The organism is Pseudomonas sp. D8002, from assembly GCF_013385695.1.
Taxonomy (GTDB): domain Bacteria; phylum Pseudomonadota; class Gammaproteobacteria; order Pseudomonadales; family Pseudomonadaceae; genus Aquipseudomonas.
Genome location: NZ_JACAPM010000006.1, coordinates 215,102 through 272,772, shown reverse-complemented (window position 1 = coordinate 272,772; position 57,671 = coordinate 215,102). Strand labels below are relative to the sequence as shown.

Below are 57,671 nucleotides of genomic sequence, written 5' to 3'. Positions count from 1 at the left end.
GCCCTGGCATCCGCTTCAACCCGGAATATGCCGAAATGGGTCTGCGTAGCCAGGTTTCCGGCTCCATCGACCTGCCCCTCGAAGAACTGATCGATCGCAAGATCTATCGCTTCGTCGGCCACGCAGCCGCTTACGCCTACCTGGCCATGAAGGACGCGATCACCGATTCCGGCCTGAGCGAAGACCAGGTATCCAACGTGCGCACCGGCCTGATCGCCGGTTCCGGTGGCGCGTCGACCTTGAACCAGATGGAAGCGCTGGACATCCTGCGCGAGAAAGGCGTCAAGCGCGTTGGCCCGTACCGCGTCACGCGGACCATGGGCAGCACCGTTTCCGCCTGCCTGGCCACGCCGTTCAAGATCAAGGGCGTGAACTACTCGATCTCCTCCGCTTGCGCCACCAGTGCTCACTGCATCGGTACCGCTGTAGAACAGATCCAGTTGGGCAAGCAGGACATCGTGTTTGCCGGCGGCGGTGAAGAAGAACATTGGAGCCAGTCGTTCCTGTTCGACGCCATGGGCGCCCTGTCGACCCAGTACAACGAAACCCCGGACAAAGCCTCCCGCGCCTATGACAAGAACCGTGATGGTTTCGTCATTGCCGGCGGTGGCGGCATGGTGGTGGTCGAGGAGCTGGAACACGCCCTGGCCCGTGGTGCGAAGATCTACGCGGAAATCGTCGGCTACGGCGCGACTTCCGACGGCTACGACATGGTTGCGCCAAGCGGCGAAGGCGCCATCCGCTGCATGCAGATGGCCATGTCCACCGTTGATACCCCGATCGACTACCTGAACACCCACGGTACTTCGACTCCGGTCGGCGACTCCAAGGAAATGGAAGGCGTGCGTGCGGTATTCGGCGACAAGGCTCCGGCGATCAGCTCTACCAAGAGCCTGTCGGGTCACTCCCTGGGCGCCGCTGGCGTTCACGAAGCGATCTACTGCCTGCTGATGATGGAAGGCAACTTCATGGCAGGTTCTGCCAACATCGAGGAACTGGACCCGGACGTGGCTGACATGCCTATCCTGACCAAGACTCGTGAAGATGCGACCATCAATACAGTGATGAGCAACAGCTTCGGCTTTGGTGGCACTAACGCCACCCTGGTGCTGAAACGCTGGCAGGGTAAGTAAGCTCTCGCAGCTTGATCGCCTGAAAACGCCCCGACTGGTTCGGGGCGTTTTTTTACCCGTTTACCGCGCTTACAGTGGCTCACTTTTGAAAGCCGGAATGCGTGCCCAGTCAAAAGTAAGCAAAACGCTCTTGCCCGATCACTCGGCACCTCGCTCAGGCTTGAGTGTTTAGAAGCAAAATCAAAAGCTAAAACGGGCACGGTCCAATGTGGGAGCGGGCTTGCTCGCGAAGGTCGTTAACGATGACGCTGGCATACTGATTCAACGCGGCGTTCTCAGGTTTTCGCCGGCAAGCCGGCTCCGACAGAAAAGCGGTTCTGCTTTTGCTTCTAACACTCAGGTCGGCTTCCAGGCCGCCGTGCTCTTGCTTTTGATCTTAGGCGCCCCGCCGACAGGCGGGGCAGAGCGCTTTGGTTACTTTGCCGCTTTTTTGCAAAGTGACTCGCTGTAAGAGCGAAACCATAAGCCGCCGTGACCGCAGCAACGGATATGCCCCCCCCAACAACCTAAACCGAAAACCGAGCCACCATCGTGTTGAGATCCACCGCCAACCGCGACAACTCCTGGCTCGCCGCACTGGTCTGGTTCGCCCCCGCCGACGTCTGCTGTGCCAAATCGCGAATATTCATCAAATTGCGATCCACCTCCCGCGCCACCGCCGCCTGTTCTTCCGAGGCACTGGCAATCACCAGGTTGCGCTCATTGATCAGGGTAAACGCCGAAGCAATCTCCTCCAGCGCCGTCCCCGCCGACTTGGCGATATCCAACGTTGACCGCGCCCGAGTATTGCTCTGCTGCATGGAGCTGACAGCCTGATCAGTCCCCTGCTGAATCCCACTGATCATCTGCTCGATTTCCTGGGTCGACTGCTGCGTACGATGCGCCAAGGCACGCACCTCATCCGCCACCACCGCAAACCCACGCCCGGCATCCCCAGCTCGCGCCGCTTCGATGGCGGCATTCAGCGCCAGCAAATTGGTCTGCTCGGCAATCGAACGAATCACATCCAGCACCTTGCTGATGCCATATACCTTCTGCGCCAGGTCCTCCACCTGAGTCGCATTGGCCGTCACATCATCCGCCAGGGACTCAATCGACAACACCGTCTGATGCACCTGCTCGCGCCCGTGCTGAGCGATACGATCCGACTCCCGCGATGCCTGGGACGTAGCCACCGCATTGCTCGCCACCTCCTCCACCGCCGCCGTCATCTGGTTCACCGCAGTAGCCGCCTGCTCAATTTCCTGACTCTGCTGATGCAACCCACGGGTGGCATCTTCGGTCACGCAACTAAGCTCTTCGGAAGCCGACGCCAACTGGCTGGACGAATCGGAAATACGCCGAATGGTTTCCCGCAGGCTCTCCTGCATGCTTTTCAGCGCCTGCTGCAAACGCGCCGGCTCATCCTGGCCGCTGACAGTAATCACCCCGGTCAGATCGCCACTGGCCACACCCTGGGCGACTTTCAAAGACTGGGATAACGGCAGCACAATACTGCGGGTCAGCAACAATGCCAGGCCGATGGTGATCAGCGCCGTCACGGCAATCATGCCAACCACCCAACTGCGCGATTGCGTGAACACACTTTGCGCCAGGCTCGCCGCCTGATTGGCACTGACCTTGTTCAACGTCACCAGCTCACGCAGGGTACCGGCCAGTTCGTCGGCCAACTGGTTCATCTCGCCGTTGACCACCTTGATCGCGTCTTCCAACTGATTCGCCTGGGAAAACGCCATCACCTGTTCCTGGCGCTGCAGGTAACGCTCTTCCTCGGTTTTAAAGCGATCGAACAGCACCCGCTCTTCAGGCAGCACGATCAAGCCTTCATAGAGGGACTGAGCCTTGTGCAGGCCGCTTTTCAGCTCGGTGATTTTCTGCTCATTCTGCGTGATTGCCTGCGGGTCGCGGTTAAGCAGCAGCCGCAACGTCAGGGCCCGCACCCGCAGCAGGTCCTGATTCATCTCGCCGACCGCCATCACGCTGGGCAGCCAGTTGTTTTCCACCTGGTCAGACTGCTGGCGCATATTGCCCATCTGCAACAAGGCGAACCCGCCCAGGGCAAACACCATCAGCGCCAGCAAACCAAACCCCAGGCCGGCGCGAGGGGCGATATTCAGACTTCTGATATTCATGCTCGGAATCCTTCCAAAAGCGCTGCATCCACCTGCAGCGGGCTCTTGAAAGGTATCGGCGAGTTGAGACTTTTGCCTAAGACGAAAACGCGATATCAAAACGCCTAACGATCGCCCCGCCCCGGCTGTAGCGATTCAGCTAAACCCATCACCTGGGCTTGGGCAGAATCGCCAGGAAATTGTCCCGCGCGACCTTTCTGGCTACATCCTCAGGCAACGCATCGAGGAACGGGTCAAAGCTGCGCATTTCCTTACCGAGCTTGTTGAAGCGTCCTACTACGTCTGAGCCAAGCATGAAGCGGTCCGGGAAGCGCTCCACCAGCTTTACCCACTCAGGGCGTGCCTTTCCCGCCTCATCCAGCAAGTAAGGCGTGAGCACGCTCCAGGACAGGTCGACGTAAAGGTTGGGGTAAGCCTCCAGCATGCGCGCCAGGGTCGGCAGCAAAAAATCCATCTGCGTCTGGTGCCGATGGATCTCCATGCTGCTGCCCGCGTGGGCCCAGATAAACCGGGTGTGCGGGTGATTACGCAGCGGCTCTTCCATTTCCGCCAGGTACAACGGATTTTTCTCACGCTTGGAGGTGATGTTGGAATGCACCATCACCGGCAGATCATTCTCCGCGGCCAGGTGATAGATGCGGGTCATCGCCTCGTTGTTGGCCCTTGGGGTGTCGCCGGAGGTCAGCGCGGTCAGGTCGTCGTGACGGGTGAAGACTTCGCCGATGCCTTGCCAGAGCCCAGGATTGAGATCGAGCATGCGCTGGATATGGGATGCGGCATTTTTATCGTTGGGATTGAAACCACTGAGGAACGGATGAAAGCGCTGACGTTGCTCCGGGCTCAGTTTATTGACCGCATCGGCGACGAACACGTCGGTGGCGCTATACCAATAGGCGTCGGCGTCGTCCCCGGCGTAATAGCGCGGCCGCTTGGGTTCGTCCTCATGCCATTTCTTGGCCACCGGAATGCCGGAAATCATCACGTGCTCGATGCGATTATCGGCCATGGCCTTGAGTAATTTATCCATGCCCGCCGACTCCTGGAAGAAATCGACGTAATGCAGGTGTGCATCGCTGTAGGCATAGTCGCGAGCCTGCACCGCAAGGCTTGCGGCGGTCAGCAACAGGGCAATACTCAGGCGGGTCCGGAGCACGGGGGTATCTCAAACAAGGGCTAATGCCGGTAGACCTCGGACCGCGCCTGCGGGTTCAGCGGTAAACAACGGGGAACACCAACGTGCCAGCATGCTCTATAACTGCATGAGCTTCTTCCTGCCACCCTGTGAGGTTTGCCATGCCTGTTACCGTGAACACGCTGAACGCCGAAAACTTCCGCCACAGCGTCAATATCAATAACCACGAGCTGTTTACCGACCTGCCCAAGAGCCTGGGCGGTGACGATTCGGCGCCCTCCCCCCACGATTACTTCGACGCCGCACTGGCGTCCTGCAAGGCCCTGACCGTCAAGCTCTATGCGCAGAAAAAAGACATACCGCTGACCGGCGTGACCGTGGAAGTCACCCATGACAGCACCGAAGAGCAAAAGGGCAAATACAAGCTCAACGTCAAACTGACCCTCAAGGGCGTACTCACTGACGAGCAGCGCGACGAGCTGCACCGCGTGGCGGATCGCTGCCCGGTGCACAAGCTGATGACCACGGCCGAAGTCACCATTGAGACCCGGCTCTCCGAAGGCGCCTTCAGCCAGTAGCGGCAACCTCCCGTCGAGCGGGTTATGCTCAGTACCATCAGACCCGCTCAGACTGGGAAGCACCATGACCACCGTGACCGTGATTCGCCCGCGCGCCGAAGATGTGGAAGGCCAACCGATCCTGCGCCCACTGCCCTCCAGGCAATGCCGCAGCGTCGGGCCTTTCGTGTTTTTCGACCATATGCTGCAAACCCGTTATGCCCCGGGTACCGGCATGAACATTCGCCAACACCCGCACATCGGCCTCTCTACCCTGACCTACCTGTTTGAAGGCGAACTCCTGCACAAGGACAGCCTCGGCTCCGATCAGGTGGTCAAGGCCGGGGACGTCAGCTGGATGACAGCCGGCAGTGCCATTGCCCACGTTGAACGCAGCCCCGAGGCGTTGAAGGCCAGTGGTTTCAGCCTGCACGGGTTGCAAGTGTGGCTGGCCTCCCCCAAGGAACATGAACAAGGGCCTGGGCATTACAGCCATCATCCGGCCGCCAGCTTGCCGGTGAGCGATAACCTCGGCGTGCAGATTCGCCTGATTGCCGGCAATGGCTTTTGCCTCGAATCGCCGGTGCCGGTGTTGTCGCCCACCTTGTATGCCGAGGTGCGGATGCAGACGGCTACCACCCTGCTGATCCCGGATGAGCATGAAGAACGGGCGGTGTATGTGCTGGAGGGTGAGGCGCAGTTGGATGGCGAAGTGCTGGAGGTGCATAGCCTGGTGGTGTTGCCGGCAGGCGCAAGCATGGGGCTGTTTGCCGAGACTGATTGCCACCTGGTGATGTTCGGCGGCGCGGCACTGGATGGGCCACGGCGGATTAACTGGAATTTTGTCGCGAGTGATCCGGCGTTGATCGAGCAGGCTCGGCAGCGTTGGGCGGCTGGGGATTGGCCGACAGTGCCGGGGGAAAGTGAGCGGATCGAGTTGCCTGGAGGCAAGGCTTAAGCGCTTTATTGCCTGTGAAACAGCCTTCGCGAGCAAGCCCGCTCCCACATTTCGACCGCGTTCCTTCAGGATGTACACGGTTAAAATGTGGGAGCGGGCTTGCTCGCGAAGGGGCCAGCTCAGGCAACCGAACTATCAGCCCTTGAACACTTCATCCAGCAAGTTATGCATCGACTGAAAGGCCCGCGCAGCGGTCTTCGCGTCATACATCATCTTGCCCGGCACATTCGCGTGCGGGTCGGTAAACGAGTGCACCGCACCGCCGTAGCTCAGCAATTGCCAATCCACACCGGCGGCGTTCATTTCGTCTTCAAACGCCGGCAGTTGCTCCTTCGGCACCAACGGGTCGGAAGCACCGTGCAACACCAGCACGGAACCCTTGATGTTTTTTGCATCGGCCGGGTTCGGCGTGTCGAGGCTGCCGTGGAACGAAACGGCAGCTTTCAACGGTGCACCTGTACGTGCCAGCTCCAGGGAGCAGCAACCACCGAAGCAGAAACCAAAGGTCGCCAGCTTCGAGGTATCCACCGCCGCTTCAGTCTGGGTTTTCAGGTGATCAAGCGCGACCTGCATGCGCTTGTTCAACAGCGGCCGGTCATTCTTCAACGGCATCATCGCCGCACCCGCTTCATCGCCGTTCGAAGGGCGGACGGTTTGCCCGTACAGGTCGGCAAGCAGCACCACGTAGCCCTTGCTGGCCACACTCTTGGCGATCTCTTCAGCGCCGGCACTGACACCCATCCAGTTCGGCGCCATCAACAACCCTGGCAGCGGGCCCTTATGACTGGCATCAAATGCCAGGCGGCTTTCATAAGACTGGCCATCAATCTGATAGACCACGGAACGCACGGTGATTTGGCTCATCATTTACTCCAGGTGAAAGGCTCCAGAACGAAAAAACCCGCCGAAGCGGGTTTTTCTACAACGGTGTTAAACCGACAGTTCAACCAACAGCTTGTTCAGTCGGCGCACATAAGCGGCCGGGTCTTTCAGGCTGTCGCCGGCAGCCAGGGCTGCCTGGTCGAAGAGGATGTGCGACAGGTCGCCAAACCGCTCTTCGCTCTGCTCGCCGTCGAGTTTCTCGATCAGCGGGTGAGCCGGGTTGAATTCGAAGATCGGCTTGGAATCCGGAACCTTCTGACCGCTGGCTTCCAGGATCTGACGCATCTGCATGCCCAGGTCCTGCTCGCCGATGGCCAGGATCGCCGGGGAATCGGTCAGACGGTGGGAAACCCGCACTTCGCTGACGGCATCGCCCAAGGCGGCCTTGATTCGCTCAACCAGACCCTCTTTGGACTTGGCCACTTCTTCAGCGGCTTTCTTGTCTTCTTCGGAATCCAGGTTGCCCAGGTCCAGGTCGCCGCGGGCGACGTCAACAAAGCTCTTGCCGTCGAAGTCGCTGAGGTAGCTCATCAGCCACTCGTCGATGCGGTCGGTCAGCAGCAGCACTTCGATGCCTTTCTTGCGGAAGACTTCCAGGTGCGGGCTGTTCTTGACCTGAGCGTAGGTTTCACCGGTCAGGTAGTAGATCTTGTCCTGACCTTCCTTGGCGCGAGCCAGGTATTCAGCCAGGGAAACGTTCTGCTCGCCGTCGTCACCGTTGGTCGATGCGAAACGCAGCAGGCCGGCGATTTTTTCCTTGTTGGCGAAATCTTCTGCCGGGCCTTCTTTCATGACCTGGCCGAAGTTTTTCCAGAAGCCCTTGTATTGCTCAGGCTCGTTTTTCGCCAGCTTTTCCAGCATGTCGAGGACACGCTTGGTCAGCGCCGACTTCATCGAGTCGATGATCGGGTCTTTCTGCAGGATTTCCCGCGACACGTTCAGCGACAGGTCGTTGGAGTCAACCACGCCCTTGATAAAGCGCAGGTACAACGGCAGGAACGATTCCGCCTGGTCCATCACGAACACGCGCTGCACATACAGCTTCAGGCCTTTCGGCGCTTCACGCTGGTACAGGTCGAACGGAGCACGGGCCGGTACGTAGAGCAGCGAGCTGTATTCCAGCTTGCCTTCGACCTTGTTGTGGCTCCAGCTCAGCGGGTTTTCGTAATCGTGGGCGATGTGCTTGTAGAACTCCTGGTATTCCTCGTCCTTGACTTCGGTACGAGGACGGGTCCACAGGGCGCTGGCGCGGTTGACCACTTCCCATTCCTGGGCCGGGGCTTCTTCGCCTTCGGCCGCCGCTTGTTCTTTCGGCAACTCGATCGGCAACGCGATGTGGTCGGAGTACTTCTTGATGATATTGCGCAGACGCCAGCCATCGGCGAACTCGTCTTCACCGGACTTCAGGTGCAGGACGATGCGGGTACCACGATCAGCCTTGTCGACAGTGGCGATTTCAAATTCGCCCTCGCCCTTGGAAGACCAGTGCACGCCTTCGCTGGCGGCAAGGCCGGCACGGCGGCTGAATACTTCAACCTTGTCGGCAACGATGAAGGCCGAGTAGAAGCCCACGCCGAACTGGCCGATCAGGTGCGAATCTTTCTTCTGGTCGCCCGACAGGTTCTTCATGAAATCAGCGGTGCCGGATTTGGCGATGGTCCCCAGGTGGGTGATCGCATCGTCACGGCTCATGCCGATACCGTTGTCTTCGAGGGTGACGGTTTTCGCGTCCTTGTCGAAGCTCACACGGATTTTCAGTTCCGCGCCACCTTCCAGCAACTCAGGCTTGGACAGGGCTTCGAAACGTAATTTGTCGACAGCGTCAGAGGCGTTCGAGATCAATTCGCGAAGGAAAATTTCCTTGTTGGAATACAGCGAATGGATCATGAGGTGCAGCAGTTGCTTCACCTCGGTCTGGAAGCCCAGGGTTTCCTTTTGAGTTTCCACACTCATGGTCATCAAACTCCAATTGGATGGCAGTGGCCGCGCCCTTGAGGGTTGGCGGCGGGTTGTCATCAAAGTTGGGGGCTAAGACCAGGATTTCAAGGGCGAGCAGGTTCCTCAATCTTGAAATGCGCACGGGCGGTGGCAATCGGTTCGGCCTGGGTACTTTGCCATGCGGTGATCGCCACGTTGGCCACCCGCCGGCCCTGGCGCCACACCTGGCATTTGGCGTAGGTGTCGCGAAACTGGCCGGCGCGCAGGTAATCCAGGGAGAAATCGATGATCTTGGGAACACCAGGCGCACCGGTGAATACCAGCAAATGCAAGGCTGCGGACAGCTCCATGAAGCCCGCGATCACCCCGCCGTGGATCGCCGGCAATATCGGGTTACCAATGTTGTCCTTGTTGGCCGGCATGCGGAACAGCAATTCATCCCCCAGGCGCGTGCATTCGATACCGATCAGCCTGGCGTAGGGAATCAGGTTGAGCAGCGCGTCATAGTTGCCGCGCTCGTGGGCTTGCTGCAGACGGGTCTTGAATTGATGGGTCATGCCTGTTCTCCCTTGATTGCATTGCCCAGGCCCTGGCTGCCCTTGAGGCGCTTGCCCATGCGCATGAACGTGCCCACCACGTGGGCAATCGGTTGCTGCGGATCGTCCTGGTAGGCGAAGCCGCGGGTGAAGATCACGTCGGTGGTCACCCGGTAGCACTGGGCAAAGCCGAATACCGGTTTATGGGGCTCGGCCGGGTGCATGTAGTCGATGCGCAGGTCCAGGGTCGGGCAAACCTCGAACTCCGGCAGTACGCACAAGGTAGCCATGCCACAGGCGGTGTCCATCAAGGATGTGATGGCGCCGCCGTGGATCACGCCGGTCTGCGGGTCACCGACGATATGCGGAGCATAGGGCAACACCAGCGTCATGCCGTCCTCACTGGCGGCGTGCACCTGGATGCCCAGCACCTGGCAGTGGCGCAAGGCTGAAACAAAGCGCGTGGCACGGGATAAAAGAGGATTTTCGGTCATTCGTTAAAGACTCTTATTAGTGTGGAGCCGGCGGAGTAGACAACCTTACTGAAAGTTCCCTAGGGAAAAGCCTTATATATCTGTGAGATTTAAGGAACTAAGCGTTGGGCATAGGCTCGAAAGGCCAGTAGATATCTTCAATAAGGAGAAACACCCCATGCGCAAGACTTTAGCTATTTCCATGATGCTGGCTGCTGCCCTCGGCCTCGCTGCCTGCGACAAAAAATCCGAAGACAAAGCCCAAGACGCCGCAGCCCACTCTGAGCAAGCTCAGAAAGACATGGCGAAAGCACAGGATAAAGTGAACGACGCTGCGAAAGAAAACGCCGATGCTGCCAAAGCTCAGGCTGAATCGAACGAAGCTGCTGCGAAAGAAGCAACACCTGCAACCGGTTCTTGAGTCTGACGACTTGAACACTGTGACTTGAAAAGTCATGTTGCAAAAGAAAGCCCGCTTAATAGCGGGCTTTACTTTGTCCGGTGTTTTTAACCCGGCCGGGCAGCTCGAAACTTCGAACTAAACCCCGGCACAAGTTAATGGCTAAACGTTTAAGCCATCGCTTCACTGCGTTTGCCCAGCAGGCGGTCAATCACCACCGCAACCACCAGCGTCATCACCGAAGGCACCAGCCACGCCAGGCCCTGCTCGCTCAGCGGCAGGTGAGCCAGTTGCGATGGCATCCAGTCAGCCAGGCCCGCGCCCTTCAGCGCGTCAATGCAACCGAAGATGAACGACACCAGCATCACCGGGCCAACGATCCGGCCCTGCTCCTGCCAGAAGTCCTTACAGAAGCTCAGGGCCACCAGCACGATGCACGGCGGGTAAATGGCGGTCAGCACCGGGATCGAGAACGCGATCAGCTTGGTCAGGCCCAGGTTGGACACAAACAGCGAGAATACCGCCAGGATCACCACCAGGGTCTTATAGGACAGCGGCAGTACGCGGCTGAAGTACTCGGCGCAGGCGCAGGTCAGGCCCACCGCGGTTACCAGGCACGCCAGGGAAATCAGCACGGCGAGGAAGCCGCTGCCCAGGGAGCCGAAGGTGTGCTGGACGTAGGCGTGCAGCACGGCGGCGCCGTTGGCGGCGCCGGCCGCCACTTCATGGCTGCCCGAACCGAGGCGGAACAGGCTGATGTACACCAGCGCCAGGCCCACACCGGCAATCAGCCCGGCGATGATCGCGTAGCGGGTGATCAGCTTCGGCGACTCGACGCCACGGGAGCGGATCGCGTTGACGATCACAATGCCGAATACCAGCGCGCCGAGGGTATCCATGGTCAGGTAACCATTGATAAAGCCCTGGGAGAACGGTGCCGCCACGTACTCAGGGGTGGCAACACCCACATCGCCGGCCGGCAAGGCAAAGGCAGCAATGCCCAAGACGGCCAGGGCGATGATCTTCAACGGTGCCAGGAAACGACCGACGGTATCCAGCAGGCGGCCCGGGTACAGGGAGATGAAGAACACCAACAGGAAGTACACCGAGCTGTAGAGGAACAGCGCCAGCGGGCTTTCACCGGTCAGCGGCGCCAGGCCCACTTCAAAGGAAACGGTGGCGGTTCGCGGGGTGGCGAACAACGGGCCGACAGCCAGGTAGGCCGCCGCTGCCAGCAAGCCACCGGCGATCTTGCCGATCGGACTGCTCAACGCGTCCATGCCACCACCGACTTTGGCCAGGGCGACAACGGTGATCACCGGCAAACCGACCGCGGTGATCAGGAAGCCCAGCGCTGCCATCCAGACATGAGGCCCGGACTGTAAACCGACGATTGGCGGGAAGATGATGTTGCCGGCGCCCACGAACAGGGCAAAAGTCATAAAGCCCAACGCCAGGATGTCCTGGCTTTTCAACACTTTCATTTGAGGAAATACCACACTACTGAATCGGAATTTAGAGAGGGCTTCCCTATGGATGAGGGAAATACTGCCGGTCCGGATGGGGACCGACCGGTCTGGCGCGAGGCTTCCTTTTGGGATGCGTACGCATAAAGAGGCGGCTAGCCTAACGAATTTGCGGGTCAAACGCACTGTTGCGGGGCGAACTGTCCGATAAGCGACATTTTTATGTCGCGTTTTTATATCTAAATTTTGAAATACGATCGAATGTGGGAGCTGGCTTGCTCGCGAAAGCGGTGTATCAGCCACTCATGAGCTGACTGACACACCGCTTTCGCGAGCAAGCCCGCTCCCACATTTTGATCTCCACCAACCTTCAGAATGCACAAAGGCCACCCGAAGGTGGCCTTTGTGGGGTGAAGCGTCAGTTAAGCGCGAGGCTTACTTGACAGCCCAACCGGTCAGCTCGGACAAAGCCTTGCCGATGTCTGCCAGCGAACGCACGGTTTTAACGCCTGCGTCTTCCAGGGCAGCAAACTTCTCGTCTGCAGTACCCTTGCCGCCAGAGATGATTGCGCCAGCATGGCCCATGCGCTTGCCAGCAGGGGCAGTCACACCAGCGATGTAGGAAACAACCGGCTTGGTCACGTGTGCCTTGATGTAGGCAGCCGCTTCTTCTTCAGCCGAACCGCCGATCTCACCGATCATTACGATCGCTTCGGTCTTCGGGTCTTCCTGGAACAGCTTCAGGATGTCGATGAAGTTCGAGCCTGGGATCGGGTCACCGCCGATGCCGACGCAAGTCGACTGACCGAAACCGGCGTCAGTAGTCTGCTTGACAGCTTCGTAGGTCAGGGTGCCGGAACGGGAAACGATACCGACTTTACCTGGCAAGTGAATGTGACCTGGCATGATGCCGATCTTGCATTCGCCTGGAGTGATCACGCCTGGGCAGTTAGGGCCGATCAGGACTACGCCCAGCTCGTCGCACTTAACTTTAGCGTCCAGCATGTCCAGGGTAGGAATGCCTTCGGTGATGCAAACGATCAGCTTGATGCCGCCGAATGCTGCTTCCAGGATGGAGTCCTTGCAGAAAGGAGCTGGAACGTAGATCACGCTGGCGGTGGCGCCAGTGGCAGCTACAGCATCTTTCACGGTGTTGAACACTGGCAGGCCCAGGTGCTCGGTGCCGCCTTTACCAGGAGTAACGCCACCCACCATCTTGGTGCCGTATTCGATGGCTTGCTGGGTGTGGAAACTACCTTGGGAACCGGTAATACCCTGGCAGATAACCTTGGTGTCTTTATTGATCAGGACGCTCATTATTTGCCCTCCGCAGCTTTGACAACTTGTTGAGCAGCGTCGGTCAGGCTGGTAGCAGCGATGATGTTCAAACCGCTTTCTGCCAGTACTTTAGCGCCCAGTTCAGCGTTGTTACCTTCAAGGCGCACAACAACCGGGATTTTAACGCCGACTTCTTTCACTGCACCGATGATGCCTTCGGCAATCATGTCGCAACGAACGATGCCGCCGAAGATGTTGACCAGTACTGCAGCGACGTTGGAGTCGGACAGGATGATCTTGAACGCTTCGGTAACGCGTTCTTTGGTGGCACCGCCGCCTACGTCGAGGAAGTTGGCTGGTTTGCCGCCATGCAGGTTGACGATGTCCATGGTACCCATGGCCAGGCCAGCACCGTTGACCATGCAACCGATGTTACCTTCCAGGGCTACGTAGTTCAGTTCGAACTTGGCAGCGTGCGCTTCGCGCGGATCGTCTTGCGACGGATCGTGGAAAGTCTTCAGCTTAGGCTGACGGTACATGGCGTTGGCGTCGATGTTGATCTTGGCATCGAGGCAATGCAGATCGCCGTCAGCCTTGATCACCAGCGGGTTCACTTCCAGCAGGGCCAGATCGTGATCCTGGAACAGTTTGGCCAGACCTACGAAGATCTTGGCGAACTGGGCAACTTGCTTGCCTTCCAGACCCAACTGGAATGCCAGCTCGCGACCCTGGAATGGCTGAGCGCCAACCAGTGGATCGATAGTGGCTTTCAGAATTTTTTCTGGGGTTTCTTCAGCGATCTTCTCAATGTCCACGCCACCTTCGGTGGAGGCCATGAACACGATGCGACGGCTCGAACGGTCAACGACAGCGCCCAGGTACAGCTCTTTAGCGATATCAGTGCACGATTCAACCAGGATCTTGGTGACTGGCTGGCCATTGGCATCAGTCTGGTAAGTCACCAGACGCTTGCCCAGCCACTGCTGAGCGAAGGCTTTGGCGTCTTCTTTGCTGCGAACCAGCTTGACGCCGCCCGCTTTACCGCGACCACCAGCGTGAACCTGGGCTTTGACAACCCACTCGGTGCCGCCGATTTTGTCGCAAGCTTCTGCTGCTGCTTCCGGGGTGTCTACTGCGTAACCCTTGGATACTGGCAGGCCGTATTCAGCGAACAGCTGCTTACCCTGATACTCGTGAAGATTCATGCTTATTACCGTCTTCGTTAGGTACTGCGCATTCGGCGCTGCGCTCTTTATTGAGTGCCGCGCCACCTGTGACTGCTGCTTGCACAGTCAAACCACCAAAGGCCTGAACCCTGGGTGGTGAAACTGCGCAAGACTGCGTCCAGCGGATATTCCGCGGTGAGTCTTGCGCACAAGGCTCACGACGGGCAACCGCCGTGGTTTCTTATTATCTCGCTTAGCGCTTCTTCTTGTTGGCGATGTGGATGGCATGGCCATTCACTGCCAACGCGGCTTCGTGCAGCGCTTCGGACAGGGTCGGATGGGAGAAAACCATCATGCCGATGTCTTCGGCGCTGGTGCCGAATTCCATACCGATTGCGCCTTGCTGAACCAGTTCTGCTGCGCCTGGGCCGATCACGTGGACGCCCAATACGCGGTCAGTCTTGGCATCAGCGATGACTTTGACAAAACCACCGGTGTCGTTGGCTGCCATGGCACGGCCAGAAGCGGCAAACGGGAAGGTGCCGACGTTAACTTCAACGCCTTCAGCTTTCAACTGCTGTTCGTTCTTGCCGACCCATGCAATTTCCGGGTGGGTGTAGATAACCGACGGGATCAGGTCGTAGTTCATCTGGGTCTTGTGACCCTTGATGCGCTCGACAACCATGATGCCTTCTTCGGAAGCCTTGTGCGCCAGCATCATGCCGCGAACCACGTCGCCAATGGCGTAGACGCCCGGCACGGTGGTAGCGCAGTGATCGTCAACGTGGATGAAACCACGCTCGTCGATGTTCACGCCGCTGTCGGAAGCCAGCAGGTCAGTGGTCACCGGACGGCGACCAACGGCTACGATCAGCTTGTCGAAAGTGATGGTCTGTTCGCCATCCTTGTCGGTGTAGGTCACGACAACTTCTTCGCCGTTAACCTTGGAACCGGTAACACGAGCGCCCAGCTTGATGTCCAGACCTTGTTTGGTCAGGGTTTTCAGCGCTTCTTTGGACACTGCGGTGTCGGCAGCCAGCAGGAACGTGTCCAGGGCTTCCAGCACGGTCACTTCGGAACCCAGGCGGGACCAGACCGAACCCAGTTCCAGGCCGATCACGCCAGCGCCGATCACGCCCAGACGTTTTGGAACCGCTTGGAATTCCAGGGCGCCGGTCGAATCAACGATCACGTTCTGGTCGACCGGAGCCGGTGGAATGTCGATTGGACGCGAACCTGGAGCCAGGATCACGTTCTCGGCTTCGATGATTTCGGTCGAACCGTCAGGCTTGGTGATTTCAACTTTCTTGCCGGCCAGCAGTTTGCCGTGGCCTTGCAGGGAAGTAACGCCGTTGGCCTTGAACAGGGTAGCAACGCCGGAAGTCAGGCCTTTAACGATGTTGGCCTTGCGGCCGACCATCGCTGGCACGTCCATGGTCACGCCAGCGTGGTTGATGCCGTGGATGGCAAAACCGTCTTGCGCTTCGTGGAATTTCCAGGAGCTGTCCAGCAGCGCCTTGGAAGGAATGCAGCCAACGTTCAGGCAAGTACCGCCCAGCGCCAGTTTGCCTTCCTTGTCGGTGTATTTTTCGATGCAAGCAGTCGAGAGGCCCAGTTGTGCGGCCTTGATGGCGGCAACGTAGCCGCCAGGGCCTGCGCCAATCACTACAACGTCAAATTTCTGCGACATGAAAAAAAATCCTCTTTAGCTAAAAGCTTCAAGCCGTGAGCCGCACTCCGGCCTGCCTCGCGGCAGACCGGGTGGTACGGCGCACCGCCGCTTTATCAGATATCCAGCAGCAGACGAGCCGGGTCTTCCAGCAGGTTCTTGATGGTCACCAGGAAAGTCACGGCTTCTTTACCATCGATCAGGCGGTGATCGTACGACAGCGCCAGGTACATCATCGGGCGGATAACCACTTGGCCGTTGATCGCCATAGGACGCTGCAGAATGTTGTGCATGCCCAGGATCGCAGCTTGTGGCGGGTTGACGATCGGAGTCGACATCATCGAACCGAAAGTACCACCGTTGGTGATGGTGAAGGTACCACCGGTCATCTCGTCGATGGTCAGTTTGCCGTCACGGGCCTTCTTGCCGAAGTTGGCGATGCCGCCTTCGATTTCAGCCAGGCTCATCAGCTCGGCGTTACGCAGAACCGGTACCACCAGGCCACGGTCGCTGGAGACGGCAACGCCGACGTCAGCATAACCGTGGTAAACGATGTCGCCGCCGTCGATGGAAGCGTTGACTGCCGGGAAGCGTTTCAGCGCTTCGGTGGCCGCTTTCACGAAGAACGACATGAAGCCCAGGCGTACGCCGTTGTGGGACTTCTCGAACAGGTCCTTGTACTTCGAACGCAGGGCCATGACTTCGGTCATGTCGACTTCGTTGAAAGTAGTCAGCATCGCCATGTTCGACTGTGCTTCAACCAGGCGCTTGGCCACGGTGGCACGCACGCGGGTCATCGGTACGCGCTTCTCGGTGCGGTCGCCAGCGGCGAACACAGGAGCAGCGGCAGCCGGGGCAGCAGCCTTGGCAGGCGCAGCAGCTGGAGCGTTTTTCTTGGCTTCAACGGCGGCAACCACGTCTTCCTTGGTCACACGGCCATCTTTGCCGGTGCCCTTGATGGACGCCAGGTTGATGCCGTTTTCGTCAGCCAGCTGACGCGCAGCCGGTGCAGCGATTGGATCTTCGCCACCCGCAGCCGGTGCAGCAGCTGGAGCTGCGGCAGCAGCCGGTGCCGCAGCGGCGGCAGGAGCAGGAGCAGCGGCAGCAGCACCGCCCTCTTCGATCGAGCCCAGTACCTGGTTCGACAGGACGGTAGCGCCTTCTTCGGCAACGATTGCGCCCAGCACGCCGTCAGCTTCAGCCAACACTTCGAGCACGACCTTGTCGGTTTCGATGTCGACGATCAGGTCGTCACGCTTGACGGCCTCGCCTGGTTTCTTGTGCCAGGTGGCAACGGTGCCATCGGCAACCGATTCCGGGAATGACGGGGCTTTGATTTCGATAGCCATTATCTGTGGGTCCTTAAAATTCGGTTTCAGTCAGCGCGAAGGCGTTAAACAGTGAAAGCATCTTGCAGCAGTTTTTCCTGCTGCTCGGCGTGCATCGACGCATAACCACACGCAGGTGCAGCAGAAGCATCACGACCGGCGTACTCCAGGCCCAGTGCCTGTTTGTGATTGCCGATGCTGCGACGCAGATGATGCTGGCTGCTGTACCACGCGCCCTGGTTCATCGGTTCTTCCTGACACCACACCACATTGGTGAGGTTGGTGTAAGGCGCGATGGCCTCCATCAGGTCGTCTTCCGGGAACGGGTAAAGCTGCTCGATCCGCACGATGGCGATGTCTTCGCGGCCTTCGGCACGACGTTTTTCCAGCAAATCGTAGTAAACCTTGCCGCTGCACAGGATCAGGCGAGTGACCTTGGCCGCGTCCAGGGTGTCGATTTCTGAAATAACGGTCTGGAACGAACCATCCGCCAGATCTTCCAGGGTCGAGATGGCCAATTTATGACGCAGCAGCGATTTCGGCGTCAGCACTACCAGCGGCTTGCGCAGCGGGCGGATCACCTGGCGACGCAGTAAGTGGTAGATCTGGGCCGGGGTAGTCGGCACGCACACCTGGATGTTGTGCTCGGCGCACAATTGCAGGTAACGCTCCAGACGGGCCGAGGAGTGCTCCGGACCCTGACCTTCATAACCGTGTGGCAGCAGCATGGTCAGACCGCACAGACGGCCCCACTTGTGCTCGCCGCTGGTGATGAACTGGTCGATAACCACCTGGGCACCGTTGGCGAAGTCGCCGAACTGGGCTTCCCAGATCACCAGCGCCTGAGGCGTGGTGGTCGAGTAACCGTATTCGAACGCCAGTACGGCTTCTTCGGACAGGAACGAATCGTACAGGTCGAAACGTGGCTGGCCTTCGTACAGGTTCTGCAACGGGATGTAGGTGCCCGCGTCTTTCTGGTTGTGCAACACAGCGTGACGGTGCGAGAACGTACCGCGGCCGATGTCCTGGCCGGTCATGCGGATCGGGTGACCTTCGAACGCCAGGGTCGCGTACGCCATGGTTTCAGCGTAACCCCAGTTGATCGGCAGGCCGCCGGCTTGCATCTTCTGACGGTCTTCGTAGATCTTCGCAACCTGGCGCTGTACGACGAAACCGTCTGGGATTTCCAGCAGCTTGGCCGACAGTTCCTGCAGGGTCTTCAGATCGAACGAGGTGTCGTGACGCGCCGTCCAGGCGTGGCCCAGGTACGGACGCCAGTCAACGAACAGCTCTTTGTTCGGCTCCTTGACCAGGCTTTTCACGACATGCAGGCCGTTGTCCAGCGCGTTGCGGTATTCATCGATCTTCGCCTGAACACGTGCATCGTCCACCACGCCGGCCTTGATCAGGCTATCGGCATACAGCTCACGGGTGGTGCGCTGCTTGGTGATTTGCTGGTACATCAACGGTTGGGTGCCGCTAGGCTCATCCGCTTCGTTGTGACCGCGACGACGGTAGCAGACCAGGTCGATGACCACGTCACGCTTGAACTGCATGCGGTAATCGATGGCCAACTGGGTCACGAACAACACGGCTTCCGGATCATCACCATTCACATGGAGGATCGGCGCCTGAATCATCTTGGCAACGTCGGTCGCGTACTCGGTAGAGCGTGCGTCCAGCGGGTTGCTGATGGTGAAGCCCACCTGGTTGTTGATGACGATGTGAACGGTACCACCGGTCTTGAAGCCGCGAGTCTGCGACATCTGGAACGTTTCCAGGACCACGCCCTGACCGGCGAACGCCGCGTCACCGTGGATGGAAATCGGCAGGACCTTCTCACCGGTGGAATCGTTACGACGATCCTGGCGCGCACGTACCGACCCCTCGACCACTGGAGAAACGATCTCCAGGTGGGATGGGTTGAACGCCATGGCCAGGTGAACTTCACCGCCGGTGGTCATTACGTTGGACGAGAAGCCCTGGTGATATTTAACGTCACCGGAACCCAGCTCGACCTTCTTCTTGCCTTCGAACTCGTCGAACAGCTCGCGCGGGTTCTTGCCGAAGGTGTTGACCAGCACGTTCAAGCGGCCACGGTGGGCCATGCCGATCACGATTTCCTTGGTGCCGTAGGAACCGGAACGCTGGATCAGCTCGTCGAGCATCGGGATCAGGCTTTCGCCGCCTTCCAGGCCGAAACGCTTGGTGCCCGGGTATTTGGTGCCCAGGTATTTTTCCAGGCCTTCCGCTGCAGTGACGCGCTCGAGCAAGTGGCTCTTGACGTCCGCAGACAGCACCGGGCGACCACGCACGCCTTCAAGGCGGTGCTGGAACCAGTGGCGCTGCTCGGAATCAGTGATGTGCGTAAATTCGGCACCGATGGTGCGGCAATATGTCTGCTGCAACGCTTCGTGAATTTCGCGTAGGCTCGCTTCCTCTTTGCCGATGAACAGGTCGCCGGCACGGAAGGTCGTATCAAGATCGGCATTGGTCAAGCCGTAATGATTGATCGACAGGTCTGCAGGTGCAGGACGCTGCCACAGCCCCAGCGGGTCAAGCTGGGCTGCCTGGTGGCCACGCATACGGTAGGCCTGGATCAGTCGCAGTACTTCAACTTGCTTCTTCTCGTGCTCACTGCTCACGCTTGCGGCAGAAACCGGCTGGGCGCGGCGCTGGTTCTTTGCCAGCAGCACGAACTGATCGCGAATTGTTGCGTGCGATACATCGGTGGCAGCGTTGCCGTCTGAAGACAACGTCTGAAATTTGGTGCGCCATTCTTCTGGCACAGCGTTAGGGTCGTGCAGGTAGAGCTCATAAAGCTCTTCCACATAGGCAGCGTTACCACCTGAAAGATAGCCGCTGTTCCACATGCGCTGCATCACGCTTTCTTGCATGCTTGGTCACCCTCGATTTGGGGACACCACCGGCGAAAACACCGAGTTTGCTTGCAAAAGGCCAAGTGCAGCGACCAAAACAAGCCACTTAGGATCACGCTGATAGTTCGGGTACCAACCCGAATGCCCCTGCTTGTCTCATTTCTTCAAAATAAGAGCCGCGTCTTTGTAAGTCGCTGCTCAAGTTAAAACTACGGCGCCGGTTGAAGCCTGCGCCGTAGCATCTACGGGCACAACGGTCCTGCTTTTACTACAACGTCGGTTACACGCCGCTTTGCAGCAGCATGCTACGTACGTGACCAATGGCCTTAGTCGGGTTCAGGCCTTTGGGACATACGTTGACGCAGTTCATGATCCCGCGGCAGCGGAATACGCTGAACGGGTCATCCAGCGAAGCCAGACGCTCGGCAGTCTTGGTGTCACGGCTGTCTGCCAGGAAGCGGTACGCTTGCAGCAGGGCAGCTGGGCCCAGGAACTTGTCGGGGTTCCACCAGAAGGACGGGCAGGAAGTCGAGCAGCAAGCGCACAGGATGCACTCGTACAGACCGTCCAGCTTCTCGCGCTCTTCCGGAGTCTGCAGACGCTCGATGGCCGGAGCCGGCGTGTCGTTCTGCAGGAATGGCTTAACCTTCTCGTATTGCTTGTAGAAGATGCTCATATCGACGACCAGGTCACGGATAACCGGCAAACCTGGCAGCGGACGAACAACCAACTTGTTGCCTTTCACCACGGAAGACAGCGGCGTGATGCACGCCAGGCCGTTCTTGCCGTTGATGTTCATGCCGTCGGAGCCGCAGACACCCTCACGGCAAGAGCGACGATAGGAGAAACCTTCGTCCTGCTCTTTAACCAGGGCCAGCACGTCCAGCACCATCAGGTCCTTACCACCGGTATCGACCTGGAATTCCTGCATGAACGGCGCAGCGTCCTGATCAGGGTTGTAGCGATAAACACTGACTTTCAACATGGCAGCCACCCTTAGTAAGTCCGAATCTTCGGTTCAAACGTCGGAACCGTCTTCGGCGAGAAGTTCACGGCACGCTTGGTTACGCGCTTGTCACCCGGGAAGTACAGGGTGTGGCACAACCAGTTTTCGTCGTCGCGGTCTTCATAGTCTTCACGAGCGTGAGCACCACGGGATTCTTTACGAACCTCGGCGGCGATGGCAGTCGCTTCAGCCACTTCCAGCAGGTTTTGCAGCTCAAGGGCTTCGATTCGAGCGGTGTTGAACGCCTGGCTCTTGTCGTTGATCTTGACGTTGGCGATGCGCGTACGCAGGTCAGCCAGCTGGGCGATACCTTTCTGCATGTATTCGCCGGTACGGAACACACCGAAGTAGTTCTGCATGCAGCTTTGCAGCTCTTTGCGCAGGGAGGCGACGTCTTCGCCATCGGTACGCGAGTTCAGGCCATCCAGACGTGCCAGGGCAGCGTCGATGTCGGACTGGCGTGGACGCGCGTAATCAACGCCTTCCTTCAGGGTCTGTTCCAGGAACAGGCCGGCGGCACGACCGAATACCACCAGGTCGAGCAGCGAGTTGCCGCCCAGACGGTTGGCACCGTGAACCGATACGCACGCCACTTCACCTACCGCGAACAGACCAGGGATGATCTGGTCGACACCGTCGGCGTCCTGGGTGATCGCCTGGCCATGAATGTTGGTGGCAACGCCGCCCATCATATAGTGGCAAGTTGGAACAACCGGGATCGGCGCAACAGCCGGGTCAACGTGGGCAAAGGTCTTGGACAGCTCCATGATGCCTGGCAGACGGCTGTGCAGCACTTCTTCACCGAGGTGATCGAGCTTCAGCATCACGTGGTCGCCATCGGGACCACAGCCGTTACCGGCGATGATCTCTTTAACCATGGAACGGGCTACAACGTCACGACCGGCAAGGTCTTTGGCGTTCGGAGCATAACGCTCCATGAAGCGCTCGCCGTTCTTGTTGATCAGGTAACCACCTTCACCACGGCAACCTTCTGTAACCAGTACACCGGCGCCGGCGATGCCGGTCGGGTGGAACTGCCACATTTCGATGTCTTGTACCGGAACGCCTGCACGCAGGGCCATGCCGATACCGTCACCGGTGTTGATCAGGGCGTTGGTAGTCGAAGAGTAGATACGGCCTGCACCGCCGGTCGCCAATACGGTGGCGTTAGCCCGCACGTAAGAGGTTTCGCCGGTTTCGATGCAGATAACGATCATGCCTACAAAGGCACCGTCTTCGTTCTTCACCAGGTCGACGCCGTAGTATTCGTTGAGGAATACGGTGCCGGCCTTCAGGTTGGCCTGGTACAGGGTGTGCAACAGCGCGTGACCGGTACGGTCGGCTGCGGCACAGGTACGAGCGGCCTGGCCACCCTTACCGAAGTCTTTCGACTGACCGCCGAACGGACGCTGGTAGATGCGACCCTGTTCGGTACGGGAGAACGGCAGACCCATGTGTTCCAGCTCGAAGACCGCTTCCGGGCCTACGGAGCACATGTATTCGATAGCGTCCTGGTCACCGATATAGTCGGAACCCTTGACGGTATCGTACATGTGCCAGCGCCAGTCATCGTTTGGATCGGCGGAGGCGATGGCGCACGTGATGCCACCCTGGGCCGAAACGGTGTGGGAACGGGTCGGGAACACCTTGGTGATCACGGCAGTCTTGTGACCGCCCTGGGCCAGTTGCAGCGCAGCGCGCATGCCGGCACCGCCGCCGCCAATGATGATGGCGTCGAATGAAAGCGTATTAACTGTGTTAGCCATGAATCAGATACCCCAAAGAATCTGCACACCCCAGACGAAGTAAGCGAACATCGCGACGCCGCATACTGCCTGGAAGAGAAACCGTACTGCTGTCGCGGACTTGCCCAGCGCCATCGGCGTCAGGTAGTCGGTCGCGATGGTCCACATGCCAACCCAGGCGTGAGCGCCCAGGGCTACAAGGGCCAGCAGACTGAAGATGCGCATCCCGTTGTGAGCGAACAGGCCGTGCCATTGGGCGTAGCCAATGCCAGGGTTCGCCGCGAGGTACCCGATCAGGAAGATGAAATAAGCCGCGAGAACAACCGCAGACACACGTTGCGCCATCCAGTCATAGAGGCCCGAACGCGACAGGTTCGTAACGCTGGTTACCATATCCAAACTCCCGCCAGAACGATCAGCACCACGGAAATGGCGATGACGATTTTCGAGCCCAGCTTGCCGCCTTCCAGCGTCTCACCGATACCCATGTCCATGATCAAGTGGCGAATACCGGCCACAAGGTGATAAAGCAGAGCGGACAGGAGGCCCCAGGCGACGAATTTGGCCAGCGGACTGGTCAAGCATGCCTTCACCTCGGCGTACCCTTCTTCCGAACCCAGGGATTTGCTCAATGCATAAAGCATGATGCCCAGGCCAAGAAACAGGATGATGCCGGATACACGGTGCAGGAACGACGTTACGCCGGTGATGGGGAGTTTGATGGTCCTTAGGTCTAGGTTTACAGGTCGTTGGCTATTCACGGCTTTTTTTCACACTGAAGAGCCCCTAACAATCAGGGCAAAGTTGTTGGGGAGTGCACTGGTCAGGTAACCACCACCCAGGGAGTGCGACCCCCATCAAAACGGGCCCAAAAGCCCCTGGCGGTCGGAGGCCGAGTATAGACAGTTAGGCAACTAATGACAACGCGCACTCCTCACCCTAATAGCGCATTGCGCTGGCGGCATAAAAGGCGTAAATGGCAGGTAATTTCGAGGAAAAAGTACGGTTAAAGCCTTCTGGAGCAAGACTTTAGGCAAATTGACATCTGAATTTATCTCACTATAGTGGTGCGGGCCCTGCGTGGGGGGTCTGTCTGATGATTTGAAGCATAAATAGGAGGCCACATGGCTGACAAAAAAGCGCAGTTGATCATCGAGGGCGCAGCCCCCGTCGAGCTGCCCATTTTAACCGGCACCGTTGGTCCCGATGTTATCGACGTACGGGGCCTGACGGCCACGGGCCGTTTTACTTTCGACCCAGGCTTCATGTCGACCGCCTCATGCGAGTCGAAGATCACCTATATCGACGGTGATAACGGTATCCTGCTGCACCGCGGCTACCCGATCGAACAGCTTGCTGAACAGTCGGACTACCTGGAAACCTGCTACCTGCTGCTTAATGGCGAATTGCCAACAGCTGAGCAAAAGGCCCAGTTTGTCAGCACCGTAAAGAACCACACCATGGTTCACGAGCAGTTGAAGACCTTCTTCAACGGCTTCCGTCGCGACGCCCACCCGATGGCCGTCATGTGCGGCGTAGTCGGCGCCCTGTCGGCCTTCTATCACGACTCCCTGGACATCAATAACCCGCAGCATCGCGAAATCTCCGCGATCCGCCTGGTTGCCAAGATGCCGACCCTGGCCGCAATGGTTTACAAGTACTCCATGGGTCAACCCATGATGTACCCGCGCAACGACCTGACGTACGCGGAAAACTTCCTGCACATGATGTTCAACACCCCGTGCGAGATCAAACCGATCAGCCCGGTGCTGGCCGCCGCGATGGACAAGATCTTCATCCTCCACGCCGACCACGAACAGAACGCCTCGACCTCTACCGTGCGCCTGGCGGGCTCCTCGGGTGCCAACCCGTTCGCCTGTATCGCCGCCGGTATCGCCGCACTGTGGGGCCCTGCCCACGGCGGTGCGAACGAAGCCGTATTGACCATGCTCGATGAAATCGGCGATGTCTCGAACATCGACAAGTTCATCGCCAAGGCCAAGGACAAGAACGATCCGTTCAAGTTGATGGGCTTCGGTCACCGGGTCTACAAGAACCGCGACCCGCGCGCCACCGTAATGAAGAAGACCTGCGACGAAGTGTTGAAGGAACTGGGCATCAAGAACGATCCGCAACTCGAACTGGCCATGCGCCTGGAAGAGATCGCCCTGACCGACCCGTACTTCATCGAGCGCTCGCTGTACCCGAACGTCGACTTCTACTCGGGGATCATCCTCAAGGCGATCGGCATTCCAACCAGCATGTTCACCGTGATCTTCGCCCTGGCGCGGACCGTGGGCTGGATCTCCCACTGGAAAGAAATGCTCTCCAGCCCGTACAAGATTGGCCGTCCGCGCCAGCTGTACACTGGCTACGAGTCGCGTGACATCACCAAGCTGGAAGACCGCAAGTAAGCTGATCGCTACTTGGCTACACCGAAAACGGCCTCCTTTGTGATAGGGAGGCCGTTTTTATTTGTGCCGGATTTGAGAAACAGTTTTGTCGTATCTGTTACCAATAAAGGCAAAAAAAGCCCCGATCTCACGACCGGGGCATTTTTTGGAACTGTTACAGGCTTAGTGGCTAACCGCCCCACTCGCCCCCAGGCCAGTCTGCGAACGCACAAACTGCGGGAAGTACAGCGCACGTTCCTTCTCTGCCGCCGCCGACTTGTCGGTGATGGAGAAGAACCAGATGCCGATGAACGCAATGATCATCGAGAACAGCGCCGGGTACTCGTAAGGGAAGATCGCCTTCTCATGGTGCAGGATCGAGACCCAGATGGTCGGGCCGAGGATCATCAGGCCAACGGCACTGATCAAGCCCAGCCAGCCACCAATCATCGCACCGCGGGTGGTGAGGTTTTTCCAGTACATGGAAAGCAGCAGCACCGGGAAGTTACAGCTGGCCGCAATGGAGAACGCCAGGCCCACCATGAACGCGATGTTCTGGCTTTCAAACAGGATGCCCAAGCCAATCGCCAGTACTGCCAGGGCGATGGTGGTGATCTTCGATACGCGAATCTCATCCTTCTCGTTGGCCTTGCCTTTCTTGATCACGCTGGCGTACAGGTCATGGGACACCGCCGAAGCACCCGCGAGGGTCAAACCGGCAACCACTGCCAGGATGGTGGCAAACGCCACGGCCGAGATGAAGCCCAGGAAGATACTGCCGCCCACCGCGTTGGCCAGGTGCACCGCCGCCATGTTGTTACCGCCGAGCAAGGCACCTGCAGCATCCTTGAACGCCGGGTTGGTGCTGACCAGCAGGATCGCGCCGAAGCCGATGATGAAGGTCAGGATATAGAAGTAGCCGATGAAGCCAGTGGCATACAGCACGCTCTTGCGAGCTTCCTTTGCGTCACTCACAGTGAAGAAGCGCATCAGGATGTGCGGCAGGCCGGCGGTACCGAACATCAGTGCCAGGCCGAGGGAGAACGCCGAAATCGGGTCTTTCACCAGGCCGCCCGGGCTCATGATCGCTTCACCTTTAGGGTGAACCTTGATCGCCTCGGCAAACAACATGTTGAAGTCGAAGTTGACGTGTTTCATCACCATCAGCGCCATGAACGAGGCACCGGACAGCAACAGCACTGCCTTGATGATCTGCACCCAGGTGGTCGCCAGCATGCCGCCGAACAACACATAGAGGCACATCAGGATGCCTACCAGGATCACCGCGACGTGATAATCCAGGCCGAACAGCAGCTGGATCAGCTTGCCCGCGCCGACCATCTGCGCGATCAGGTAGAACGCCACCACCACCAAAGAGCCACAGGCCGACAGGCTGCGGATCTGGGTTTGCCCCAGGCGATAGGACGCCACGTCGGCAAAGGTGTATTTGCCCAGGTTACGCAGGCGCTCGGCGATCAGGAACAGAATGATCGGCCAGCCCACCAGGAAGCCGATCGAGTAGATCAGGCCGTCGTAGCCGGAGGTGAACACCAGCGCGGAAATCCCCAGGAAGGAGGCTGCCGACATGTAGTCACCGGCAATCGCCAGACCGTTCTGGAACCCGGTGATCTTGCCGCCGGCCGCATAGTAGTCGGCCGCCGACTTGTTGCGCTTGGACGCCCAGTAGGTGATGCACAAGGTCGCGCCGACGAAGGCCACGAACATCAGGATCGCTGCGATATTCAGCGGTTGTTTATGCACTTCGCCGGTCAGTGCATCGGCCGCCCAAACGGCAGGTGCAAAGGCCGAAGCGCCGAGTACAGCCAATAGACGACGGATCATTGCGCAGCCTCCTTGAGAATCGCATTGTTCAAGTCGTCGAATTCGCCGTTGGCGCGTCGTACATAGATGCCGGTGAGGACGAAGGCCGACACAATCAGCCCGACCCCGATAGGGATCCCCCACGTGATGGACGAACCGGGGCTGATCTTGGCCCCCAGTATTTGCGGCCCATAGGCAATCAGAAGAATGAAAGCGGAGTAAAGCCCAAGCATGATTGCCGAGAGAATCCAGGCGAATCTTTCCCTTTTACTAACCAGCTCCTTGAAACGCGGGCTGTTTTGAATCGAGAGGTAAATGCTGTCGTTCATTGTTTTTATCCTCGCAGCACAGCTTTTTATTATTGGAACATATCCACTGTATGCGGCTGAGGAACAGGTTCCAGACGACCTTAGTAGTAGAAGGAGTGTAGCGAGGGATATTGAAGGCGCAGGAATAATTGCGGGGGCGAAATAATGTGGGAGCCGGGCTTGCCCGCGATGGGATCACCTCGATACATCAAGTGCACCGAGGCGTCTGCATCGCAGGCAAGCCAGCTCCCACAAGAGACTTACTTAGCAGTCCACTCGGCGACGCGCTCAGGGTGCTTGGCCACCCAGTCCTTGGCCGCCGCTTCAGGCTTGGCGCCCTCTTGGATCGCCAGCATGACTTCGCCGATTTCATCCTTGGAGGCCCACTGGAATTTCTTCAGGAACGCCACGACTTCCGGGGCTTTCTTTTCCAGGCCTTTGCTGCCGATGCTGTTGACGGTCTCAGCAGCACCATAAATTCCTTTTGGGTCGTCCAGGAAACGCAGTTTCCACTTGGCGAACATCCAGTGTGGCACCCAGCCGGTGACCGCAATGGATTCCTGTTTGTCTTCGGCACGGGTCAACTCGGCGATCATCGCCGCACCCGAGCTGGCTTGCAGCTTGTAGTCCAGGCCATAGGCCTTGATTGCTTCGTCGGTCTTGAGCATCACACCTGAACCGGCGTCGATACCCACGATCTTGTTCTTGAAGGTGGTGTCGGTCTTGAGGTCTTCGATGGATTTGGCTTTCACGTACTCAGGCACGATCAGGCCGATCTTGGCGTCCTTGAAGTTGGGGCCGTAGTCGGCCACCTTGTCCTTGTTCTTGGCCCAGTATTCACCGTGGGTCACCGGCAACCAGGCGGAGAGCATGGCGTCGAGTTTGCCGGTGGCCACGCCTTGCCACATGATCCCGGTGGCGACCGCTTGCAGTTTCACGTCATAACCGAGCTTTTGCTTGATCACTTCTGCCGCCACGTGGGTGGTGGCGACACTGTCCGACCAGCCATCCACATAGCCGATGCTCAGGGTTTTGCTGTCGGCGCTGGCCAGTGTGGAGCTCATCGCAACTACCAGAGTGGCAGCTGCGCCCAAGAGTCGTCGCATCTTCATAGTGCTTCCCCGAAAGTGCTGCGCCCGGCGGATGCCGAGCGACGTCAACCTGTTGTTATGTGGTGCACCGCGCCCCCTTCACGCGCATCGATCACGTGGGTGCCTCATCAGTGGAGGGCTGACACTTCGATCATCAACCTGCTGCCACAAGCGACCTGCTCTGACTGCGACCTCAGGTAAGCAAGAAACGACATCACATCGCCAGCAGGATGATTTGTAGGACATTCACCGACGATCCCGCCCGAACTTTGCATGTCAAAATTATGCGGCCCCACTGGGACGGCTCAAATCCGGGTAAGATGCGCGCCTTTGCCCCCAGACGGCCTGATCATGCCCGCGACTGCACGTTTCCCGCTCCTGCCCTATTTATTTGCCCTGATCCTCGGTGTGCTGGCCCTCGGCGGCTATTGGTACAGCCTTGGCCAACCGGTGGTGCTGCCGGACGTGGCCAGCGCCAGCCACAAGCTGCAATGTGCGTCCTACACGCCCTTCGACAAAGACCAGTCGCCGTTCGACCAGCCGTTCAAACTGCGCCCCGAGCGCATGGATGCCGACCTGGCGTTGCTGGCCACCCGTTTCGAATGCATTCGCACCTACTCCCAGACCGGCCTTGAAGACTTGCCGGCACTGGCGCGCAAACACGGCCTGAAGCTGATGAGCGGCGCATGGGTCAGCAGTGATCCGGTGGCCACCGCCAAGGAAGTCGAGGCACTGATCGCTTCGGCCAATGCCAACCCCGACGTCGTCACCTCGGTGATCGTCGGCAACGAAACCCTGCTGCGCAAGGAAGTCACCGCCGGGCAGTTGGTCAAGTTGATCCATCACGTCAAGGACCATATCAAGCAACCGGTCACCTATGCCGATGTGTGGGAGTTCTGGCTGCAACACCCGGAAATCGCCCCGGCCGTGGACTTCCTGACCATCCACCTGCTGCCGTACTGGGAAGATGACCCCTCGGGCATCGACCAGGCGCTCAAGCACGTGGGCGATGTGCGCCAGACCTTCGGCAACAAGTTCGCCCCCAAGGACGTGATGATCGGCGAGACCGGCTGGCCGAGCGAAGGCCGCCAGCGGGAAACGGCGGTGCCGAGCCGGGTCAACGAAGCGAAATTCATGCGCGGGTTCGTGGCCATGGCCGAAGCCAATGGCTGGCACTACAACCTGATCGAAGCCTTTGACCAGCCGTGGAAACGCGCCAGTGAAGGGGCGGTGGGGGGTTACTGGGGCCTGTTTGATGCGGATCGCCAGGACAAGGGCGTGCTCGCCGGCCCGGTGACCAATGTGCCGTACTGGCCGCTGTGGCTGGGGGTTGGCGGGATTATCCTGCTGGGCACGCTGCTGCTGGGTGGCCGCGTGCGCACGGCCCGGGCTGCGTTGTTGTTGCCATTGCTGGGCGCCGTGGCGGCCTGCTCGATCGGCACCTGGGCCGAGTTGAACCGGGTCACCGCGCGCTTCACGGATGAGTGGGTGTGGGCTGGATTGCTGGTGGCCTTGAACCTTGCGGTACTGGCTCACGCCGCCCTGGCGTTGAGTGCGCGAGAAGGTTGGCGCGAACGCGCCTTCAACTGGCTGGAGCAGCGCGCTGGCTGGCTGGTGGCAATCGCCGGGTTTGCCGGTGCGGTCATGATGCTGGCGCTGGTATTTGACCCGCGTTACCGCAGCTTCCCGAGTGCCGCGCTGGTGCTGCCGGCGCTGGTGTACCTGGTGCGTCCGGTGAGCGGGCTGCGGCGGGAGATTGCATTGCTGGCGTTCATCATCGGTGCCGGTATTGCGCCGCAGTTGTTCCGTGAAGGGTTGATGAACCAGCAGGCGTGGGGTTGGGCGGTGGTGAGCCTGTTCATGGTCGTAGCCTTGTGGCGTTGCTTACGGGTGCGCAAGGCTTAAGACCGCTATCGCAGGCAAGCCAGCTCCCACATTTGGATCTGTGAACACGGTCAAATGTGGGAGCTGGCTTGCCTGCGATGGGGCCCTGTCAGGCTGCCCGAGGCGCCCTGACCAACCGCAACCCCGCAATCACCACCGCAAACACCGCAAAGGTCGTGTTGTACAACGCCAACGCCGGAAACCCGAACACCAGCGCCAACACCGCCAATCCCCACCCGGCCCGGCCCGGCACGAAAAACGCCAGCACCGCCGTGACCAGCGCCGCCCAGCCCAGCACCTTGAAGTGAATCATCAACCCCAGGTTGGAACGCACCTGGCATTCCCAGCGGCTGGCTTCGTCAGCGCAAATGCCCACCCAACGGCCATCCTCCATGAATCCGTAACGCGCGCCATAACTGGCGGCCAGCCAAAGCGGCAGGGCAATAAGCAACAGGATCAGCGGAAAACGGCGGGACATGGGGCACTCCGATAGGCGAAAACGGCGCCCAGCTTAATCCCCCGGTGGCCGTTGGCAAGTTTTGCAAACAGATAAGTGTTCATTAAGGCGTGCCAAAGTGTATCGTCTCGCTACTATTACCCCGATTCCGACGTTTTTTCCGACTTTTAGTGCCGAAGGCTGGCACTTCGGCAGCAACGCGGTGGTCATAGCCTGCGAACTCCACTTCAGCACGTTTTCCTCTTAGGGATTTAGTCATGCTCCGTTCCTTGCGCTGTGCGGCCCTGTTGGGCAGCCTTTTTCTGAGTGCGTCAGCACTGGCGGTCGATATCGACCAGGCCAGCTATGGCTACCCTTTGACCAACCCGTTTGAAGCGACCATCGCCACCACCCCGCCGAACCTGCGGCCGGAACTGCCATCGGACGATCAAATCAATCAGTCCGACTACACCCTGACGATGCGTCCCGAGCGCGAGTTCAGCCTGCCTGACAACTTCTGGGCGGTGAAGAAACTCACCTACCGCATCGCCAAGCAGGACCGTGCCGCACCGCTGATCTTCCTGATTGCCGGCACCGGCGCACGCTTTGACAGCACCATCAACGAATACCTGAAAAAGCTCTACTACAAGGCCGGCTACCACGTCGTCCAGCTGTCGTCCCCCACCAGCTTCGACTTCATCGCCGCCGCCTCGCGCTTCGCCACTCCCGGCATCAGCCAGGAAGACGCCGAAGACATGTACCGCGTGATGCAGGCCGTACGCGCGCAAAACCCGACGCTGCCCGTGACCGACTTCTACCTCACCGGCTACAGCCTCGGCGCCCTCGACGCAGCCTTTGTCAGCAAGCTGGACGAAACCCGTCGCAGCTTCAACTTCAAGAAAGTCCTGCTGCTGAACCCGCCGGTCAACCTCTATACCTCGATCACCAACCTCGACAAACTGGTGCAGACCGAGGTCAAGGGCATCAACAACAGCACCACCTTCTATGAGCTGGTGTTGAACAAACTGACCCGCTACTTCCAGCAAAAGGGCTACATCGACCTCAACGATGCCCTGCTGTACGACTTCCAGAACTCCAAGGAACACCTGACCAACGAACAGATGGCGATGCTGATCGGCACTTCATTCCGCTTCTCGGCGGCCGACATTGCCTTCACCTCGGACCTGATCAACCGTCGCGGCCTGATCATCCCGCCCAAGTACCCGATCAGCGAAGGCACCAGCCTCACGCCGTTCCTCAAGCGTGCGCTGCAGTGCGACTTCGACTGCTACCTCACCGAACAGGTGATCCCGATGTGGCGCGCCCGTTCCGACGGCGGCAGCCTGCTGCAACTGGTTGACCAGGTCAGCCTGTATGCCCTCAAGGACTACCTGCACGACAGCCCGAAAATCGCCGTCATGCACAACGCCGACGACGTGATCCTGGGCCCTGGCGACCTTGGCTTCCTGCGTAAAACCTTCGGCGATCGCTTGACCGTCTACCCCCTGGGCGGCCATTGCGGCAACCTCAACTACCGCGTCAACGCCGACGCCATGCTGGAGTTCTTCCGTGGCTAAATATCTTCTGCTGCTCGCCGCCCTGATGTGCGCGGGCGTGGCCAATGCCGACAACAGCAAGGCCCACACGCCAACCGTAGTGGACTCCGACGGCTTCAAGGAGCCCCTGAGCCACCTCAAGTTCAACCCTGGCCTGGACCAGCGTGAGTTCGAGCGCTCGTCGGTCAACGCGCTGAATGTCTACGACCCGCTGGAGTCGTGGAACCGCCGGGTCTACCACTTCAACTACCGCTTCGACCAGTGGGTGTTCCTGCCCGTGGTGGACGGTTACCGCTATGTCACCCCGAGCTTCCTGCGTACCGGCGTCAGCAACTTCTTCAACAACCTCGGGGATGTACCCAACCTGCTGAACAGCCTGCTGCAGCTCAAGGGCCATCGTTCCCTGGAAACCACCGGCCGCCTGCTGCTCAACACCACCATCGGCATCGCCGGCCTGTGGGACCCGGCCACCGCCATGGGCCTGCCGCGCCAGAGCGAAGACTTCGGCCAGACCCTGGGCTTCTACGGTGTACCGGGCGGCGCCTACCTGGTGCTGCCGCTGTTTGGTCCGTCGAACCTGCGGGATACCACCGGCCTGCTGGTGGACTACGGCGCCGAGACCGAGATCAACTTCCTGAACGTGTCCAAGGTCAGCGAAAACCACCCGGAAATCTGGGCCCTGCGCGCCGTCGACAAGCGCTACCAGACCAGCTTCCGCTACGGCCAGATGAACTCGCCGTTCGAGTATGAAAAGGTGCGCTACGTGTACACCGAGGCGCGCAAGTTGCAGATCGCCGAGTAATGCCCCGTGTAGGCGCTGGCTTGCCAGCGCCTACATCCCCCGCCGACACCACTTACGCCACGTAAACCGCAGTTGCAGCACGGCCGCCCTGGCCATTTCCCGATCCTGCTCCGCCAATCCCGAAGGCTGTTCAAGCGCTTCAAGCATCGCAACGCTGGCCGCATCCATCAGCGACTCATTCGCCACGCTCGGCCCCCCCTCCTCCAACACCGACGCCAATGCCCGCAAATAGCGATCGCGCTCAATCGCCAACGCACCCCGGCTGTCCGCCAGGCAGGCGCGCAACTCCAGCAACTCATCCCCCAGGTCCAGCCCCAGCAATCCGTTATCCCAGTGGACACGGCGATCGGCAGGCAAGGTTTCGCTGTAGCGCGACAGGCGAATCAGCCGGTCCGCCATGCGCCCGCCAAACCAGCTTTCAGCCTGTTCCAGCGGGCGCGAGGTCAATTGCGCCAGGTCGAACAGCGACGCCTTGAACATCCGCCGATAGTGATGTTCGCCGGGATTGAGCTGGATCAGCCGAAACACCACCACGGCAATACCGACACCCACCAACGTCGCGATGGCCTTGTTGAGGAACGCGGCGAAGTCATAGGTCATCACATTGCTGGGCCCGACGTTGTTGACGAAAAAGATGCAGAACGCCGAGGCCGTGGCCGCCAGCTTGAGGCGGCTCATGCACAACGAGGCGAAAAACAGCGGCACTCCCAACGCCAGGCATAACAGGGGAAAGCCATCGAAGCCGGGCAACAGCACGAAGCACACAAAACCGGCCACCGGGATCGACAGCGCTATGCCCTTGAGGAAATTCAGGCTGGAGGCCGACGGGTTTTCCCGCGCTGCAAACAGGCTCAACACCACGCCACAAATCGATACCGCGCCCAAACCCGAAGGCCATGCCGTAAAGATCCAGAACGCCGCGACCGCCAGAAACGCCAACGCACTGCGCAGCCCGCCAAGCACCCCCTGCTCGATATCCCGGTGCCAGGACATCGCCCCCGGTGCGCCGGGCGGCACCCTGCCCTGCTCGACCGCCGACAGCGTCAATGCACCCAGCTCAATCAAGCGCAACACCTGCGCCAGTTGCACCAGGCAAAAGTGCGCCTCCTGGCCAAGCTGCGGATCCTGCAACGCCAGGCCAAGCCGTTGTGACAACTCGGGCAGTTCATCAAGACGCTCCTGCTGCAACGCCGAAGCCACCGCTTCAATCAGTGGCCCGACCGCCGCCGTTTCATCGAGCATCATCCGCTGGCGCGCCACGCCCCGCGCCGCCCGCAGCAGGCTAAGCAGATCACGGCTGAGCACCCGCAAGGCCTGGGAGCGGCGCCGGCCCTTGGGCCCTTCAAACCAGGCATGGTCGCGCTGGCTGTCCACCGCCACCAGGCGGCTCAATGCTTCGAGCAAGCCTTTACGCTGGTCGGTACCCAACAGCTCCGAAGCGGCAGCCCGCACCCCGGCCTGCCAGGCGGCGCGCGCCTGAACCGCCAGCACCTGCTCGACCCGGCGCGGCCACAGAATCGTACTGGCGATGGAGGCACAAAGAATCCCCAGGCTGATCTCCTGGCAGCGTGCCACCGCCTCATCGAACACTCCCAGCGGTGCCGCCGTAGCGGGTAGCGCAATAATCGCCGTGGTGTAACCCGCCAGCACAAACCCATAGGACGCATGATTGCGCAGCAAGGATGCCCCCGTGGTGCAGAACGCCAGCCACAGCGCCATGCACAGCAGGAACAACAACGGCGCCTGGCCAAACACGCCGATCATCGCAATGGAAACCATGGCCCCGACAAACGTACCCACCAGCCGATAGGCGCCTTTGGCCAGGACCATGCCGCTGGTGGACTGGCCCACGATAAATACGGTGGTCAGGGCCCATTGCGGTTGCTGCAAGTCAAAACAGAAGGCCAGGTACAACGCGACCCCGCCGGCGATCATGTTGCGCAAGGCAAACAGCAGATCGCTACGGGACGGGGTCAACGTCGCCTGCCAGAAATCAGGGAGCTGGAAGGTGGAGGATTTCATTAAACCCACATATAGATAGCAAGCTAATGATTAGCATCGTATCTATATTTGTGGCGAATGCCAATCTCAGGCTATTTGACCAGGCGCTTTTCCTTGGATGGCCTGTAGCCAAAGTAGGCGCTGTAGCACTTGCTGAAATGGCTCGGCGAGACAAACCCGCAGGCCACCAGCACGTCCACCTGGGACAGCTCGGTGTGTTGCAGCAGCCGACGGGCCTCGGTGATGCGCAGTTCCAGGTAATAACGCTGGGGCGTGGTGCCAAGCTGCTCCTTGAACAAACGCTCCAACTGGCGTCGGGAACGGCCCGCATAAACGGCCAGTTGCTCAAGCTCCAGAGGCTCTTCGAGGTTGGCGTCCATCAGGTTGACCACCTCGCGCAGGGGCGCGCTCAAGCAGATGTTCTCGGTCGGTTTCACCCGCCGGTAGCGCGACTCCTCAAACGCCAGGATGTCCTCGATTCCCTCCACCAACGCTTTGCCGTACAGCCCCTTGATCCAGTCCAGCGCCATATGAAACGCACCGGAAGGGCTCGATGCCGTCAGCCGGTCGCGATCAATCACATAGGGTTCGCTGCTGACCTGCGTCGCCTTGCAGAACTCGGCCAGGGCCGGGCGATGTTCCGGGTGCACGGCGCAGCGGTAGCCGCCCAGCAACCCCGCACGCCCCAGGAACCACGCACCATTCCACAAACCGGCCAGGCTCACACCCTGCTCCGAGGCGCTTTTCAGCAGGTGGATAAACTCCTCCGCAGCCTTCAGTTCAGTGCGATAGCCACCGCATATCACCAACAGGTCCAACTCTTTAAGCACCGAAGACTCAAGCCGCGCATCGGGCCGGATCACCAGCCCCAGGTCACTGATCACCTCGCCTTCCCGCAAGCCGAAGGTCGACGTAGAAAAAGAAGCGGGCCGCAGCAGGTTGGCGGTGATCAGCGTATCCAGCGCCTGGGTAAACGCCGGCAGCGAGAAATGTTCGAGCAACACAAATCCCGCACGCACCGTCTGGCGGGCGTCGCCGGGATTTTCATTCAGGTAGCGGAGGTTCTTGCCTTTCATGCCCCCGCTGAATTGCCGTCGCTCGATCAAATGCCTATGCCCTCACCCGCTTCCAGAGGTTACCCAGCACGCTGACCACCGCCAACACCACGGCCCCGGCAATGATCCCCGCCACTGCATTGAGCAACGTCGGCATCAACCACGCCAGGCCGCCAGTACTCTGGCTCACGGTCTCGATCCAGTGATGCACCACCGGCACACCGTGGGTCAGGATGCCACCGCCGACCATGAACATCGCCGCCGTACCGATCACCGACAGGCTTTTCATCATGTACGGCGCCGCCCGCAGGATCGCCCCGCCGATGCTGCGCGCCGCCTGGCCGGGCTTCTGGGTGAGCCACAGGCCCAGGTCATCGAGTTTGACGATACCGGCCACCAGGCCGTAGACGCCGATGGTCATGACGATGGCGATACCCGACAACACGATCACTTGCTGCATCAGCGGTGCATCGGCCACGGTACCGAGGGTGATGGCGATGATTTCGGCGGAGAGGATGAAGTCGGTACGGATCGCGCCCTTGATCTTGTCCTTCTCGAAGGCCACCAGGTCCGTGGCCGGATCCGCCACGGCTTCCACCAGGTGCGCCTGCTCTTCGGTGCGTTTGTGGAAGAAGCTATGGGCGAGTTTTTCGAAACCTTCAAAACACAGGTAAGCGCCGCCCAGCATCAACAACGGCGTGACCGCCCACGGCGCAAACGCGCTGATCAGCAACGCAGCCGGCACCAAAATCAGCTTGTTGACGAACGAGCCCTTGGCCACCGCCCACACCACCGGAATTTCCCGCTCGGCGCGCACCCCGGAGACTTGCTGGGCATTCAGCGCCAGGTCGTCCCCCAGCACGCCGGCGGTTTTCTTCGCAGCCATCTTGGTCATCAACGCCACATCGTCGAGCACCGCGGCGATGTCGTCGATCAATACCAGCAAACTGCTTCCTGCCATGGCTCGGGCTTCCCGTGATTCAAAGTGCGCCGAGAATAACGCGGCGCACACCGGGTTAGCGAGCCGTTCAGCGCGCAGGCGTTTGCCAGCCCCCGCCAAGGCTCTGGATCAGCGCCACACTGCCCTGGCTGAGCTGGCCCTGGGTGTCGCGAAGATTCTGCTCGGCTTGCAGCAACACCAGTTGCTGGGTCAGCACGGCCTCCTGGCTCACGGTGCCGGCGCGCAACTGTGCTTCCTGGCTGCCGAACAGTTGCTGATTACGCTGGTACACCTGCTGGAACGCATCGGCCTGGGTTTGCAGGTGGTTGATTGCCGACAGGTTGTCTTCAACGTTCTGCAAGGCGCTGAGCACGGTGCCCTTGTAGGTCGCGGCGATCTGGTCATAGCTGGCCTCGGCCTGCTTGACCGCCGCTTCGCGGGCGCCGCCATCGAACAGGGTTTCCGCCAGCGCCGGGCCCAACGTCCAGATGCGATTGGGCAGGGAGAACAACCCGCCCAACGCACTGCCGCGGTAACCGGCCTCGGCAGTCAGATCCAGCGTAGGGAAGAACGCAGCTTCGGCCACGCCGATTTTCGCGTTGGCCGCCGCTGCCGAGCGCTCCGCCGCCACCACATCGGGACGCCGTTGCAGCAGGGTCGACGGCAAGGTCAACGGTGGCCGCGGGACCACGAAGCTGTAGTCATTGCGCACCGCCACGCTGAATTCACTCGGCGCCACGCCCACCAGCACGGCCAGCGCGTGTTCGTATTGCTCGCGGTCGCGCAGGGAGGTCTGCAGGTCGGCAATCGAGGTGGTCAACTGGTCCTGAGCCACCAGCAACTGGTCGTTGGTGGCGACGCCCTGGGTGAACTGCACCTGGATCATGTCCAGCAGTTGCTGGTTGATCTTCTGTTGTTGCTGCAACAGGCGCACGTCGATGTCCATCTGCCGCAGGGCGAGGTAGTTACTCGCCACGCTGGAACTGATGGACAGCCGCACCCCGGCCAGCAACGCATCCGATTGCTGGGCCGTCGCCTGGCTGGACTCTATCCCGCGCCGCACCAGGCCCCACAGATCCGGCTCCCAACTGGCGGTCAAGGTGGCGCTGACACTGTTCTGCACGCCGCCCGCCGTGGTACCGGTGGTGGACGTGCCGCTACCACTGCCTGCCGTTCCCCGCGAACCCGACAACCCTACGCCAACGGTGGGCCACAACCCTGCCCGGCTGGACGCCACCTGCGCCTGGGCCAGACGATAAGCCGCCTCCGCCGCGATGATCGACTGGTTGGCCTTGGCCGAGCGCGCCACCAAATCGTTCAGTACCGGGTCCTGATAGGCCAGCCACCACTGGCTGTCCATGGCCCCCTGGGGGTTGGCCGCCGCACGCTGCCACTGCGCGCCTTCCTTGAAGGTCTGCGGCAGCTCCATGGCGGGCTTCTGGTAATCGGGCCCGACCATGCAGCCGCCGAGCAGCAGGCTGATGCAAAGCACGCTGTATTTCACGTTCATAACCTTGCTTCCTTACGCCGACCCAGGCGCTGTGACGCCCGGTCGAGCCACAGGTAGATCACCGGGGTGGTGTACAGCGTCAGCACCTGGCTGAACAGCAGGCCACCAATAATCGAAATCCCCAACGGCCGGCGCAACTCAGAGCCATAACCGGTGCCGAGCACCAGCGGCAGCGCGCCAAGGATCGCCGCCAGGGTGGTCATCATGATCGGCCGGAAACGGATCAGGCACGCTCGGCGAATCGCTTCCTTGGCCGTGAGGCCGAACTCCCGCCGCTCGGTGATCGCGAAGTCGATCATCATGATCGCGTTTTTCTTCACGATACCAATCAACAGAATCACCCCCACCAGCGCAATGATCGACAGCTCGGTGCCGGTCAGCAGCAAGGCGATCAACGCACCGACGCCGGCCGAGGGCAGGGTCGAAAGAATGGTCAGCGGGTGCGTCAGGTTTTCGTAGAGGATGCCCAGCACGATATACACGCACAGCAACGCAGCGACGATCAGCAGTGGCTCACTGGCCACCGACGACTGGAACACCTGGGCCGTACCGGCAAACTGGCCGACCACACTGGCGGGCATGCGCAGTTGCTTCACCGCATCGTCCACCATCGCCGTGGCCTGGCCGATGGACGTGCCGGGCGCCAGGTTGAACGAGACTGTCACCGCCGGGAACGTGCCCTGGTGACTGATGGAAATTGCGGTGCGCGCCACCGTGTTATCCGCCAGTGCCGAGAGTGGCACCAGGGTCTGCCCGGTGGTCAGGTTGGGCGCCGCCGTGGTGCCCTTGGTGGTCGTGGCCTGGGTGCCCGTCGGCACATAAATGCCCTTGAGCGCGGAAGGGTCGGTCCAGTATTCCGGCGCGATTTCCATCACCACGTGGTACTGGTTGGCCGCGCGATACAGGGTCGCGACCTGGCGCTGGCCAAAGGCGTCGTACAGCGTCTGGTCGACCGCCGAGACACTCACCCCGAGGCGCGCCGCCGTGTCCCGGTTGATTTGCACATTGGCCAGCAAGCTGTTGTCTTGCTGGTCGGTATTGAGGTCGGTGAGTTGCGGCAATTTGCGCAGCACCGCCACCACCTTGGGCACCCATTCGTCCAGCGACTCCTGGTCATCGGCGGTCAGGGTGTATTGGTATTGCGCGCCACTTTGCCGGCCACCCACGGTGATGTCCTGGGCCGACTGCAAATACAGCTTGGTGCCCGGCAAGTCGCCGAGGCTGCGGCGGATCTGGCCGATGATTTCGGTGGCGTTGTCCTTGCGCTCGCCCAGGGGCTTGAGCAATACAAACATCTGCGCGCTGTTGACCGCCCCGCCGCCCCCTCCGCCACCGCCGACAAACCCGGCGACGGTTTCGATGTTCGGGTTTTTCATCACCTTGCGGTTGATCTCGGTGAAGTCCTTCTGCATCGCCCCATAGGAAATGCTCTGGTTCGCCAGGATGCTGCCCTGCAAGCGCCCGGTGTCTTCCTGGGGGAAAAAACCCTTGGGCACCAGCACGTACAACACGCCGGCGAGCACGATCACCAACACCGTCACAAAACCCATCAGCACCGTATGGTCGATCACCCAACCGAGGGTGCGATCGTAGAAGCGGTGAAAGCGCGAATCCGGGTGTTCATTGCCTTCATGAATCGCTTTCGGCGCGCGCAGCAGCACGCTGGCGAGCATCGGTGTAACCGTCAGCGAGATCAGCATCGAGATCACGATGGCCACCGACAACGACACCGAAAACTCGCGGAACAGCCGCCCGACAATCCCGCCCATCAGCAGCAGCGGAATAAACACCGCCACCAGCGACACGCTGATGGTCAGTACCGTGAAGCCGACTTCCTGGGCACCGGCCAGCGCCGCTTCCACCCGGGTCTTGCCGCGCTCCAGGTGGCGCATGATGTTTTCCACCACCACAATCGCATCGTCCACCACAAAGCCGGTGGAAATCGTCAGCGCCATGAGTGACAGGTTGTTCAGGCTGTAGCCGAGGAAGTACATCGCGCCGAAGGTGCCGAGCAGCGACAGCGGCACCACAATCGCCGGCACCAGGGTGCTGCGCCAGTCGCGGAAGAAGCCGAAGGTCACCAGGGTCACCAGCAGGATCGACACCAGCAACGTGATCTCGACGTCATGCAACGAGGCGCGAATGGTGGTGGTGCGGTCCATCAGCAGGTTGAGCTTGATCGTCGCCGGAATCGAGCTTTGCAGGAACGGCAGCGAGGCCTTCACCGCGTCCACCGTCTCGATCACATTGGCGCCCGGCTGCTTGAACACCACCAGCAATACCGCCGGCTTGCCGTTGGACAGGCCGAAGTTGCGCAGGTCCTGCACGTCTTCGCGCACGTAGCCCAGGTCGGCGATATGGATCAGGTCGCCGTTGTGGGCCTTGACCACCAGCGGCCCGTAGTCCTTTTCATCGAGCAACTGGTCATTCGCCGCAATGCCGTAGTTACGGTCGCCGATGGCCACGTTGCCCTTGGGCAAGTTGACGTTGGAGGCGTTGATCACCTGGCGCACCTGCTCCAGGCTGACGCCGTACTGGTTGAGCCGATCGGGGTTCAATTCCACCCGCACCGCCGGCAGCGCGCCGCCGCCCACCGTCACGTCACCGACCCCGGTGGTCTGCAACAACTTCTGCTCCAACAGGGTCGAGGCCACGTCATACATCTGCCCCGGCGTGGCGCTGTCGGAGGTCAGGCTGATGATCAGAATCGGCGAATCCGCCGGGTTGACCTTGCGGTACGTCGGGTTGCCGGACAGGTCGCTGGGCAGGTTGCTGCGGGCGGCATTGATCGCCGCCTGCACATCCCGCGCGGCGCCGTCGATGTCGCGATTCAGGTCGAACTGCAAAATGATCCGCGCCGAGCCCAAGCTGCTGGACGAGGTCATCTGCGTGACCCCGGCAATCTGCCCGAACTGGCGCTCCAGGGGCGTGGCCACTGAACTGGCGACGGTGGTCGGATCGGCGCCGGGCAACGAGGCGCTGACGCTGATGGTGGGGAAATCCACCTCCGGCAACGGCGCCACCGGCAACAGCATGAAGGCCAGCGCGCCAAACAGCGCGAGGCCGGCCGCCATCAAGGTGGTTGCAATCGGGCGGCGAACAAACGGCGCGCTGAGGTTCATTGCCATCAGACCGCTTCAGCCGGGCGGCGGCTGAAGCGCTGCCCCAGGCCGTGCATGGCGAGGAAGATCACCGGCGTGGAAAACAGCGTCAGCAACTGACTGAGCAACAACCCGCCGATAATCGCGATGCCCAGCGGGTGACGCAGCTCCGAACCAATCCCCGTACCGAGCGCCAGCGGCACCGCGCCGAACAGCGACGCCATGCTGGTCATCAGGATCGGCCGGAACCGCAACTCTGCCGCCTGGCGGATCGCGGCCGTGGGGCTCAGGCCGCCCTCGCGTAACAACTCCAGGGCAAAGTCGACCATCATGATGCCGTTTTTCATCACGATACCGATCAGCAACACAATGCCGATCAGGCCGATGATGTCGAACTGCGTGCCCGTCACCAGCAGCGCCAGCAAGGCCCCGAGTGCTGCCGAGAGCAGCGTCGAAAGGATCGTCACCGGGTGCACGAAGCTTTCGTACAGAATCCCCAGCATCAGGTACACCACCACAATCGCCGCCACCACCAGGAATACCTGGTTGGACAGCGACTGTTCGAACGTCGCCGCCGCGCCTTCCAGGTTGGCCTGCACCGACAGCGGCAAGCCGACCTTGGCCTCGATGTCCTTGAGCCGCGTCACCGCCGCGCCAAGGGTCTGGCCGGGCGCTAGGTTGAACGAAACGTCGGCATACGGAAACTGGCCCAGCCGGTTGATGGTGACGGGCGCCCGCACCACCTGCAGGGTCGCCATGCTCGACAGCGGCGCCACACCGCCACCGGGAATGTCCACGTACAACCCGGTGAGCAGGTCCGGCAAGTTGCGCGGCGGATGGTCGGTGGCGATCACCACGTGGTACTGGTTGAGCTGGGTGTAGATCGTCGAGACCTGGCGCTGGCCGAAGGCGTCATACAGCACATCGTCAATCGCCTGGGGCGTGATACCGAGTCGCGAGGCGGTGGCGCGGTCAAAGGTCAGCTGGATCTGATTGCCGAATTGCATCGCCTGGCTTTGCACGTCGGTGAACATCGGGTCTTGCTTGATCGCCGCCAGCAGCTTGTTGGTCCACGTTTCCAGCTCGTCCGGATCGGTGGCTTGCAGGCCCAGGCGGTAGCTGGTGGTGGACACCGTGGCGTCGAGGGTCAGGTCCTGTACCGAGTGCAGGTACAGGCGGATCCCGGCGTCGTCGGCGTTGGCATCGGAGAGCCGGCGGATCACCTCGGTGGCACTATCGCGCTCGCCGCGGGGCTTGAGGTTGATCAGCAGGTTGCCCTGGTTGATGGTCGGGTTGGTCTGGTCGATCCCGACGAAGGACGACAGGCTTTGCACCGCCGGGTCCTTGAGGATTCGCGCGGCCAGGCGCTGTTGTTCGGTCTGCATCTGCTGGAATGAAACCGTCGGCGCCGCCTGGGAAATACCCTGGATCAGCCCGGTGTCCTGGTCGGGGAAAAAGCCCTTGGGCATGATCACCAGAATCATCAGGGTCAGCGCGGCGGTGAGCGCTATCGAGATCAGGGTCAAGGTGCGGTGCGCCAACACCCAGTCAAGGCCACGCACGTAGTGGGTGTTGATGCGGTCGAAGAAATCCGCGCGGCGTTCCTGGTGCTTATTCTTGAGCATCCGCGCGCACATCATCGGCGTGAGGGTCAGGGAGATGAACGCCGAGATAACGATGGTCACGGCCACGGTCATGGCGAATTCGCGGAACAGCCGGCCGACCACATCGCCCATGAACAGCAGCGGGATCATCACTGCAATCAGCGCAATCGACAGCGAAATAATCGTGAAGCCGATTTGCTCCGACCCCTTGAGCGCCGCCTCCAGCGGCGAGTCGCCCGCCTCGATATAGCGCGTGATGTTTTCGATCATCACGATGGCGTCGTCCACCACGAACCCGATGGCGATAGTCAGCGCCATCAGTGTCAGGTTGTTCAGGGAGAAGCCCAGCGCATAAGCCACCGCCAGGGTGCCCACCAGCGTCAGCGGCACGGTGACTGCCGGAATAACCGTCGCCGCAACGTCGCGCAGGAAAATGAAAATCACGATCACCACCAGCAGCACCGCCACCGCCAGTTCGTACTGCACATCGGTGACCGAGGCGCGGATGGTTTGCGTGCGGTCGGTCAGCACATCGACCTTCAAGGTACCCGGCAAACTGGCCCGCAGCTTGGGCAGCAATTGCTGCACGCGGTCGACCACCTGAATCACGTTGGCGCCTGGCTGGCGCTGAATGTTCAGCACAATCGACGGCGTGCTGTTGGTCCACGCAGCCTGGCGCGGGTTCTCCGGGCCCTGGGTGGAACTGGCGATCTGCGACAGGCGAATCGGCGCGCCATTTTTATAGGCGATCACCAGGTCGCGGTATTCCTCGGCCGATTGCAGCTGGTCGTTGGCACCAATCGAATACGCCTGGAACTTGCCGTCGATATTGCCTTTGGCCTGGTTGACGTTGGCCGTGCCGAGGGAGGTGCGCAGGTCATCAATGGACAGGCCGAGGCTATTGAGCGCCGAGGTATTCGCCTCGACCCGCACCGCCGGGCGTTGGCCGCCGCTGATGGTCACCAAGCCGACGCCGGTGATCTGCGAGATCTTCTGCGCCAACCGTGTATCCGCCAGGTCCTCGACCTTGGTCAGCGGCAATACATCGGAGGTCAGGGACAGGGTCAGCACCGGCGCATCCGCCGGATTGACCTTGCTGTATACCGGTGGGTACGGCAGGTTGGCCGGCAGGAAGGTGCCGGCGGCGTTGATCGCGGCCTGCACTTCCTGCTCTGCCACGTCCAGGGACAGCGACAGGTCGAATTGCAGGGTCACCACCGAAGCGCCGTCGGAGCTGGTGGAGTTCATCGACTTGAGGCCCGGCATCTCGCCGAGCTGGCGCTCCAGCGGCGCGGTGATCGAGGAGCTGACCACGTCCGGGCTGGCGCCGGGGTATTGGGTGAAGACCTGGATGGTCGGGTAATCGACTTCGGGCAACGCCGACACCGACAACAGGTGATACCCCAACATGCCCAGCAACAGCACCGCGACCATCATCAAGGTGGTGGCGACGGGACGTTCGATAAAGGGCCGCGAAATGTTCATGCTCGGCAGCTCCTCACTGGGCGACGACCTTCACGGCCGAACCGTCATCCAGTTTGTCGGCGCCTTCGGTGATCACCTGCTCGCCTGGCTTGACCCCGTTTTCGAGTACCGCCGACACATCGCCCATCGATGGGCCGGTCTTGATGTTGCGCAGGCTGGCCTTGTCGCCATTCACCACGAACACAAAATCGCCCTTGCTGCCATGCTGGATCGCCCGGGTGGGCACCACGGCAACCTGGGCCAGGGTGTCGGCCTTCAGGCGCGCATTGACGAACTGGTTGGGGAACAGCGCACTGCCCGAATCATCGAACTGCGCCTTGACCTTGATGGTGCCGGTGGAGGTGTCTACCTGGTTGTCCAGGGCCAACAGGCTGCCGGTGGCCAGCAGGGCTTTCTTGTTGCGGTCGTAGGCCAGCACCGTCACGACGCCACGGCCCAGGGCCTGGTTGATAGCGCCCAAGTCGTCCTCGGGGACCGCGAACACCACGGTGGCCGGGTTCATCTGGGTAATCACCACGATGCCGGTGGTGCTGGTGGTGGTGACGTAATTGCCGGGGTCGACCAGGCGCAGGCCCACCACACCGTCGACCGGCGAAGTGATGGTGCAGTAGCCGACCTGCACTTCAAGGTTCTGCACATTGCCCTGGTCGGCGGCCACGGTGCCCAGTTGTTGCTGGACCAAGGACGCCTGGGTGTCGACGGTTTGCTGGCTGGTAGAACCGGCCTTGACCAGTTCGCGGTAGCGCACCAGATCGCGCTGGGCATTGCTCAACACAGCCTGGTCGTGGGCCAGGGTACCCTTGGCCACGGCCAGCTGGGCCTTGAGAGCACGGTCATCGATCCGCGCAATCACCTGGCCCTTGCTGACGTGCTGGCCTTCCTTGAATTCCACGCTGCTGAGGATGCCATCGACCTGGGTGACCACGGTCACACTGCGGGTGGGGGTGACGGTGCCGAGGGCATCGATATACACCGGCACGTCCTGCAACACCACCGGCACCACGGCCACCGGTTCGCCGGTGACGGCCGGCCGGCCTTTGTGCCCGCCTGCAAAGAAGTGCAAACCCAGGGCAATCAACAACGCTACCAGTAACAACGTGCCAACGGCCCAGGCGAACGTACGTCGTCTGCTTTTCTCCACGGGTTTCTCTCTCGAACGCCGAAAACAGGAAGGGGCGGCCAGGCTAAATGGCCGCTCGCTGCCTGAACTCTAGCAGCGCGCTGGAGCTGTGCCTGTACGACCGTGAATGCGTTCAGCATCAAGACAGACAAAGTCAGCTGGGCGCCCCGCCATGCAAGGGCTGCGGCGGGATTCTTGAGCCCTGCGCAAAGCCGGTGCTACCATGCCAGACCGCCTGTCTTGGCAAGGAACCTCCTGGTCTATGAGCACCATTCGCGAGCGCAACAAAGAACTGATCCTGCGGGCTGCCAGTGAGGAGTTTGCCGACAAGGGCTTCGCCGCGACCAAAACCAGCGACATCGCCGCCAAGGCCGGGCTGCCCAAGCCCAACGTCTACTACTACTTCAAGTCCAAGGACAACCTCTATCGCGAGGTGCTCGAAAGCATTATCGAGCCGATCCTGGCGGCCTCCACACCGTTCAATCCTGATGGCGACCCTTCGGCCGTGCTGAGCGGGTACATCCGCTCGAAGATCTGCATCTCCCGGGATTTGCCGTTTGCCTCGAAAGTGTTTGCCAGTGAGATCATGCACGGCGCCCCGCATTTAAGCCCCGAGCAGGTGGAACAGCTGAATGCCCAGGCCAAGCACAACATCGACTGCATCCAGAGCTGGGTGGACCGTGGGCTGATTGCGCCGATTGATCCGCATCACCTGATGTTCAGCATTTGGGCGGCGACGCAGACGTATGCGGATTTTGACTGGCAGATTTCGGCGGTGACCGGGAAGGCGAAGTTGGATGAAGCGGATTATGAGGCGGCGGCGCAGACGATTATTCGGTTGGTGTTGAAGGGGTGTGAGCGGGACTGATAGACCGCAGCGTCTTCAAGATTCGCGAGCAAGCCCGCTCCCACATTTGAATTTGTGCCAGACATAAATCGTTTAAACGCTGCAGATCCAATGTGGGAGCGGGCTTGCTCGCGAAAGCGCCCTCCCAGACACATCCTGCACAAAGCCAAACCATCATCTCCAGATTCCCCGATCTAGCCTCTCAGAACCCCACCTGAAGAGAGGCAAAGGAATGCCTGATCCAGCTGCTTCACATCGCCTGCGCATCGGGCGATTCAGCGAGTCCAACCGCATCTACCTGATCACCACCAACACCCACGAACGCGCGCCGATATTCAGTGATTTTTATCTCGGCCGCCTGGTGGTCTGGCAATTCCGGCTCGCCCAGTATCAAGGGCTGGCGAACTCCCTGGCCTGGGTGGTCATGCCCGACCACTTTCACTGGTTGATTGAGCTGCAAAAAGGCTCATTGGGAGACCTGATGTGCCAGGTGAAGTCCAAAAGCACTCGAACCGTTAATGGCGCTACGGGCCGCAAAGGGCGGCTATGGCAAACCAGCTTTCATGATCGTGCGCTGCGCAAGGACGATGACTTGGTGAAGATGGCTCGGTATGTCGTGGCCAACCCATTAAGAGCAGGGTTGGTGGAGCGGATTGGCGACTATCCGCTGTGGGATGCGGTTTGGGTTTAGGTCCGGGACCGAGTCGCCCCTTTCGCGAGCAAGCCCGCTCCCACATTTGACCGAGTCCCAGCCTTGGAATGCAGTCAAATGTGGGAGCGGGCTTGCTCGCGAAGAGGCCCGACCAGTCACCTCACATCAAGCAGTAACCCCCGCATCCGCCAACAACCCCAACCCCTCGATCGCACTGATCGCACACTGCTCGTCAATATCCGACGTATCCCCGCTGATCCCGATCGCGCCCAGCACCACACCCGCCTGATCCCGGATCAACACCCCGCCCGGCGCCGGCACCACGCTGCCCTGCCCCAGGCTGTTCAACGCGGCAATAAACGCCGGCCGTTGCTGTGCGTCCAGCGCCAGCAAGCGCGAGCCCTTGCCCAGGGCTATCGCACCCCAGGCCTTGCCAATCGCGATCTGCGGGCGCAGCAGGCTCGCGCCATCCTCGCGCTGCAACGTTATCAAATGCCCGCCGCTGTCGAGTACCGCAACGGTCAGCGGTGCCGCCGAAATGGTGCGGCCTGCCGCGATGGCGTGGCTGGCCAGGTTGACTGCGACTTTCAAGGTTAAAGCGCTCATGGGTGCCGTCCTTATCTTGTTATGGGAAAGCCGTGGGGCTCTGTCTGATCAGAAGCTCGATCAAACAAATAGAACACAATAGATTTATTTTTTGTATACAATATTTCGAAACATACGCACCACACGTCGAAATATTCCCGTCCATAAGCCTTCCGACGAACGTAAAGGCCACCCAAGAAAATGGATTGACCTGCCCCGCTCGCCGTGAATACACTTCGGACCAACACCACTTGTATACAATTACAAAACGCAAGAGGCACCAAAACCATGAGCAAAATGAGAGCAATCGAAGCCGCTGTCCTGGTGATGCGCCGTGAAGGGGTCGACACCGCCTTCGGTATCCCGGGCGCCGCGATCAACCCGCTGTATTCGGCCTTGCAGAAGGTCGGTGGCATCGATCACGTCCTTGCTCGCCACGTTGAAGGCGCCTCGCACATGGCCGAGGGCTACACCCGCACCAAGGCCGGCAATATCGGCGTGTGCATCGGCACCTCGGGCCCGGCGGGCACCGACATGGTTACCGGCCTGTACAGCGCCTCGGCGGACTCGATCCCGATCCTGTGCATCACCGGCCAGGCGCCACGGGCACGCATGCACAAGGAAGACTTCCAGGCTGTCGACATCACCAGCATCGTCAAGCCGGTGACCAAGTGGGCGACCACCGTCCTGGAACCCGGCCAGGTGCCGTATGCCTTCCAGAAGGCCTTCTATGAAATGCGCTCCGGCCGCCCGGGCCCGGTGCTGATCGACCTGCCATTCGACGTACAAATGGCCGAGATCGAATTTGACATCGACGCCTACCAACCACTGCCCCTGGCCAAGCCTTTGGCGACCCGCATCCAGGTGGAAAAAGCCTTGGCCCTGCTGGACCAGGCCGAGCGCCCATTGCTGGTGAGCGGTGGTGGCGTGATCAACGCCGACGCCAGCGAACTGCTGGTGGAATTCGCCGAGTTGACCGGCATCCCGGTGATCCCGACCCTCATGGGCTGGGGCACGATCCCGGACGATCACCCGCAGATGGTGGGCATGGTCGGCCTGCAAACGTCCCACCGTTATGGCAACGCCACGATGTTGAAATCGGACGTGGTGCTGGGCATCGGTAACCGCTGGGCCAACCGTCACACCGGTTCGGTGGAGGTGTACACCGAGGGCCGCAAATTCATTCACGTGGACATCGAGCCGACGCAAATCGGCCGCGTATTCACCCCGGACCTGGGCATCGTTTCCGACGCCGGCTCTGCATTGACCATGTTCATTGAAGTGGCCCGCGAGTGGAAAGCCGCCGGCAAACTCAAGGACCGCAGCGCCTGGCTCCACGATTGCCAGCAGCGCAAGGCCACCCTCCACCGCAAGACCCACTTCGACAACGTGCCGGTCAAACCGCAACGGGTGTACGAAGAGATGAACCAGGTGTTCGGCAAAGACACCTGCTACGTCAGCACCATCGGCCTGTCGCAGATCGCCGGCGCGCAGTTCCTGCACGTCTACAAGCCACGCCACTGGATCAACTGCGGCCAGGCCGGCCCGCTCGGCTGGACCATTCCGGCGGCACTGGGTGTGGTCAAGGCGGACCCGACCCGCAAAGTCGTGGCACTGTCCGGTGACTATGACTTCCAGTTCATGATCGAAGAGCTGGCCGTGGGCGCACAGTTCAAGCTGCCGTACATCCACGTGGTGGTGAACAACTCCTACCTGGGGCTGATCCGCCAGGCCCAGCGCGGGTTTGAAATGGACTACTGCGTGCAGCTGTCCTTCGACAACCTCAACGCACCGGAACTCAACGGTTACGGCGTCGACCACGTGGCCGTCGCCGAAGGCCTGGGTTGCAAGGCCCTGCGGGTGTTCGAGCCGGGCCAGATCCAGCCGGCACTGCGCAAGGCTCAGGAAATGATCGAAGAATTCAAGGTTCCGGTGATCGTTGAGATTATTCTGGAGCGGGTGACCAATATTTCCATGGGCACCGAGATCAACGCCGTCAACGAATTCGAAGATCTGGCACTGGTGGGCAACGACGCGCCGACTGCCATTTCACTGCTCGATTAAGGAGAACCCCATGCCGCGTTTTGCCGCCAACCTGTCCATGCTGTTTACCGAACAGGACTTTCTTGCCCGTTTCAAAGCCGCCGCCGACGCGGGGTTCAGTGGTGTGGAATACCTGTTTCCCTATGAATTCAGCTCAGCTGAAATCAAGGCGCAACTCGATGCCCACGGCCTGACCCAAGTGCTGTTCAACCTGCCGGCCGGTGACTGGGCCAAGGGCGAACGCGGCCTGGCCTGCCACCCGGACCGGGTCGAGGAGTTCCGTGCCGGGGTCAACCTGGCCATCGCCTACGCCCAGGTACTGGGCAATACCCAGGTCAACTGCCTGGCGGGGATTCGCCCGGCCGGCGTGGATGACGCGACGCTTGAAAAAACCTTCGTCGCCAACCTCAAGTACGCCGCCGACAAGCTGCAGGCGGTGGGCATCCGGCTTGTGATGGAGATGATCAATACCCGCGACATCCCGGGCTTCTACCTGAACAACACGGCGCAGGCCCTGTCGATTCGCGAGCAGGTAGGCAGTGCCAACCTGTTCCTGCAATTCGACATCTATCACATGCAAATCATGGAAGGCGACCTGGCCCGCACCATGGCTGCGCACCTGGGTGAGATCAACCACATCCAGCTGGCGGACAACCCGGGGCGCAACGAGCCGGGGACCGGTGAGATCAACTACCGCTTCCTGTTCGAACATTTGGACCGCATCGGTTATCAGGGTTGGGTCGGCTGTGAGTACAAACCGTTGACCACCACCGAAGCGGGTTTGGGTTGGCTCAAAAGCCACAACGCGATCTAACTGAACAAACACAGCACCCAATGTGGGAGCGGGCTTGCTCGCGAAAGCGGTGGATCAGTCGACATCAATGCTGAATGTCGGCCCCCATTCGCGAGCAAGCCCGCTCCCACAGTGGATCTCCTGTGTTTAGCAGGCCGCGCCAGGCCTACACACCTAACAATAAGAGGATTTTCGTCATGGCTAAAATCGGATTTATCGGCACCGGCATCATGGGCCAACCCATGGCTGCCAACCTGCAAAAGGCCGGTCACCAACTGTTTCTTTCCGAGCATCACGGCAAGGCGCCGGCTGAACTGATCAGCGCTGGTGCGGTGGCCCTGGCCAACCCGCAGCAAGTGGCCCAGGAAGCCGAATTCATCATCGTCATGGTGCCCGACACCCCGCAGGTCGACGATGTGCTGTTCCGCGCCGACGGCGTCGCCGCAGGCCTTGGGCCGAACAAAGTGGTGATCGACATGAGTTCGATCTCGCCCACCGCCACCAAGGCCTTCGCCGCGAAGATCAACGAGACCGGCGCACGTTACCTCGACGCCCCGGTGTCCGGTGGTGAAGTCGGTGCCAAGGCCGGCACCCTGAGCATCATGATCGGCGGCGACCCGCACACCTTCGAACGCGCCCTGCCGCTGTTCCAGGCCATGGGCAAGAACATCACCCTGGTGGGCGGCAATGGCGATGGCCAGACCGCCAAGGTGGCCAACCAGATCATCGTTGCGTTGAACATCCAGGCGGTGGCGGAAGCGCTGCTGTTCGCCTCGAAGAACGGCGCCGACCCGGCCAAGGTGCGTGAAGCACTGATGGGGGGGTTTGCTTCGTCGAAAATCCTCGAAGTGCATGGCGAGCGCATGATCAAGGGCACCTTCGATCCGGGCTTCCGCATCAACCTGCACCAGAAGGATCTGAACCTGGCCCTGGCCGGTGCCAAGGAGCTGGGGATCAACCTGCCGAACACCGCCGGCACCCAGCAGGTGTTCAGCACCTGCACCGCCATCGGTGGCGGCAACTGGGACCACTCGGCGCTGATCAAGGGCCTGGAACATATGGCGAATTTTTCGATTCGCGATAAATAACCCCCTGATCGTTCCCACGCTCTGCGTGGGAATGCAGCCGTGACGCTCCGCGTCACAACAGCGGACGCAGAGCGTCCAGTGATTCATTCCCACGCGGAGCGTGGGAACGATCTGATGCACCCCTAATAACAAGAATCCCCGGGAGCCCGCTTATGTCGGTCGATCCGCAACACCTGCTTCGCGAGCTGTTTGCCACAGCCATCGACGCCGCCCACCCCCGGCAAGTCCTCGAACCCTATCTGCCCGCCGACCGCAGCGGCCGTGTCATCGTGATCGGTGCCGGCAAAGCCGCCGCCGCCATGGCGCTGGTGGTGGAAAACTGCTGGCAAGGCGAAGTCTCGGGCCTGGTGGTCACTCGCTACGGCCACGGCGCACCCTGCAAGAAAATCGAGGTCGTCGAAGCCGCGCACCCGGTGCCGGATGCCGCAGGCCAGGCCGTGGCCAAGCGTGTGCTGGAGCTGATCAGCAACCTGGGCGAAGGCGACCGCGTGATCTTCCTGCTCTCCGGCGGCGGCTCTGCACTGCTCGCCCTTCCGGCCGCCGGCATCACCCTGGCGGACAAGCAAGCGATCAACAAGGCCCTGCTCAAATCCGGCGCCACCATTGGCGAGATGAACTGCGTGCGCAAGCACCTCTCGGCGATCAAGGGCGGGCGCCTGGCCAAGGCAAGCTGGCCTGCCACCGTCTACACCTACGCGATTTCCGATGTACCGGGCGACCAGGCCACGGTCATCGCTTCCGGCCCCACTGTTGGCGACCCCAGTACCTCGCAACAGGCGCTGGCGATTCTCAAGCGCTACCAGATTGAAATCCCGGCGTCGGTGCACACCTGGCTGCAAAGCCCGGAGTCGGAAACCGTCAAGCCCGGGGACCCGGTGCTCGCCCGTAGCCATTTCCAACTGATCGCCCGTCCGCAGCAATCCCTGGAAGCGGTGGCGGTGAAAGTCCGCCAGGCCGGTTTCAGCCCGCTGATCCTCGGCGACCTGGAAGGCGAAGCGCGGGACGTGGCCAAGGTGCACGCCGGTATCGCCCGGCAAATCATCCAGCACGGCCAACCCCTGGCGGCGCCTTGCGTGATCCTCTCCGGCGGCGAAACCACCGTCACCGTACGCGGCAATGGCCGTGGCGGACGCAACGCCGAATTCCTGCTGAGCCTCACCGACAGCCTCAAGGGCCTGCCCGGCGTCTACGCCCTGGCGGGTGACACCGACGGCATCGACGGCTCGGAAGACAATGCCGGCGCGATCATGACGCCCACCAGCTACGCCCGCGCCGAAGCCCTGGGCTTGAGCGCCAGTGACGAGCTGGACAACAACAATGGCTACGGTTACTTCGCGGCCCTCGACGGCTTGATCATCACCGAGCCGACCCGCACCAACGTCAACGATTTCCGCGCCATTCTGATTCTTGAAAGCCCTGAAAGAGAGTCCCCTGAACATGACGCCTGATAAGAAGGTCAAGATCCTCGCCACGCTGGGCCCGGCCACCGACAGCATCGACGACATCCGCGAGCTGGTGGAAGCCGGGGTGAATATCTTTCGCCTGAACTTCAGCCATGGCGATCATGCCGACCACGCCCAACGCTACCAGTGGATTCGCCAGGTGGAGCGCCAGCTCAATTATCCCCTCGGCATCCTGATGGACCTGCAAGGGCCGAAGCTGCGGGTGGGGCGTTTTGCCGAAGGAAAAGTGCAACTGATTCGCGGCCAGGCCCTGCGCCTGGACCTGGACTCGACACCCGGTGACCAGCGGCGGGTCAACCTGCCCCACCCGGAAATCATCGCGGCCCTGCAGCCCGGCATGGACCTGCTGCTGGACGACGGCAAGCTGCGCCTGCGGGTGATCACCAAGCACGCCGATGCCATCGACACCACCGTGCTCAATGGCGGCGAACTGTCGGACCGTAAAGGCGTGAACGTACCCCAGGCATTGCTGGAGCTCAGCCCGCTGACCGCCAAGGACCGCCGCGACCTGAGCTTCGGCCTGGAACTGGGGGTGGACTGGGTGGCGCTGTCGTTTGTGCAACGCCCGGAAGACATCCGCGAAGCCCGCGAGTTGATCGGCGACAAGGCGTTCCTGATGGCCAAGATCGAGAAGCCCTCGGCGGTGCAGCGCCTGCAGGAAATCGCCGAGCTGAGCGACGCGATCATGGTCGCCAGAGGCGACCTGGGGGTGGAAGTGCCGGCGGAAAGCGTGCCGCAAATCCAGAAGGACATCATTGGTGTGTGCCGCCAGTTGGGTAAACCGGTGGTGGTGGCCACGCAGATGCTTGAATCCATGCGCTTCTCCCCGGCGCCGACCCGTGCCGAGGTCACCGACGTGGCCAACGCAGTGGCGGAAGGGGCGGACGCGGTGATGCTGTCGGCGGAAACCGCTTCCGGTGAATACCCGTTGGAGGCCGTGCTGATGATGAGCAAGATCATTCGCCAGGTGGAAAATGGCCCGGATTACCAGACCCAGCTGGACGTCAGCCGGCCCAAGGCGGATGCCACGGTGTCGGACGCCATCAGCTGTGCGATCCGCCGTATCAGCAGCATCCTGCCGGTGGCAGTGCTGGTGAACTACAGCGAGTCGGGCACCTCCACCTTGCGGGCGGCGCGGGAACGGCCGGCGGTGCCGATTCTGAACCTGACACCGAACCTGTCGACGGCGCGACGCTTGAGCGTGGCGTGGGGCGTGCATTCGGTGGTGAACGATCGGCTGCGGCAGGTGGATGAGGTGTGTTCCACGGCGTTGGAGATTGCCCAGGCACAGGGTATGGCGGAGCGTGGGGATACGTTGGTGATTACTGCTGGGGTGCCATTCGGGCAGCCAGGGTCGACCAATTCGTTGCGGATCGAGACATTGATCTAATCCCCTGTGGCGAGGGAGCTTGCTCCCGCTGGGCTGCGCAGCAGGCCCATCTTTTGGGGCCGCTGCGCGCCCCAGCGGGAGCAAGCTCCCTCGCCACAAGATTCGGTGCTTTCCTGCAGATTATTGATCATGCCCAACCAACCCTGCCCCGACTGGGCCGAAGCCCTGCTCAACGGCTTCAGCCAGATATTCCTGCAGCGCCACCCGCTGTGTGGCCTGCTCTGCCTGCTGGCGATCCTGATCGGCGCCCCGGCCCTGCTCGGCGGCGCGCTGCTGGGCGGTGTCGCCGGCTTGCTGACCGCCCAACGCCGCGGCTATCCCAAGGCCGAACGCCAGGCCGGTCTCTATAGCTACAACGGCGTGCTGCTCGGCTTGCTGATCAGCCAGCACTTCAGCTGGTCGGCACTGCTGCCGCCGTTGATTCTCGCCTGCGGTGGCCTCAGCGCAATCCTCACTCGCCAGTGGCTCAAACGCGCCGCCAATCCCGATGACCTGCCCGCCTACACCGCACCGTTTGTGGTACTCGGCTGGCTGCTGCTGGGCACCACCGCGCCCGCCGCATTTGCCGCCAGCGAACCCGGCACCTGGGCGCTACTCTGCGCGCCGTTCACAGGTCTGGCCCAAGTCATCCTGATGGACCAACCCCTCGCCGGCCTGCTGATCGCCCTCGGCCTTTTAATAGCCAGCCGCCGCGCGGCCTTGTGGGCGCTGACCGGCGCGAGCCTCGGCGTGTTGATCGCCCTGTTGATGGACGAGCCCGCCAGCGCCCTGCTCGGCCTGCACAGCTATAACCCGGCGCTGGCCGCCCTGGCCCTCAGCCAGCATCGTCGCCAACCCTGGCTGCCGCTGATCGGCATCCTGCTGGCGATCATCCTCACGCCGGGCTTCACCGGCCTCAACCTGCCCGCGCTGACCGCGCCGTTTATCCTCGCCGCCTGGCTGGTGCGCGCCAGTCAGCGGGTGATGCAGAAAACCCGCATGGACAGCCCCTTCGAATCCCCCTAGGCTTCGCTGATCTTCGATTCAGGCGACTTCCATGGACAGCAACAAGCACTGGCGTGAGCGTCTCTACGTCATGGTTTTCCAAAGTGACACCCCGGCCGGCCGACGCTTCGACAGCACCCTGTTGCTGATCATTCTGGCCAGCCTGGTGATCGTGATCCTCGACAGCATCCAGGCAGTCCACGACAACTACGCCAACGTGCTGGCCTATATCGAGTGGGGCTTCACCATCATCTTCGCCATCGAATACGGCCTGCGGCTGTATTGCTCGCCCAAGCCGTTGCGCTATGCCTTCAGCTTTTATGGGCTGGTGGATTTGCTGGCGATCGTGCCCGGGATCCTCGCGCTGTACTACAGCGACGCGCAGTACCTGCTGATTATCCGAATCATCCGGATGCTGCGGATTTTCCGCGTGCTCAAGCTCGGCCCGTACCTCAAGCAGGCCAACTACCTGATGTCGGCGCTGCGGGGCAGCAAGCAGAAGATCGTGGTGTTCCTGGTCAGCGTCTGCACCCTGGTCACGGTGTTCGGCACCTTGATGTACGTGATCGAAGGCCCGGAGCACGGGTTTACCAGCATTCCCAAGGGCATCTATTGGGCGATCGTCACCCTGACCACCGTGGGCTTTGGCGATATCGTGCCGAAGACCCCGCTGGGCCAGGTGATTTCGTCGCTGGTGATGATCACCGGTTATTCGATCATCGCGGTGCCCACCGGGATCTTCACCGCCGAACTGGCCAACGCCATGCGCGGTGAGCAATTGCAAACGGATTGCCCGGTGTGCAAGAAAAACAGCCATGAGCCCAATGCAGCGTTTTGCTCACGGTGTGGCAGCGCGCTTTTCAAAAAACTGGAATAAGCAAAGTTCTTTTTAATCTTTAAGCGACTATGCGCCCCCCCGTTATAGTCGCTGGCATATTGCCCCCATGCGTTTCAAAAACCTTCTCGAACAACAAGGAATGAGCAGTGAAAAAACTCGTTAGTGCCTCTCTCCTGGCCGCCGGCCTCGCACTGGCTGGCGTCGTCCAGGCCGCCCCGGTCACCCTGCTCAACGTCTCCTATGACGTGATGCGTGACTTCTACAAGGACTACAACGCCGCCTTCCAGAAGCACTGGGCCGCCGAGCATCCAAACGACAAGCTGACCCTGCAGATGTCCTTCGGTGGTTCGAGCAAACAAGCGCGCTCGGTGATCGACGGCCTGCCGGCTGACGTGATCACCATGAACATGGCCACCGACATCAACGCCCTGGCGGACAACGGCAAACTGGTGCCGGACAACTGGGTTACCCGCCTGCCGAACAACAGTGCGCCGTTCACTTCGGCCACGGTGTTCATCGTGCGCAAAGGCAACCCGAAAGCCCTGAAAGACTGGCCGGACCTGCTCAAGGATGGCGTGCAAGTCATCGTGCCGAACCCGAAGACCTCCGGTAACGGCCGCTACACCTACCTCTCGGCCTGGGGTTATGTGCTGAAAAACGGTGGCGACGAAGAGAAGGCCAAGAAGTTCGTGGGTGACCTGTTCAAGCACGCACCCGTGCTGGACACCGGTGGCCGTGCCGCTACCACCACGTTCATGACCAACCAGATCGGCGACGTGCTGGTGACCTTTGAGAACGAAGCAGAAATGATCGCCCGTGAATTCGGCCGTGATCAGTTCGAAGTGATCTACCCGAGCGTTTCCGCAGAAGCTGAGCCGCCAGTGTCGATCGTCGACAAAGTGGTCGAGAAGAAAGGCACCAAAGTGGCTGCCGAAGAATACCTGAAGTACCTGTGGTCGCCGGAAGGCCAGGAAATTGCCGCCAACAACTACCTGCGTCCACGTGACCCGAAAGTGCTGGCCAAGTACACCGACCGTTTCCCGAAAGTCGACTTCCTGTCGGTAGAGAAGACCTTTGGCGACTGGCGCACCGTGCAGAAGACCCACTTCAATGATGGCGGGGTTTTTGACCAGATCTACTCCGGGCAGTAATCCGCACCCTGATCGCTGATCGTTCCCACGCGCTGATCGTTCCCACGCTCCG

At 60.6% G+C, this 57,671-nt stretch carries 46 protein-coding genes (1 of these 46 cut by a window edge); 18 read left to right on the top strand and 28 right to left on the bottom strand.

The features are described from left to right. A protein-coding gene (gene fabB, locus HX807_RS04610; protein WP_003210553.1) for a beta-ketoacyl-ACP synthase I crosses the window boundary here: on the top strand, nucleotides 1–1,133 show its 3' portion. The gene continues 88 nt to the left of window position 1, outside the view; the window shows 1,133 of its 1,221 coding nt (coding positions 89–1,221); the start codon falls outside the window, past its left edge; its stop codon occupies nucleotides 1,131–1,133. 506 nt (nucleotides 1,134–1,639) lie between these two features. Here fabB and HX807_RS04605 read toward each other — a convergent pair. Beyond that, a complete protein-coding gene (locus HX807_RS04605; protein ID WP_134327086.1) occupies nucleotides 1,640–3,265 on the bottom strand; it encodes a methyl-accepting chemotaxis protein in 1,626 nt (541 codons plus the stop codon). A gap of 148 nt (nucleotides 3,266–3,413) precedes the next feature. Then, nucleotides 3,414–4,418, bottom strand: a complete 1,005-nt coding sequence (locus HX807_RS04600) for an amidohydrolase family protein (protein WP_177049351.1) — start codon at nucleotides 4,416–4,418, stop codon at nucleotides 3,414–3,416. 140 nt (nucleotides 4,419–4,558) lie between these two features. On the opposite strand from HX807_RS04600, the gene HX807_RS04595 reads away from it, so the two are divergent. Continuing rightward, nucleotides 4,559–4,975 carry an OsmC family protein gene (locus tag HX807_RS04595; RefSeq protein WP_003210558.1) on the top strand — a complete coding sequence of 139 codons (417 nt, stop codon included), beginning with the start codon at nucleotides 4,559–4,561 and terminating at the stop codon, nucleotides 4,973–4,975. A gap of 64 nt (nucleotides 4,976–5,039) precedes the next feature. Further along, a complete protein-coding gene (locus HX807_RS04590) occupies nucleotides 5,040–5,912 on the top strand; it encodes a pirin family protein (protein ID WP_177049349.1) in 873 nt (290 codons plus the stop codon). Between the two features lie 135 nt (nucleotides 5,913–6,047). Here HX807_RS04590 and HX807_RS04585 read toward each other — a convergent pair whose 3' ends face one another. The 4 genes from HX807_RS04585 to HX807_RS04570 form a co-directional block, all read right to left on the bottom strand. Continuing rightward, nucleotides 6,048–6,776 carry a dienelactone hydrolase family protein gene (locus HX807_RS04585; protein WP_008434010.1) on the bottom strand — a complete coding sequence of 243 codons (729 nt, stop codon included), beginning with the start codon at nucleotides 6,774–6,776 and terminating at the stop codon, nucleotides 6,048–6,050. 66 nt (nucleotides 6,777–6,842) lie between these two features. Beyond that, entirely contained in the window at nucleotides 6,843–8,747 is a 1,905-nt protein-coding gene (gene htpG, locus HX807_RS04580) for a molecular chaperone HtpG (protein WP_177049346.1), read from the bottom strand. Nucleotides 8,748–8,836: 89 nt separating this feature from the next. Then, nucleotides 8,837–9,289 (bottom strand): PaaI family thioesterase, encoded by a 453-nt coding sequence (locus tag HX807_RS04575; RefSeq protein WP_177019613.1) that lies wholly within the window; start codon nucleotides 9,287–9,289, stop codon nucleotides 8,837–8,839. Next, the gene (locus tag HX807_RS04570) at nucleotides 9,286–9,762 is read right to left on the bottom strand and encodes a PaaI family thioesterase (protein ID WP_003210563.1); all 477 of its coding nucleotides are present in this window, start codon (nucleotides 9,760–9,762) and stop codon (nucleotides 9,286–9,288) included. Before HX807_RS04570 ends, HX807_RS04575 begins: the two co-directional genes overlap by 4 nt. Before the next feature lie 157 nt (nucleotides 9,763–9,919). Between HX807_RS04570 and HX807_RS04565 the strand changes: the two genes are divergently transcribed. Beyond that, a complete protein-coding gene (locus tag HX807_RS04565; RefSeq protein ID WP_003210564.1) occupies nucleotides 9,920–10,162 on the top strand; it encodes a hypothetical protein in 243 nt (80 codons plus the stop codon). 149 nt (nucleotides 10,163–10,311) lie between these two features. On the opposite strand, the gene brnQ is transcribed toward HX807_RS04565, so the two are convergent. The 10 genes from brnQ to sdhC all read right to left on the bottom strand — a co-directional run bounded on the left by brnQ (nucleotide 10,312) and on the right by sdhC (nucleotide 23,439). Further along, a complete protein-coding gene (gene brnQ, locus HX807_RS04560) occupies nucleotides 10,312–11,625 on the bottom strand; it encodes a branched-chain amino acid transport system II carrier protein (protein WP_003210565.1) in 1,314 nt (437 codons plus the stop codon). Nucleotides 11,626–12,042: 417 nt separating this feature from the next. After that, complete coding sequence (sucD, locus tag HX807_RS04555; protein ID WP_003210566.1) at nucleotides 12,043–12,924, bottom strand: succinate--CoA ligase subunit alpha; 882 nt, start codon at nucleotides 12,922–12,924, stop codon at nucleotides 12,043–12,045. Continuing rightward, nucleotides 12,924–14,090: an ADP-forming succinate--CoA ligase subunit beta gene (sucC, locus tag HX807_RS04550; RefSeq protein WP_003210567.1), complete on the bottom strand. Its 1,167-nt coding sequence runs from the start codon at nucleotides 14,088–14,090 to the stop codon at nucleotides 12,924–12,926. The genes sucD and sucC overlap by 1 nt, the downstream gene beginning before the upstream one ends. A 214-nt stretch (nucleotides 14,091–14,304) precedes the next feature. Further along, entirely contained in the window at nucleotides 14,305–15,741 is a 1,437-nt protein-coding gene (gene lpdA, locus HX807_RS04545) for a dihydrolipoyl dehydrogenase (RefSeq protein WP_003210568.1), read from the bottom strand. Nucleotides 15,742–15,836: 95 nt separating this feature from the next. Further along, the gene (gene odhB / locus HX807_RS04540) at nucleotides 15,837–17,069 is read right to left on the bottom strand and encodes a 2-oxoglutarate dehydrogenase complex dihydrolipoyllysine-residue succinyltransferase (RefSeq protein WP_008434003.1); all 1,233 of its coding nucleotides are present in this window, start codon (nucleotides 17,067–17,069) and stop codon (nucleotides 15,837–15,839) included. Between the two features lie 44 nt (nucleotides 17,070–17,113). Next, on the bottom strand, nucleotides 17,114–19,945 hold the full coding sequence (locus HX807_RS04535) for a 2-oxoglutarate dehydrogenase E1 component (protein ID WP_003210570.1): 2,832 nt from the start codon (nucleotides 19,943–19,945) through the stop codon (nucleotides 17,114–17,116). A 262-nt stretch (nucleotides 19,946–20,207) separates the two neighbouring features. Then, nucleotides 20,208–20,912, bottom strand: a complete 705-nt coding sequence (locus HX807_RS04530; protein WP_003210571.1) for a succinate dehydrogenase iron-sulfur subunit — start codon at nucleotides 20,910–20,912, stop codon at nucleotides 20,208–20,210. Nucleotides 20,913–20,923: 11 nt separating this feature from the next. Beyond that, nucleotides 20,924–22,699, bottom strand: coding sequence for a succinate dehydrogenase flavoprotein subunit (gene sdhA / locus HX807_RS04525; protein ID WP_003210572.1), 1,776 nt, complete (start codon nucleotides 22,697–22,699; stop codon nucleotides 20,924–20,926). A gap of 3 nt (nucleotides 22,700–22,702) precedes the next feature. After that, nucleotides 22,703–23,071: a succinate dehydrogenase, hydrophobic membrane anchor protein gene (gene sdhD, locus HX807_RS04520; protein WP_003210573.1), complete on the bottom strand. Its 369-nt coding sequence runs from the start codon at nucleotides 23,069–23,071 to the stop codon at nucleotides 22,703–22,705. Further along, the gene (gene sdhC, locus HX807_RS04515; RefSeq protein ID WP_008433998.1) at nucleotides 23,065–23,439 is read right to left on the bottom strand and encodes a succinate dehydrogenase, cytochrome b556 subunit; all 375 of its coding nucleotides are present in this window, start codon (nucleotides 23,437–23,439) and stop codon (nucleotides 23,065–23,067) included. The genes sdhD and sdhC overlap by 7 nt, the downstream gene beginning before the upstream one ends. A gap of 363 nt (nucleotides 23,440–23,802) precedes the next feature. Between sdhC and gltA the strand changes: the two genes are divergently transcribed. Continuing rightward, nucleotides 23,803–25,092, top strand: coding sequence for a citrate synthase (gltA, locus tag HX807_RS04510; RefSeq protein WP_003210575.1), 1,290 nt, complete (start codon nucleotides 23,803–23,805; stop codon nucleotides 25,090–25,092). 162 nt (nucleotides 25,093–25,254) lie between these two features. Here the strand turns inward: gltA and HX807_RS04505 are convergent, their stop codons facing one another. From HX807_RS04505 to HX807_RS04495, 3 genes are all read right to left on the bottom strand, one after another. Continuing rightward, on the bottom strand, nucleotides 25,255–26,913 hold the full coding sequence (locus HX807_RS04505) for a cation acetate symporter (protein ID WP_003210576.1): 1,659 nt from the start codon (nucleotides 26,911–26,913) through the stop codon (nucleotides 25,255–25,257). After that, nucleotides 26,910–27,221: a DUF485 domain-containing protein gene (locus HX807_RS04500; RefSeq protein WP_003210577.1), complete on the bottom strand. Its 312-nt coding sequence runs from the start codon at nucleotides 27,219–27,221 to the stop codon at nucleotides 26,910–26,912. The genes HX807_RS04505 and HX807_RS04500 overlap by 4 nt, the downstream gene beginning before the upstream one ends. Before the next feature lie 239 nt (nucleotides 27,222–27,460). After that, the gene (locus tag HX807_RS04495) at nucleotides 27,461–28,312 is read right to left on the bottom strand and encodes a glycine betaine ABC transporter substrate-binding protein (protein ID WP_177049344.1); all 852 of its coding nucleotides are present in this window, start codon (nucleotides 28,310–28,312) and stop codon (nucleotides 27,461–27,463) included. A 330-nt stretch (nucleotides 28,313–28,642) separates the two neighbouring features. Here HX807_RS04495 and HX807_RS04490 point away from each other — a divergent pair, with 330 nt between their 5' ends. Next, on the top strand, nucleotides 28,643–30,196 hold the full coding sequence (locus tag HX807_RS04490) for a glycosyl hydrolase family 17 protein (protein ID WP_177049342.1): 1,554 nt from the start codon (nucleotides 28,643–28,645) through the stop codon (nucleotides 30,194–30,196). A gap of 88 nt (nucleotides 30,197–30,284) precedes the next feature. Here the strand turns inward: HX807_RS04490 and HX807_RS04485 are convergent, their stop codons facing one another. Next, nucleotides 30,285–30,653 (bottom strand): hypothetical protein, encoded by a 369-nt coding sequence (locus HX807_RS04485; RefSeq protein ID WP_177049340.1) that lies wholly within the window; start codon nucleotides 30,651–30,653, stop codon nucleotides 30,285–30,287. Between the two features lie 236 nt (nucleotides 30,654–30,889). Here HX807_RS04485 and HX807_RS04480 point away from each other — a divergent pair, with 236 nt between their 5' ends. Then, complete coding sequence (locus tag HX807_RS04480) at nucleotides 30,890–32,188, top strand: hypothetical protein (protein ID WP_003210581.1); 1,299 nt, start codon at nucleotides 30,890–30,892, stop codon at nucleotides 32,186–32,188. Further along, the gene (locus tag HX807_RS04475; RefSeq protein ID WP_003210582.1) at nucleotides 32,181–32,969 is read left to right on the top strand and encodes a VacJ family lipoprotein; all 789 of its coding nucleotides are present in this window, start codon (nucleotides 32,181–32,183) and stop codon (nucleotides 32,967–32,969) included. Before HX807_RS04480 ends, HX807_RS04475 begins: the two co-directional genes overlap by 8 nt. A gap of 30 nt (nucleotides 32,970–32,999) precedes the next feature. Here HX807_RS04475 and HX807_RS04470 read toward each other — a convergent pair whose 3' ends face one another. The 7 genes from HX807_RS04470 to HX807_RS04440 form a co-directional block, all read right to left on the bottom strand. After that, nucleotides 33,000–34,991 carry an FUSC family protein gene (locus HX807_RS04470; RefSeq protein WP_177049338.1) on the bottom strand — a complete coding sequence of 664 codons (1,992 nt, stop codon included), beginning with the start codon at nucleotides 34,989–34,991 and terminating at the stop codon, nucleotides 33,000–33,002. Nucleotides 34,992–35,062: 71 nt separating this feature from the next. Then, on the bottom strand, nucleotides 35,063–36,046 hold the full coding sequence (locus tag HX807_RS04465) for a GlxA family transcriptional regulator (protein ID WP_177049336.1): 984 nt from the start codon (nucleotides 36,044–36,046) through the stop codon (nucleotides 35,063–35,065). A gap of 34 nt (nucleotides 36,047–36,080) precedes the next feature. Beyond that, on the bottom strand, nucleotides 36,081–36,986 hold the full coding sequence (locus HX807_RS04460; protein WP_177019608.1) for a DUF808 domain-containing protein: 906 nt from the start codon (nucleotides 36,984–36,986) through the stop codon (nucleotides 36,081–36,083). A gap of 67 nt (nucleotides 36,987–37,053) precedes the next feature. Continuing rightward, nucleotides 37,054–38,475 (bottom strand): efflux transporter outer membrane subunit, encoded by a 1,422-nt coding sequence (locus tag HX807_RS04455; RefSeq protein ID WP_102369651.1) that lies wholly within the window; start codon nucleotides 38,473–38,475, stop codon nucleotides 37,054–37,056. Beyond that, entirely contained in the window at nucleotides 38,472–41,597 is a 3,126-nt protein-coding gene (locus HX807_RS04450) for an efflux RND transporter permease subunit (RefSeq protein WP_043226017.1), read from the bottom strand. Before HX807_RS04450 ends, HX807_RS04455 begins: the two co-directional genes overlap by 4 nt. A gap of 5 nt (nucleotides 41,598–41,602) precedes the next feature. After that, a complete protein-coding gene (locus HX807_RS04445) occupies nucleotides 41,603–44,665 on the bottom strand; it encodes an efflux RND transporter permease subunit (protein WP_177035110.1) in 3,063 nt (1,020 codons plus the stop codon). A gap of 13 nt (nucleotides 44,666–44,678) precedes the next feature. Next, nucleotides 44,679–45,806 (bottom strand): efflux RND transporter periplasmic adaptor subunit, encoded by a 1,128-nt coding sequence (locus HX807_RS04440; RefSeq protein ID WP_102606152.1) that lies wholly within the window; start codon nucleotides 45,804–45,806, stop codon nucleotides 44,679–44,681. 241 nt (nucleotides 45,807–46,047) lie between these two features. Here HX807_RS04440 and HX807_RS04435 point away from each other — a divergent pair, with 241 nt between their 5' ends. Together HX807_RS04435 and HX807_RS04430 are read left to right on the top strand one after the other, a co-directional pair. Continuing rightward, nucleotides 46,048–46,653: a TetR/AcrR family transcriptional regulator gene (locus HX807_RS04435; protein WP_003210590.1), complete on the top strand. Its 606-nt coding sequence runs from the start codon at nucleotides 46,048–46,050 to the stop codon at nucleotides 46,651–46,653. Nucleotides 46,654–46,864: 211 nt separating this feature from the next. Further along, nucleotides 46,865–47,323, top strand: coding sequence for a transposase (locus HX807_RS04430; RefSeq protein WP_177008365.1), 459 nt, complete (start codon nucleotides 46,865–46,867; stop codon nucleotides 47,321–47,323). Between the two features lie 126 nt (nucleotides 47,324–47,449). Here the strand turns inward: HX807_RS04430 and HX807_RS04425 are convergent, their stop codons facing one another. Further along, nucleotides 47,450–47,890 (bottom strand): heme-binding protein, encoded by a 441-nt coding sequence (locus HX807_RS04425; protein WP_003210592.1) that lies wholly within the window; start codon nucleotides 47,888–47,890, stop codon nucleotides 47,450–47,452. 267 nt (nucleotides 47,891–48,157) lie between these two features. On the opposite strand from HX807_RS04425, the gene gcl reads away from it, so the two are divergent. The 8 genes from gcl to HX807_RS04385 all read left to right on the top strand — a co-directional run bounded on the left by gcl (nucleotide 48,158) and on the right by HX807_RS04385 (nucleotide 57,619). Next, nucleotides 48,158–49,933, top strand: a complete 1,776-nt coding sequence (gene gcl / locus HX807_RS04420) for a glyoxylate carboligase (RefSeq protein WP_063028181.1) — start codon at nucleotides 48,158–48,160, stop codon at nucleotides 49,931–49,933. Nucleotides 49,934–49,943: 10 nt separating this feature from the next. Beyond that, nucleotides 49,944–50,726 carry a hydroxypyruvate isomerase gene (hyi, locus tag HX807_RS04415; protein WP_177049334.1) on the top strand — a complete coding sequence of 261 codons (783 nt, stop codon included), beginning with the start codon at nucleotides 49,944–49,946 and terminating at the stop codon, nucleotides 50,724–50,726. 176 nt (nucleotides 50,727–50,902) lie between these two features. Further along, on the top strand, nucleotides 50,903–51,793 hold the full coding sequence (locus HX807_RS04410; protein ID WP_003210595.1) for a 2-hydroxy-3-oxopropionate reductase: 891 nt from the start codon (nucleotides 50,903–50,905) through the stop codon (nucleotides 51,791–51,793). A gap of 152 nt (nucleotides 51,794–51,945) precedes the next feature. After that, nucleotides 51,946–53,241: a glycerate kinase gene (locus HX807_RS04405; RefSeq protein ID WP_177049332.1), complete on the top strand. Its 1,296-nt coding sequence runs from the start codon at nucleotides 51,946–51,948 to the stop codon at nucleotides 53,239–53,241. Then, complete coding sequence (gene pyk, locus HX807_RS04400) at nucleotides 53,231–54,646, top strand: pyruvate kinase (protein WP_177049330.1); 1,416 nt, start codon at nucleotides 53,231–53,233, stop codon at nucleotides 54,644–54,646. Before HX807_RS04405 ends, pyk begins: the two co-directional genes overlap by 11 nt. 129 nt (nucleotides 54,647–54,775) lie before the next feature. Next, nucleotides 54,776–55,651, top strand: a complete 876-nt coding sequence (locus tag HX807_RS04395; protein WP_177049328.1) for an urea transporter — start codon at nucleotides 54,776–54,778, stop codon at nucleotides 55,649–55,651. Between the two features lie 31 nt (nucleotides 55,652–55,682). Beyond that, nucleotides 55,683–56,507 (top strand): ion transporter, encoded by an 825-nt coding sequence (locus HX807_RS04390; RefSeq protein ID WP_008434745.1) that lies wholly within the window; start codon nucleotides 55,683–55,685, stop codon nucleotides 56,505–56,507. A gap of 107 nt (nucleotides 56,508–56,614) precedes the next feature. Beyond that, on the top strand, nucleotides 56,615–57,619 hold the full coding sequence (locus HX807_RS04385) for a sulfate ABC transporter substrate-binding protein (RefSeq protein ID WP_003210600.1): 1,005 nt from the start codon (nucleotides 56,615–56,617) through the stop codon (nucleotides 57,617–57,619). Nucleotides 57,620–57,671: the final 52 nt, after the last annotated feature.

What these genes read in the sequence shown, in the direction of transcription:
- HX807_RS04605 (WP_134327086.1), bottom strand. Translation starts at nt 3,265, where the DNA reads ATGAATATCAGAAGTCTGAATATCGCCCCTCGCGCCGGCCTGGGGTTT.
- HX807_RS04595 (WP_003210558.1), top strand. Translation starts at nt 4,559, where the DNA reads ATGCCTGTTACCGTGAACACGCTGAACGCCGAAAACTTCCGCCACAGC.
- HX807_RS04590 (WP_177049349.1), top strand. Translation starts at nt 5,040, where the DNA reads ATGACCACCGTGACCGTGATTCGCCCGCGCGCCGAAGATGTGGAAGGC.
- HX807_RS04585 (WP_008434010.1), bottom strand. Translation starts at nt 6,776, where the DNA reads ATGAGCCAAATCACCGTGCGTTCCGTGGTCTATCAGATTGATGGCCAG.
- htpG (WP_177049346.1), bottom strand. Translation starts at nt 8,747, where the DNA reads ATGAGTGTGGAAACTCAAAAGGAAACCCTGGGCTTCCAGACCGAGGTG.
- HX807_RS04575 (WP_177019613.1), bottom strand. Translation starts at nt 9,289, where the DNA reads ATGACCCATCAATTCAAGACCCGTCTGCAGCAAGCCCACGAGCGCGGC.
- HX807_RS04570 (WP_003210563.1), bottom strand. Translation starts at nt 9,762, where the DNA reads ATGACCGAAAATCCTCTTTTATCCCGTGCCACGCGCTTTGTTTCAGCC.
- HX807_RS04565 (WP_003210564.1), top strand. Translation starts at nt 9,920, where the DNA reads ATGCGCAAGACTTTAGCTATTTCCATGATGCTGGCTGCTGCCCTCGGC.
- brnQ (WP_003210565.1), bottom strand. Translation starts at nt 11,625, where the DNA reads ATGAAAGTGTTGAAAAGCCAGGACATCCTGGCGTTGGGCTTTATGACT.
- sucD (WP_003210566.1), bottom strand. Translation starts at nt 12,924, where the DNA reads ATGAGCGTCCTGATCAATAAAGACACCAAGGTTATCTGCCAGGGTATT.
- sucC (WP_003210567.1), bottom strand. Translation starts at nt 14,090, where the DNA reads ATGAATCTTCACGAGTATCAGGGTAAGCAGCTGTTCGCTGAATACGGC.
- lpdA (WP_003210568.1), bottom strand. Translation starts at nt 15,741, where the DNA reads ATGTCGCAGAAATTTGACGTTGTAGTGATTGGCGCAGGCCCTGGCGGC.
- odhB (WP_008434003.1), bottom strand. Translation starts at nt 17,069, where the DNA reads ATGGCTATCGAAATCAAAGCCCCGTCATTCCCGGAATCGGTTGCCGAT.
- HX807_RS04535 (WP_003210570.1), bottom strand. Translation starts at nt 19,945, where the DNA reads ATGCAAGAAAGCGTGATGCAGCGCATGTGGAACAGCGGCTATCTTTCA.
- HX807_RS04530 (WP_003210571.1), bottom strand. Translation starts at nt 20,912, where the DNA reads ATGTTGAAAGTCAGTGTTTATCGCTACAACCCTGATCAGGACGCTGCG.
- sdhA (WP_003210572.1), bottom strand. Translation starts at nt 22,699, where the DNA reads ATGGCTAACACAGTTAATACGCTTTCATTCGACGCCATCATCATTGGC.
- sdhD (WP_003210573.1), bottom strand. Translation starts at nt 23,071, where the DNA reads ATGGTAACCAGCGTTACGAACCTGTCGCGTTCGGGCCTCTATGACTGG.
- gltA (WP_003210575.1), top strand. Translation starts at nt 23,803, where the DNA reads ATGGCTGACAAAAAAGCGCAGTTGATCATCGAGGGCGCAGCCCCCGTC.
- HX807_RS04505 (WP_003210576.1), bottom strand. Translation starts at nt 26,913, where the DNA reads ATGATCCGTCGTCTATTGGCTGTACTCGGCGCTTCGGCCTTTGCACCT.
- HX807_RS04500 (WP_003210577.1), bottom strand. Translation starts at nt 27,221, where the DNA reads ATGAACGACAGCATTTACCTCTCGATTCAAAACAGCCCGCGTTTCAAG.
- HX807_RS04495 (WP_177049344.1), bottom strand. Translation starts at nt 28,312, where the DNA reads ATGAAGATGCGACGACTCTTGGGCGCAGCTGCCACTCTGGTAGTTGCG.
- HX807_RS04490 (WP_177049342.1), top strand. Translation starts at nt 28,643, where the DNA reads ATGCCCGCGACTGCACGTTTCCCGCTCCTGCCCTATTTATTTGCCCTG.
- HX807_RS04485 (WP_177049340.1), bottom strand. Translation starts at nt 30,653, where the DNA reads ATGTCCCGCCGTTTTCCGCTGATCCTGTTGCTTATTGCCCTGCCGCTT.
- HX807_RS04480 (WP_003210581.1), top strand. Translation starts at nt 30,890, where the DNA reads ATGCTCCGTTCCTTGCGCTGTGCGGCCCTGTTGGGCAGCCTTTTTCTG.
- HX807_RS04470 (WP_177049338.1), bottom strand. Translation starts at nt 34,991, where the DNA reads ATGAAATCCTCCACCTTCCAGCTCCCTGATTTCTGGCAGGCGACGTTG.
- HX807_RS04465 (WP_177049336.1), bottom strand. Translation starts at nt 36,046, where the DNA reads ATGAAAGGCAAGAACCTCCGCTACCTGAATGAAAATCCCGGCGACGCC.
- HX807_RS04460 (WP_177019608.1), bottom strand. Translation starts at nt 36,986, where the DNA reads ATGGCAGGAAGCAGTTTGCTGGTATTGATCGACGACATCGCCGCGGTG.
- HX807_RS04455 (WP_102369651.1), bottom strand. Translation starts at nt 38,475, where the DNA reads ATGAACGTGAAATACAGCGTGCTTTGCATCAGCCTGCTGCTCGGCGGC.
- HX807_RS04450 (WP_043226017.1), bottom strand. Translation starts at nt 41,597, where the DNA reads ATGAACCTCAGCGCGCCGTTTGTTCGCCGCCCGATTGCAACCACCTTG.
- HX807_RS04445 (WP_177035110.1), bottom strand. Translation starts at nt 44,665, where the DNA reads ATGAACATTTCGCGGCCCTTTATCGAACGTCCCGTCGCCACCACCTTG.
- HX807_RS04435 (WP_003210590.1), top strand. Translation starts at nt 46,048, where the DNA reads ATGAGCACCATTCGCGAGCGCAACAAAGAACTGATCCTGCGGGCTGCC.
- HX807_RS04430 (WP_177008365.1), top strand. Translation starts at nt 46,865, where the DNA reads ATGCCTGATCCAGCTGCTTCACATCGCCTGCGCATCGGGCGATTCAGC.
- HX807_RS04425 (WP_003210592.1), bottom strand. Translation starts at nt 47,890, where the DNA reads ATGAGCGCTTTAACCTTGAAAGTCGCAGTCAACCTGGCCAGCCACGCC.
- gcl (WP_063028181.1), top strand. Translation starts at nt 48,158, where the DNA reads ATGAGCAAAATGAGAGCAATCGAAGCCGCTGTCCTGGTGATGCGCCGT.
- hyi (WP_177049334.1), top strand. Translation starts at nt 49,944, where the DNA reads ATGCCGCGTTTTGCCGCCAACCTGTCCATGCTGTTTACCGAACAGGAC.
- HX807_RS04410 (WP_003210595.1), top strand. Translation starts at nt 50,903, where the DNA reads ATGGCTAAAATCGGATTTATCGGCACCGGCATCATGGGCCAACCCATG.
- HX807_RS04405 (WP_177049332.1), top strand. Translation starts at nt 51,946, where the DNA reads ATGTCGGTCGATCCGCAACACCTGCTTCGCGAGCTGTTTGCCACAGCC.
- pyk (WP_177049330.1), top strand. Translation starts at nt 53,231, where the DNA reads ATGACGCCTGATAAGAAGGTCAAGATCCTCGCCACGCTGGGCCCGGCC.
- HX807_RS04395 (WP_177049328.1), top strand. Translation starts at nt 54,776, where the DNA reads ATGCCCAACCAACCCTGCCCCGACTGGGCCGAAGCCCTGCTCAACGGC.
- HX807_RS04390 (WP_008434745.1), top strand. Translation starts at nt 55,683, where the DNA reads ATGGACAGCAACAAGCACTGGCGTGAGCGTCTCTACGTCATGGTTTTC.